This is a genomic window from Clostridium sp. AF32-12BH (genome assembly GCF_003477935.1).
In the GTDB taxonomy this organism is placed as follows: domain Bacteria; phylum Bacillota; class Clostridia; order Lachnospirales; family Lachnospiraceae; genus Brotaphodocola.
This window is the reverse complement of the sequence record NZ_QUEH01000022.1, coordinates 1-49,326: the sequence shown is the minus strand read 5'-3', so window position 1 is coordinate 49,326 and position 49,326 is coordinate 1. Positions and strand designations below refer to the sequence as shown.

At 48.4% G+C, this 49,326-nt stretch carries 46 protein-coding genes, 6 tRNA genes and 1 other RNA gene; 3 read left to right on the top strand and 50 right to left on the bottom strand.

The window, feature by feature from the left end:
• Positions 1-378 (top strand): hypothetical protein (locus tag DWZ40_RS19870; protein ID WP_207664528.1); only part of this gene is annotated, 378 nt, incomplete at its 5' end.
• On the opposite strand, the gene DWZ40_RS17545 is transcribed toward DWZ40_RS19870, so the two are convergent.
• From DWZ40_RS17545 to metG, 15 genes are all read right to left on the bottom strand, one after another.
• Entirely contained in the window at positions 338-1,078 is a 741-nt protein-coding gene (locus tag DWZ40_RS17545; protein WP_118544151.1) for a CvpA family protein, read from the bottom strand. The genes DWZ40_RS19870 and DWZ40_RS17545 overlap by 41 nt on opposite strands.
• Positions 1,079-1,139: 61 nt before the next feature.
• Positions 1,140-1,964 carry a Cof-type HAD-IIB family hydrolase gene (locus DWZ40_RS17540; RefSeq protein WP_118544147.1) on the bottom strand — a complete coding sequence of 275 codons (825 nt, stop codon included), beginning with the start codon at positions 1,962-1,964 and terminating at the stop codon, positions 1,140-1,142.
• Positions 1,964-3,955: a tetratricopeptide repeat protein gene (locus tag DWZ40_RS17535; protein WP_118544146.1), complete on the bottom strand. Its 1,992-nt coding sequence runs from the start codon at positions 3,953-3,955 to the stop codon at positions 1,964-1,966. Before DWZ40_RS17535 ends, DWZ40_RS17540 begins: the two co-directional genes overlap by 1 nt.
• Before the next feature lie 129 nt (positions 3,956-4,084).
• The gene (recR, locus tag DWZ40_RS17530; RefSeq protein ID WP_118533726.1) at positions 4,085-4,681 is read right to left on the bottom strand and encodes a recombination mediator RecR; all 597 of its coding nucleotides are present in this window, start codon (positions 4,679-4,681) and stop codon (positions 4,085-4,087) included.
• A 1-nt stretch (position 4,682) separates the two neighbouring features.
• On the bottom strand, positions 4,683-5,036 hold the full coding sequence (locus DWZ40_RS17525; RefSeq protein ID WP_118544145.1) for a YbaB/EbfC family nucleoid-associated protein: 354 nt from the start codon (positions 5,034-5,036) through the stop codon (positions 4,683-4,685).
• 52 nt (positions 5,037-5,088) lie between these two features.
• A complete protein-coding gene (gene dnaX, locus DWZ40_RS17520; protein ID WP_118544144.1) occupies positions 5,089-6,702 on the bottom strand; it encodes a DNA polymerase III subunit gamma/tau in 1,614 nt (537 codons plus the stop codon).
• A gap of 63 nt (positions 6,703-6,765) precedes the next feature.
• Complete coding sequence (locus DWZ40_RS17515; protein ID WP_118544143.1) at positions 6,766-7,842, bottom strand: ATP-dependent 6-phosphofructokinase; 1,077 nt, start codon at positions 7,840-7,842, stop codon at positions 6,766-6,768.
• A 160-nt stretch (positions 7,843-8,002) separates the two neighbouring features.
• An RNA gene (gene ffs, locus DWZ40_RS17510) (signal recognition particle sRNA large type) lies at positions 8,003-8,264 on the bottom strand.
• 122 nt (positions 8,265-8,386) lie between these two features.
• Positions 8,387-9,304: an alpha/beta hydrolase gene (locus DWZ40_RS17505; RefSeq protein ID WP_118544142.1), complete on the bottom strand. Its 918-nt coding sequence runs from the start codon at positions 9,302-9,304 to the stop codon at positions 8,387-8,389.
• Between the two features lie 103 nt (positions 9,305-9,407).
• Positions 9,408-9,938: a tRNA adenosine(34) deaminase TadA gene (gene tadA, locus DWZ40_RS17500; RefSeq protein WP_279220684.1), complete on the bottom strand. Its 531-nt coding sequence runs from the start codon at positions 9,936-9,938 to the stop codon at positions 9,408-9,410.
• 192 nt (positions 9,939-10,130) lie between these two features.
• Entirely contained in the window at positions 10,131-11,480 is a 1,350-nt protein-coding gene (locus DWZ40_RS17495) for a DUF6128 domain-containing protein (protein WP_118544141.1), read from the bottom strand.
• A gap of 195 nt (positions 11,481-11,675) precedes the next feature.
• Entirely contained in the window at positions 11,676-12,548 is an 873-nt protein-coding gene (gene rsmA / locus DWZ40_RS17490; protein WP_118544140.1) for a 16S rRNA (adenine(1518)-N(6)/adenine(1519)-N(6))-dimethyltransferase RsmA, read from the bottom strand.
• 14 nt (positions 12,549-12,562) lie between these two features.
• Positions 12,563-13,333 carry a TatD family hydrolase gene (locus DWZ40_RS17485; RefSeq protein WP_118544139.1) on the bottom strand — a complete coding sequence of 257 codons (771 nt, stop codon included), beginning with the start codon at positions 13,331-13,333 and terminating at the stop codon, positions 12,563-12,565.
• 15 nt (positions 13,334-13,348) lie between these two features.
• The gene (locus DWZ40_RS17480; RefSeq protein ID WP_118544138.1) at positions 13,349-14,110 is read right to left on the bottom strand and encodes a TraX family protein; all 762 of its coding nucleotides are present in this window, start codon (positions 14,108-14,110) and stop codon (positions 13,349-13,351) included.
• A 67-nt stretch (positions 14,111-14,177) separates the two neighbouring features.
• On the bottom strand, positions 14,178-16,169 hold the full coding sequence (gene metG, locus DWZ40_RS17475; RefSeq protein ID WP_118544137.1) for a methionine--tRNA ligase: 1,992 nt from the start codon (positions 16,167-16,169) through the stop codon (positions 14,178-14,180).
• Positions 16,170-16,442: 273 nt separating this feature from the next.
• Here metG and DWZ40_RS17470 point away from each other — a divergent pair, with 273 nt between their 5' ends.
• Positions 16,443-18,287, top strand: coding sequence for a DUF885 domain-containing protein (locus DWZ40_RS17470; protein WP_118544136.1), 1,845 nt, complete (start codon positions 16,443-16,445; stop codon positions 18,285-18,287).
• 137 nt (positions 18,288-18,424) lie between these two features.
• Here DWZ40_RS17470 and araA read toward each other — a convergent pair whose 3' ends face one another.
• From araA to DWZ40_RS17330, 28 genes are all read right to left on the bottom strand, one after another.
• Positions 18,425-19,864 carry an L-arabinose isomerase gene (gene araA / locus DWZ40_RS17465; protein ID WP_118544135.1) on the bottom strand — a complete coding sequence of 480 codons (1,440 nt, stop codon included), beginning with the start codon at positions 19,862-19,864 and terminating at the stop codon, positions 18,425-18,427.
• A gap of 31 nt (positions 19,865-19,895) precedes the next feature.
• Positions 19,896-21,011, bottom strand: a complete 1,116-nt coding sequence (locus tag DWZ40_RS17460; RefSeq protein WP_118544134.1) for a GntR family transcriptional regulator — start codon at positions 21,009-21,011, stop codon at positions 19,896-19,898.
• 98 nt (positions 21,012-21,109) lie between these two features.
• Positions 21,110-22,081, bottom strand: a complete 972-nt coding sequence (locus DWZ40_RS17455) for an ABC transporter permease (protein WP_118544133.1) — start codon at positions 22,079-22,081, stop codon at positions 21,110-21,112.
• A gap of 10 nt (positions 22,082-22,091) precedes the next feature.
• On the bottom strand, positions 22,092-23,591 hold the full coding sequence (locus DWZ40_RS17450) for a sugar ABC transporter ATP-binding protein (RefSeq protein WP_118544132.1): 1,500 nt from the start codon (positions 23,589-23,591) through the stop codon (positions 22,092-22,094).
• A 19-nt stretch (positions 23,592-23,610) separates the two neighbouring features.
• Entirely contained in the window at positions 23,611-24,582 is a 972-nt protein-coding gene (locus tag DWZ40_RS17445) for an ABC transporter permease (protein WP_118544131.1), read from the bottom strand.
• Between the two features lie 101 nt (positions 24,583-24,683).
• A complete protein-coding gene (locus DWZ40_RS17440; protein WP_118544130.1) occupies positions 24,684-25,904 on the bottom strand; it encodes a sugar ABC transporter substrate-binding protein in 1,221 nt (406 codons plus the stop codon).
• 430 nt (positions 25,905-26,334) lie between these two features.
• Positions 26,335-26,904 carry a hypothetical protein gene (locus DWZ40_RS17435; RefSeq protein WP_118544129.1) on the bottom strand — a complete coding sequence of 190 codons (570 nt, stop codon included), beginning with the start codon at positions 26,902-26,904 and terminating at the stop codon, positions 26,335-26,337.
• Between the two features lie 24 nt (positions 26,905-26,928).
• On the bottom strand, positions 26,929-27,369 hold the full coding sequence (locus DWZ40_RS17430; RefSeq protein WP_243035382.1) for a MarR family transcriptional regulator: 441 nt from the start codon (positions 27,367-27,369) through the stop codon (positions 26,929-26,931).
• A 187-nt stretch (positions 27,370-27,556) separates the two neighbouring features.
• Positions 27,557-28,072, bottom strand: a complete 516-nt coding sequence (locus DWZ40_RS17425; protein WP_118544128.1) for a spore maturation protein — start codon at positions 28,070-28,072, stop codon at positions 27,557-27,559.
• Complete coding sequence (locus DWZ40_RS17420; protein ID WP_347560122.1) at positions 28,069-28,761, bottom strand: nucleoside recognition domain-containing protein; 693 nt, start codon at positions 28,759-28,761, stop codon at positions 28,069-28,071. The genes DWZ40_RS17425 and DWZ40_RS17420 overlap by 4 nt, the downstream gene beginning before the upstream one ends.
• Positions 28,762-28,894: 133 nt before the next feature.
• Entirely contained in the window at positions 28,895-30,007 is a 1,113-nt protein-coding gene (locus DWZ40_RS17415) for a nitronate monooxygenase family protein (protein WP_118544127.1), read from the bottom strand.
• 73 nt (positions 30,008-30,080) lie between these two features.
• Positions 30,081-31,802 (bottom strand): acetyl-CoA carboxylase carboxyltransferase subunit alpha, encoded by a 1,722-nt coding sequence (locus tag DWZ40_RS17410; RefSeq protein WP_118544126.1) that lies wholly within the window; start codon positions 31,800-31,802, stop codon positions 30,081-30,083.
• A gap of 74 nt (positions 31,803-31,876) precedes the next feature.
• Positions 31,877-33,232 carry an acetyl-CoA carboxylase biotin carboxylase subunit gene (locus DWZ40_RS17405; RefSeq protein ID WP_118544125.1) on the bottom strand — a complete coding sequence of 452 codons (1,356 nt, stop codon included), beginning with the start codon at positions 33,230-33,232 and terminating at the stop codon, positions 31,877-31,879.
• A 46-nt stretch (positions 33,233-33,278) separates the two neighbouring features.
• Positions 33,279-33,707 (bottom strand): 3-hydroxyacyl-ACP dehydratase FabZ, encoded by a 429-nt coding sequence (gene fabZ, locus DWZ40_RS17400; protein ID WP_118544124.1) that lies wholly within the window; start codon positions 33,705-33,707, stop codon positions 33,279-33,281.
• Between the two features lie 10 nt (positions 33,708-33,717).
• Positions 33,718-34,227, bottom strand: a complete 510-nt coding sequence (accB, locus tag DWZ40_RS17395) for an acetyl-CoA carboxylase biotin carboxyl carrier protein (protein WP_118544123.1) — start codon at positions 34,225-34,227, stop codon at positions 33,718-33,720.
• Positions 34,228-34,245: 18 nt separating this feature from the next.
• Positions 34,246-35,484, bottom strand: a complete 1,239-nt coding sequence (gene fabF, locus DWZ40_RS17390; protein WP_118544122.1) for a beta-ketoacyl-ACP synthase II — start codon at positions 35,482-35,484, stop codon at positions 34,246-34,248.
• 30 nt (positions 35,485-35,514) lie between these two features.
• Positions 35,515-36,255 carry a 3-oxoacyl-[acyl-carrier-protein] reductase gene (gene fabG / locus DWZ40_RS17385; RefSeq protein WP_118544121.1) on the bottom strand — a complete coding sequence of 247 codons (741 nt, stop codon included), beginning with the start codon at positions 36,253-36,255 and terminating at the stop codon, positions 35,515-35,517.
• Positions 36,249-37,172, bottom strand: coding sequence for an ACP S-malonyltransferase (gene fabD / locus DWZ40_RS17380; protein ID WP_118544120.1), 924 nt, complete (start codon positions 37,170-37,172; stop codon positions 36,249-36,251). Before fabD ends, fabG begins: the two co-directional genes overlap by 7 nt.
• Before the next feature lie 45 nt (positions 37,173-37,217).
• Positions 37,218-38,144, bottom strand: coding sequence for an enoyl-[acyl-carrier-protein] reductase FabK (gene fabK, locus DWZ40_RS17375; RefSeq protein ID WP_118544119.1), 927 nt, complete (start codon positions 38,142-38,144; stop codon positions 37,218-37,220).
• A 92-nt stretch (positions 38,145-38,236) separates the two neighbouring features.
• A complete protein-coding gene (gene acpP, locus DWZ40_RS17370; protein WP_118533698.1) occupies positions 38,237-38,470 on the bottom strand; it encodes an acyl carrier protein in 234 nt (77 codons plus the stop codon).
• Between the two features lie 73 nt (positions 38,471-38,543).
• On the bottom strand, positions 38,544-39,509 hold the full coding sequence (locus DWZ40_RS17365; protein ID WP_118544118.1) for a beta-ketoacyl-ACP synthase III: 966 nt from the start codon (positions 39,507-39,509) through the stop codon (positions 38,544-38,546).
• A gap of 214 nt (positions 39,510-39,723) precedes the next feature.
• Positions 39,724-40,062 carry a helix-turn-helix transcriptional regulator gene (locus DWZ40_RS17360; RefSeq protein ID WP_118544117.1) on the bottom strand — a complete coding sequence of 113 codons (339 nt, stop codon included), beginning with the start codon at positions 40,060-40,062 and terminating at the stop codon, positions 39,724-39,726.
• A gap of 188 nt (positions 40,063-40,250) precedes the next feature.
• On the bottom strand, positions 40,251-41,123 hold the full coding sequence (gene rsmI / locus DWZ40_RS17355) for a 16S rRNA (cytidine(1402)-2'-O)-methyltransferase (protein WP_118544116.1): 873 nt from the start codon (positions 41,121-41,123) through the stop codon (positions 40,251-40,253).
• A 161-nt stretch (positions 41,124-41,284) separates the two neighbouring features.
• Entirely contained in the window at positions 41,285-42,025 is a 741-nt protein-coding gene (locus tag DWZ40_RS17350; protein WP_118544115.1) for a tRNA1(Val) (adenine(37)-N6)-methyltransferase, read from the bottom strand.
• Positions 42,018-42,929: a stage 0 sporulation family protein gene (locus DWZ40_RS17345; RefSeq protein ID WP_118544114.1), complete on the bottom strand. Its 912-nt coding sequence runs from the start codon at positions 42,927-42,929 to the stop codon at positions 42,018-42,020. Before DWZ40_RS17345 ends, DWZ40_RS17350 begins: the two co-directional genes overlap by 8 nt.
• Positions 42,930-43,004: 75 nt before the next feature.
• Entirely contained in the window at positions 43,005-43,997 is a 993-nt protein-coding gene (gene holB / locus DWZ40_RS17340; RefSeq protein ID WP_118544113.1) for a DNA polymerase III subunit delta', read from the bottom strand.
• Positions 43,998-44,144: 147 nt separating this feature from the next.
• Positions 44,145-44,753 (bottom strand): guanylate kinase, encoded by a 609-nt coding sequence (locus DWZ40_RS17335; RefSeq protein ID WP_118544112.1) that lies wholly within the window; start codon positions 44,751-44,753, stop codon positions 44,145-44,147.
• 55 nt (positions 44,754-44,808) lie between these two features.
• Positions 44,809-46,320 (bottom strand): aminotransferase class I/II-fold pyridoxal phosphate-dependent enzyme, encoded by a 1,512-nt coding sequence (locus DWZ40_RS17330; protein ID WP_118544111.1) that lies wholly within the window; start codon positions 46,318-46,320, stop codon positions 44,809-44,811.
• Between the two features lie 168 nt (positions 46,321-46,488).
• On the opposite strand from DWZ40_RS17330, the gene DWZ40_RS17325 reads away from it, so the two are divergent.
• Complete coding sequence (locus DWZ40_RS17325) at positions 46,489-46,716, top strand: hypothetical protein (RefSeq protein ID WP_118544110.1); 228 nt, start codon at positions 46,489-46,491, stop codon at positions 46,714-46,716.
• A 119-nt stretch (positions 46,717-46,835) separates the two neighbouring features.
• Here DWZ40_RS17325 and DWZ40_RS17320 read toward each other — a convergent pair whose 3' ends face one another.
• From DWZ40_RS17320 to DWZ40_RS17290, 7 genes are all read right to left on the bottom strand, one after another.
• Positions 46,836-48,542: a hypothetical protein gene (locus tag DWZ40_RS17320; protein WP_147354207.1), complete on the bottom strand. Its 1,707-nt coding sequence runs from the start codon at positions 48,540-48,542 to the stop codon at positions 46,836-46,838.
• Between the two features lie 168 nt (positions 48,543-48,710).
• Positions 48,711-48,783 (bottom strand) — tRNA-Lys (locus DWZ40_RS17315).
• A 3-nt stretch (positions 48,784-48,786) separates the two neighbouring features.
• Positions 48,787-48,859 (bottom strand) — tRNA-Phe (locus DWZ40_RS17310).
• Positions 48,860-48,863: 4 nt separating this feature from the next.
• Positions 48,864-48,937, bottom strand: a tRNA-Met gene (locus tag DWZ40_RS17305).
• A 28-nt stretch (positions 48,938-48,965) separates the two neighbouring features.
• A tRNA-Tyr gene (locus tag DWZ40_RS17300) sits at positions 48,966-49,047 on the bottom strand.
• 38 nt (positions 49,048-49,085) lie between these two features.
• Positions 49,086-49,158 (bottom strand) — tRNA-Thr (locus DWZ40_RS17295).
• A 21-nt stretch (positions 49,159-49,179) separates the two neighbouring features.
• Positions 49,180-49,252, bottom strand: a tRNA-Val gene (locus DWZ40_RS17290).
• Positions 49,253-49,326 lie beyond the last annotated feature (74 nt).

Here is a 49,326-nt window from a genome sequence, read left to right as displayed (position 1 = left end):
GATAGTTTAGCACAGCTTCAAGCTTTTGTCAACAACTTTTTTAAATTTCTTTTTGAATCTTTTCAGATTCGCTTTGCTGTTTTCAGCAGCGTGTTGTGTCTTACCAGATGTTTACGCTTTTGTCAACAGTTTTTTTATTTTCTTTTTTCTGTCCCGCTGTTTTTCGCGGGTGAGTTATACTATACCATCCAGGAAATGGTTTGTCAACAACTTTTTTCAAAAAATATAAAAACAAAAAGCCACACGCAAAAAGGCTTAAAAATCAGGCAAAATCCGGTTGCTATTTACGCGGTGCGCAAACAGCAACCGGATTATACACCGCATTCTGCCCTAGTCCTCACGAAAAGCCCTTCAAAATACACAAGAACAGCCAGTTAAACAGATTATTCTGATACAGCAAGCTCAGCCACCAGCTTTTTTCAATCTGTATAAGCACCGGCTGCGCCCACACCATACCAGAGCAGGCCTTTATAATAAGACCGGCGAGCCATATGATCAGAAGACCCGCAACACCTCCAAGTAATGCACCAGCTAGCTGGTTCAATTCTGATATGATTGGAAGCCGTGCTACCTGGTCCAGCCAATGTGCGCCCATCCGGAAGAAGAGAAATACTACCGCAAATAAGATTCCGGAGCCAAACGTCCGGATTACCATCGTTGCCAGATATGACCCGAGATAATCAAAAAAACGGTTCACGCCCAGCATACGGTAAATCTCACTATTGTTATTTTCCAGCAGTACCTCCTTCATTTGTTCCGGAAGCTTTAAATTTTCTATTATATTTCTCTGATACGAGGGCTGTACTTCTGTTCCATCTGGCTCATCTGTTTCTTCCATTCCAGCTTTTGCCCCGGCCATTTTCAAAAGACTCTCCCCCACCATCTGATGGATGGCAGTATTATGATTCAATGCAGCCGTCACACACGGCATGGCTACACGTGTCACAACAAGGCTCAGGATCAACGCTAATAATGTCACTGCAATGCGCACCAACCCTCTATAATGTCCATAAAGCACCATAGACAGCCAGAATACGCCCACACCGACAGACAGCCAGTGTTCTGCTAAAAAATCCATATGATATACTCCATTCTGCGCTTCCGGCCACCACATACATATATTTCTTTCATGCAAATTTTCACAACAATTTTTCAATTGCATCCGCAACCCCGTCTTCATCATTCGTCACGGTTACATAGTCTGCCTCTGCCTTTAATGCTTCCACAGCATTTCCCATGGCAACACCGATTCCGGCCATGCGGATCATAGTCATATCATTTTCCCCGTCGCCGAAACCCATGGTCTGTTCCCGGCTTAAGCCCAGATGCTTTGCCAGGCGAAGGATTGCTTCCCCTTTTGTTGCTCCGGGCGCATTGATCTCCAGGTTATTGTCCAGGGATGAACTGACAATTACGTCCCCGCGGTCCTGCAAGGCTCTTCTTGCTCGGGCACGCTCCTGCTGGTCACCAAAGAAATAATTGATTTTTTCCACCGTAAGCCCTAACGCGCGGACCTTCTCCACGACATCCGGTACTTCCTGTCTTGTCTGGCGGACCATTGCCTGGATCGTATCCGGGATCGCGTAATCATCCATATGTTCCAGAAACCGCTTTTCCCCATATGCACATCCATTCACATAGGCATCGTACATGGTATGAAACTTTCCTGCCATTTCCAAAATATCGATTGCCTGTGCGCAGCCCAGCTTCCGCTCATCCAGGATCTTATGCTCTGCCACGTCTTCCACGATCGCACCATTCGTCGTAATGGCATAACGGATTCCTGGCAAAGTACGCAGAAACTCCGGCACGCCTCCCCAGATGCGGCCGGTACAGGGTACAATATAAATCCCGCGGGCAATACATTCTTTCAGTGCCTTTTCATTTCTCGCAGAGAGACGCTTCTGGCTATCCAGAAGCGTCCCGTCTAAATCAAGTGCAATTAATCTAATTTCTCTTCTCATTATATAAAATGCTCTTCCTTTAAAATCAGCATGCCGTCTTTGTCATACTTAGAAGAAAACAATCCCTTAATGGCTTTGCCGAGAGATGGCTTTTCCGCACGGTCCGCAGCTTCCTCGATCAAAGCCTGTGCTTCCTTTCTGGTCAGCGGGATTCCGTCTTCTTCCATGATCTCGATCCGCTCATAAAGCGCAAGCATGCTCTTACCGGTAATGCTGCAGTCAATCTCTGATGCATATTTGCAGCAATACTGCGCAAATTCATCGATATCCATTTCTGCTTCTTCTGCAGATTCAGCTAGTTCTGCCGCTTCCTGTTCTGAAGCTTCTAATTCCGGTTCCGGCGCCCGCATAGCCCCATTGCTGGTTGGAACCACCTTACGTACCGGACGTTCTGCCTGCTTAAGGTTTGATTCTCGCTCCGGTTCTGCCATGCTTTCCGGCTCTGCCGCAGCAACCTCTGGCTCCGCTGCCTGTACCGGCGGATAATCACAGCCAATGCACTCAAACTTGTCTGCCAGCGACGGATTCTGCGCATGCAGCATCTCCATCTGTTTCGGGTTGTCGATCAGGATAATACGCATGCCGCTGGTATCGCGGGTCATAAGTGTTTCCAGTTCCCCGATCATCTGAGGCGTTAAGTCTCCGGCCTCCTCGATCATAAGATCTTTTCCGCTCAGTTTGTCTGCACAGGCAAGGATTCCCCGCTTGTTCAGCTTGGAACCGGTAATCTTTGCCACCGGATTTTTTATTCCGGTTTCTTTTTGAATCTGTTTTAAGGTCTGAATCGCAATCTCCATGCCTTTTTCAGGCGATCTTGCCTCAATCATCAGGTGATTGGTCATGCGCGGAAGCTCTGGTTCCTCGTCAAATTCGTCGATCTCTTCGATTTCCGGCTCCGCAGCTTCTGTTTCCGCTTTCCGTGCAGCATCTGCTGCCGGCATACGGCGAATGGAATCCAGTACCCGGGTCTTGCCCAGGTCACTCTCCTCTTCCACTGCATCTTTCCCGATCCGCGATACCTCTTTTGCAAGCTGTGCCTCGGTCTCTGCCTGCTGTACCTGTGCCACAATTGCTTCTTTTCCATAGGAAAGATCCGGAGTAATATTTACCTCCGGTGCTTCTGTGTTTTCTTCATCGACGTCTTTTACAGCAGCCTCTTTTAGCAAATTCTGTTCTTCCGGGACTGCCTGAACAGCATCCGCCGGTGCAGGCACTTCCGAAACCACTTCTGAAGCCAGCTCTGCTTCTGCCTCTGCATCTGTTTCTTCAGCGGCATTTCCTGACTGTTCTGCCTCCGGCTGCACATCAGTCTCCGGCTCGTCATCCATCGCATCTTCCTCTTCAAAGGCCTGCTCTACTGCGCGCAGTTTTTCCTCGTATTTATCCCGGTTTTCTACCAGGTCCATCTGGTACTTATTTAACGGCGCATACTGGACCTTCAGCTCCATGGCCTTATCTACATATTTGCCAAGACCAAACATCAGCATGATCTTATCGCAGGCTGCCACACAGCGCTGCGCATCACCGGCACGGTGATACAGCTCTGCCAGCTCGTACAGCCATTTTTCATCCAGCTCTTCTTCGGTATAGCCCTCCAGAGAATGGATCTGCTGCTCAATCGGCGCATCCATCGCCTTTAAGATCATATAACGGAGCAGATGCTGGCGCGGATCATCTCCCGCCAGGTCACAGAACTCCCGGTAGTAAGCATTTGCTTCCTCTACATTGCCTTCCTTTAACGCAAGATCGGTCAGCTTGTAAAGCAGCCGTTTCCCAATCGGCGCACGCTCAAAAGCCATCAGCAGAATGTCTTTTGCATCCTGATACTCATGGTTCTTTTCGTAAACGTTGGCAACCATAGACAGCAGATTCGCATTGCGGACCTTCTTCCAGTCAATGGTATCCGCAATTTTCATGGCTGTCTCAAAATCGCCCTGATTGCTTAATTTTCTGATTTGTTCTACTTTTATGTTAAACTCGTATTTATCCATCTTCTGCACTCCTTTGCCACTGTCATTTCGCTGCTGTTCATGTACGCATGGCCAGCAACGGGCAAATATCCATTCTCTCGCCGCCGTTTTTCTGCTCCGCAGACACCGGCAGCTGGTCTCTGACCTGCCCTACAACTCCACGCGCCCTTCTAATGCCCTTAACAGGGTTACCTCATCAATATACTCCAGATCTCCTCCAACCGGTACCCCGCTTGCAATCCTGCTTACACGGATTCCTGTAGGCTTGATCAGCTTACTGATGTACATGGCCGTAGTTTCCCCTTCCAGGCTGGAATTGGTGGCAATGATCACTTCTTTTATGTCCCCCTGAAGACGCTGCATCAGCTCCTTCAGCCTGATGTCATTGGGTCCTATACCCAGCATCGGAGAAATGGCTCCGTGCAGTACATGGTATACACCTTCATACTTTCCTGTCTTTTCGTATGCAGCCAGATCCCTGGTGTTTTCAACCACCATGATCGTTTTATGGTCACGCTTGTCGCTGCTGCAGATTGGACAGAGTTCCTGATCTGTCAGAGTATAACACTCCTTGCAGTAACGGATATTCGCCTTGGCCTGCGTGATCGCGCCAGCCAGACTCGCCACCTGCTCCTGCGGCATATTGATGATATGAAATGCCAGTCTCTGTGCTGATTTGCTTCCAACACCCGGAAGCTTTGATAATTCCTCGATCAGTGTTGTGATCTGTTTGCTGTAGTAATCCATTTTAGAATGGGAAGCCTCCGCCCAGACCGCCTAATCCGCCGGTCAGCTTTGACATGGCTGCCTGAGACTCATCTTCCATCTTGCGCAGAGCCTCATTGGTTGCTGCCACGATCAGATCCTGAAGCATCTCGATATCGTCCGGATCTACTACTTCCTCAGAAAGTTTTACGGAAAGCACTTCCTTTTTACCGGAAACCGTTACGGTTACAGCACCGCCGCCTGCGGATGCACTGTACTCCTTCTCTTCCAGTTCTTTCGTTGTCTCTTCCATCTGGCGCTGCATTCTCTGCGCCTGTTTCATTAAATTATTCATATTTCCCGGCATTCCGCCCGGGAATCCACCACGTTTTGCCATGATGCTTCCTCCTAATCTTTGTCATCTTTGTAACTGTTTTGCATCTGCTCAGTTACTCATCTTCTATTGTAATATCCATGTGAACCGCATTTTTTAATTCTTCGTCACTGACGTAAATGGTGTTCAGCCGCTCACCGGCATTTCTCATGCGCGCTTTGAAATACATGGTCTTGCCATACTGCTCCTCCACATACTTTTCCAGCGCGCCAAGGACCGTGGGCCTGCTGCCGATGGCATAGTTGTCCCCATTTGAAAATACGATGCACAGACAACTGTCTCCACTTGGTTCCAGTACCGTATCACGGAAGCTTGGACGGATTGCTCCGCCAAGTTCCCGGATAATTTTCCCCCAGTCCTGACGGATGAGGTTTAAATCTTCCAATTGAGCTTTCGGAATGGATACCTGCTGCGGTGGCTGTGCCGGTTCTGCGTCGGCTGATACCGGCGTTCCTGCTCCCTGCTGTCCCATCTGGGCCGCCATCTGCTGCATCATCTGGGAATTGACCGGAACTCCTTCATCCATCCGGTCTTCCAGTTCTTCCAAGCGCTGTAAAATGGAATCCAGATTCGGCTCCATCTGCGGCTTTGTCAGCTTAATCAATGCCAGTTCAATCAGCACCCGCTTCTGGCTTGCATAGCGGATCTGATTGGAAAGTTCTGAAAAGATCCGGATAAAACGCATGAGCGTTTCCCCACTGATCATTTCTGCCTCTTCCCGCAATAGCTTTAAGTTGTCTTCTGACATATCCAGCATATTTTCTGCGTCATCGGCTGTTTTTAACACCAGAAGATTCCTCAGGTACCAGATGAAATCTGTGACAAACTGCCCCAGTTCCCGACCCTGGATCACCATTTCTTCCAGTTTTTTCATGCACGCCGTTGTGTCCTTTGCGATCACAGCACGCAGCAGTTCACTAAAAACACCAGAATCCACTGCGCCCAGCACTTCCAGCACATTATCGTAAGTGAGCAGCGTGCCATAATGAAACGCGACACACTGGTCCAACAGGCTTAAAGCATCTCGCATGGAGCCATCCGCTGCCTTGGCTACATAGCGCAGCGCTTTCTCCTCTACCTGGATATTTTCCGCATCGGCCAGCTCCCGCAGACGCGCCGCAATGGTATCGATCGTGATACGCCGGAAATCATAGCGCTGGCAGCGGGACAATACCGTGACCGGGATCTTGTGCACCTCTGTCGTTGCCAGGATAAAGATCACGTAAGAAGGCGGCTCCTCCAGTGTTTTTAACAGCGCATTAAATGCACCGGTAGAAAGCATATGCACCTCGTCGATGATATAGACCCGGTACGCGCCTTCCGTCGGCGGATACTGGACCTGTTCCCGGATCTCACGGATATTCTCCACACCGTTGTTGGATGCCGCATCGATCTCTACTACATTCATGGAGCTTCCGGATGCGATTGCCTTGCAGGCTGCGCATTCATTGCACGGACTTCCGTCCACTGGATGCTCACAGTTTACTGCCTTTGCAAAAATCTTTGCAATGGTAGTTTTACCGGTTCCGCGGGTTCCGCAAAACAGATAAGCATGGCCGATCCGTCCGCTAGTAATCTGGTTTTTTAATGTCTGCACAATATGATCCTGACCCTTGACATCATCAAACTGGGCAGGGCGCCATTTCCGGTATAGTGCAGTATATGACATATTCTTTAACTCCTTGTTTCCGGCAGTCTGACTCACTGAATTCATCTGCCTGTCAGGCTGTCTTTATTCATCACCAAAGCTGATTCCGATCATCTTGGCTTCCTGGATCATGGAGCAGTTCGGATCTACCGTTTTTAATTTTCCGGCAACCTCTTCCAGCGGAACTTCCGTAATCTCGTTATTCCGCACTGCTACCATATACCCATATTTCTTTTCCTGGATCAGCTTTGCCGCTGCCGCGCCAAGACGGGTAGAAAGCACCCGGTCGTACGGACACGGCTCGCCGCCTCTCTGGGTATGGCCCGGAACTGTCACACGGACTTCCTGTCCGGTCCGTTCCGTGATCTGTGCGCCAAGCTCGTAAGCAACTGACGGATAGATCACCTGGTTCTTTTTCTTTTCTTTTAATTCCTTCTTGCTTAAGCCCGCATCTTCCTTGGAGATTGCGCCTTCCGCAACAGCCAGGATGGAAAAACGCTTGCCCTGTTTGCTGCGCTCCTTTAATGCCGCAACAATGACATTAATATCGTACGGGATTTCCGGAAGCAGGATAATGTCGGCACCGCCAGCCATTCCTGCGTACAGGGTCAGCCAGCCAACCTTATGGCCCATGACCTCCACGATGAAAACACGTCCATGGGATGCCGCTGTTGTATGAATGCAGTCGATGGCGTTGGTTGCTACATTGATCGCACTCTGGAAACCGAAGGTTACATCGCTTCCCCAAAGATCATTATCAATTGTCTTCGGAAGAGATACCACATTTAAGCCCTCTTCCCGCAGAAGGTTCGCCGTTTTCTGGCTTCCGTTTCCGCCCAGCACCACCAGACATTCCAATTTCAATTTCCGGTATGTGTGCTTCATGGCCTCAACCTTGTCCAGACCATTTTCATCTGGAACACGCATCAGCTTAAATGGCTGTCTTGACGTACCGAGGATGGTTCCGCCCTTTGTCAGGATTCCGGAAAAATCCGAAGGTTTCATGATCTGGTAATCTGCATACATTAAGCCTTTATAGCCATCTTCAAAACCAATGATCTCTACATCTTCAAACATCTTATACAGTGCTTTTGCCACACCGCGCATGGTTGCGTTTAAGCTCTGGCAATCGCCGCCGCTGGTCAGTATTCCTACTCTCATCGAAGACACACCCTTCTTTCTTTATAGTTATCCTAAATAAAAAAACCCACTTTATTATAATACACCGCTTTCTCGTTTGTCCATCTTTTATTCGGAGAAAGGAAAAAATGGGCATACCTTCATTCTCTGAAGATATACCCACTATTATTCTTTATGAAATCCGCGCACCCCGCTTTGTATACGGCTCACAGGCGTTACCCTGGCAGCCAGCTCGGTCCAGGCTTCCTTACGGCACACAGAGGGACTCACTTAGTGCTGCTGCATTCCTGCCCTGACACGGTTCATGAGGTTCTGTTGCGCAAGACCCAAACGTCAACGCCGCTTACCAGGGGCAGCCCTGCAAGTTCGCATCCGAGGCGGGATATCACCTCTGCTGGAGCGGATTGCAGATACAGGGCACCGCTATCTCCCCGGCTGCGCGGAAGCTTTATGACATGTTCTTGTGACATCTGTATGTTTTCACAAATGCCTGTTTAGTATACATTAGAAACAAGCGTTTTGTCAAGATTTCTGTCACGATCACTTGGATACAATCGTAAAACACTTATAAGGATGCGCCAAGAATCGCATGGATCACGCATTCCTGCGCCTCCCACCATTCATCTACCATTCTTCCGGCAAAACCGTGGCGTGAATTCAAAAACCGCTTCATGGTAACTTCTGTCCCTGCTTCAACCAGCCGCATTCCATACGCCTCATCCTCGAAACGCAGATTGCATCTTCCTGCCGTAATAATGAGCGTGGACGGCAGATCTTTGATCATCGCATCGGTTGCCAGTCCGGGAGAAACAAATGGCGATAAATTTAATGCTTTGTCTCCAGCTGTATAAAACGCATCAAATGCCCTCATACGTTCCACGGCACCTGGTGTTGTCTCTGGTCTGGAAGCCGGATCTGTCTGAAAATTCATTGCTGCATATGCCAATACCTGAAGGCAGAGCTGGAAATCTTTGCTTTCATTTGCCCGCAATGCCACAGCTGCTGTTAAATTTCCGCCAGCACTCTGTCCACCCATGGAAACCCGTTTTTCGTCGGCATGCCAGTTTTCGCACTGCGAAAATGCCCACTGAACCGCTGCATAACTCTGTTCAAATGCTGTCGGAAATGGATGATCCGGACCTACTGCATAATCGACATCTACTACAATGCCATGAATTCCAGATGCAATATGGGCACAATAATAGTCGTCATCTTCTCCCTGTGGAAAAACAAATCCGCCTCCATGGCAATTTACGTGTACCGGACAGCCATCTTTCCGATCCAGTGCTTTTGTAATAACAATCCGCACATCCGGAATACCAGCTTTCTCTACAGGCAGCATCATTTCTGTCCGTTCCACCAGTTCTCTGCATTTGCTGAGTTTTTCCGGAATTTCACGGCTGTTTAACATAATTTCCCGGGTACCTCCCGTTTCACGAATCACATCTTCCCAATGTTTTCTCTCTTCCTGTGACAGTGCCATCTTAATCCCTCCAATATTTTACAAAAACATTTTCCTGTTATTACCATACTAGCACTGCACAAAACCAAACGTAACTACGAAAAAACTATATTCCTTATAAGTTTTATTCATACTTTCCAGAAAAATTTCCATTTTGTTTTTCTGCTGCCCGTTTTTTTCTCAGGTCTCTGAAAAACTGTGACAGCATTCCGGAGCATTCTTCCCTGCATACATGGATCCTTGTCTCTACCTGATGGTTAAACCCTTCCTCATGGAGCATGTCCAGTACCGATCCCGCGCAACCGGCCTTGGGATTCATACAGCCAATGACCACATTCGGAATCCGCGCCTGCACAATGGCTCCCGCGCACATAGGACACGGTTCCAGTGTCACATACATCGTGCAGTCTTCCAGACGCCAGTCCCCCATTTTTTTGCAGGCTTTCCGCATCGCGATGATTTCGGCATGAGCCAGGACTGTTTTGTCCGCCATACGCCGGTTATAGCCACGGCCAATGATCTTTCCCTGATATACGATCACGCAGCCAATCGGGACATCCCCCAGAGCCGCGGCCTTTTTTGCCTGCCGGATTGCCTCTTTCATATATCGGATATCCTCCGGTGATACAAATGCTTCCTGCGTATCTTTTTCTATCGTTGCATTTTCTTCTACTCTCTTTTCTTCTGCCACAATAAATTCCTTCCCGGTTCTGTATGTTTCATTTACAGATCCAGTTGTTTTCTAGCCGTTACCATTCAGCATGCGCAAACAACGCTCCTGTACACGCGCACGTGTCCAGTACCAAACAGTAACCCATATCAACAGTATAACGGATATCAGCAGTCTTCACAACCGGATATCCGTATACCAGTAGCCAAATCTTCCGTCCCCCTGAGGCTGTTTCCTTGCCAGGACAAAATGCGGGAAGCCGAACATGGAAGCCATGTATTTTTCGTTACTGAAATAATGTCCTGGCACTCCCAGAAGATAGCGGGGTGCCTTCTGCGGATCCTGCAGCTTCGCCAGGATCAGGTGCCGGTAATTATAATATCCGTGAAGCAGGAAACTGTTGTTTCCATACACCCAGATTTCCCGGGGCAAAAGCCCGATATCCTGGGGTTTGATGGAGAGGATTTCGCAGTCATTGTCATAGTCAAAAGCCAGAACTTTTGTGTAGTGACCACTCATTTTTTTCCAGATATTCGTATCTGCAAGTTCTTCATTTTCTTCCCGGTCAAGCTCTGCCAGACGTGCGGTGTCTTCCGGGCCTTGATGCACATCCTGATCGTCCGGCTGCTTCTCTGTCTGTTCTTCCGGCAGATTTATTTGCTGCACCTCTGCCATACCTTCTTCCGGTATTCGTTTTCGATGCTTTTCCATCCTGGAATCTGGCGCAAAATCCTCCAAATGTTTTTCCACCACAGGCTCTGTCAGCATACTCTCTAGACGTTTTTCAGCCACCGATTCCGGTTGCTTGCTCTCCAGACAATTTTCCACTGTAGATTCTGCCTGCATGTTCTCCACACAGGCTTCTTTCACAGATTCTGCCTGTACACTTTCCCGCTTACTTCCCCCAATATTCTGACACGACTGTTCGTTTTTTCCCCCATCCACTGCTACATTTTCTTCCCACGGCGCAGTCGCTTCCAGCTTTTCTTCCTCTGCCTCCAGTTCACGCTCGATTTCTGCTGATATAGGAAGGCTTTGCTGTGCCTGCTGATCCTGCTGTTCTTCCTGTTGTTTTTGTTCCTGCTGTTTTCGTTCCTGCTGCATCCTCTCTTCCTGCTGCCTGCGGATATGCTCTGCCGTTACCTCTGCCAGCTGGATCTCTGCGGTCTGCGCTACTGCATCTTCCCAAATCGTAGTATAGCTCTGCCAGGCATTTTCCATATCATGGATCGTGAGACCGTAACAGTCTTCTATGCGAATGCCGGTTCCATCCACATCTTCGGACTGCACCTGGGTGCGAAACTCTCCCGCACCGCTGCGGATAAAGATCCGTCCCAGCAGAACTTCCCCGCCGGTATGAAGCAGATATACACCGATATCGCTGCTGCCTACATAAACCTTCTTGACATTCACCTGGATCCGGCACTGTGGACCACGCATATCGATCTTGGCAAACCCTATATTTTTCCCTTTTTCTCCACCCTCGTATGCATATATGTACGAAATCAGTCTCCGATAATCAGACATAGCTCTCATCCCTCCGCTATTATGTATATGCGGAAGATATGAGAGCTATGTCCAAAATATTTATTTAGTAACTGTTCAGTACCTTCACAGTCACAAGCAAAAATCCCATTGCCTGCGGCAATGGGATTTTTGCCTGCCAGCCTATGTTTTCTTACGGTCAGCGCAGTAAATACGCAGACCTACTGAACAGTTACTTTATTTACAATGTTCCGTAAAATAATTCGCTAACTGCGCAAACTGTTTTAAATCCAGTGCCTCACCACGGATCGTTGCCGGAACTCCCAGGCTTTCGATCGCCGCTATGATCTGTTCCTTAGTAAAGGAAATGTCCGGTGCATTATTCAGACCATTCTGCAACGTTTTTCTGCGCTGATTGAAAGATGCGCGGATCAGACGGAACATCAGCTTCGGATCGGTTACCTGAACCGGCATCTCCTTATGGCGGGTCAGACGGATGACTGCAGATCCCACGTTCGGACGCGGGATGAAGCAGTTCGGCGGTACATTCGCCACAATATATGGCTCCGCGTAATACTGCACGGCCAGGGACAGTGCGCCATAGTCCTTGGAGCCCGGTCCTACCTGCATGCGGTCTGCAACCTCTTTCTGCACCATAACGGTAATGTTATCAATCGGCACATTGCTTTCAAACAAGCCCATAATGATCGGTGTGGTAATATAATACGGCAGATTTGCCACAACCTTGATCGGACGGCCGCCATTGTACTCCTCTGCCAGTTTTTTTATGTCAACTTTCAGGATGTCTTCGTTGATGATGGTAATGTTATCGTAATCAGCCAGCGTCTCTTTTAAAATCGGGATCAGGTTGTTGTCGATTTCTACTGCAACGACCTTCCCGGCTGCCTCTGCCAGGTACTGCGTCATGGTTCCAATACCAGGTCCGATTTCCAGCACCATATCCTCTTTTGTGACGCCTGCTGCCCCTATGATCTTATCCAGCACATGGGGATCGATCAGGAAGTTCTGGCCAAACTTTTTCTGAAAGGCAAACTGATATTTCTGGATTACTTCGATGGTATTCTTCGGATTACCAAGCTTTTCTCTCATGCTTCTTCCCTCCTTTATTTTTCCATCCGGTACATCTGCTTTGCATTCCGGTTTGTGATCTCAATGATCTGCTCTGCCGGTACCTGTTTGATCCGGCTGATTTCCTCTACCACATAAGGAAGGTTCAGCGAGGAATTCCGTTTTCCACGGTTTGGCACCGGGGAGAGATACGGGCAGTCGGTCTCCAGTACGATCCGCTCCAGAGGCATATACGCGACCACTTCTTTTAACTTTTTCGCGTTATTGAACGTCAGCACACCGCCGATTCCCAGATAAAAGCCCATATTCAGATATTCCTTCGCCATTTCCAGGCTGTAAGAAAAGCAGTGGATCACTCCACCAATTTCTCCGGCGTTTTCTGCCTTCATGATATCAAGCGTGTCTTTTGCAGCATCACGGCTGTGGATGATGACCGGAAGCTGACGGTCCCTTGCCAGTCCAAGCTGACGCACAAACCAGGTTTTCTGCAGTTCCGGCTCTGGCTCGTCCCAGTGATAATCCAGACCGATTTCTCCGATCGCCACCACTTTCTCTTCCTCCGACACATGACGCAGCCAGTCAAACAGGTGATCATTCAGCTCTGCTGTCTCACTTGGATGCACGCCGACAGCCCCATAGACAAATGGATATTTTTTCATCAGCTCCAATGTATTTTTCGTGGTCTGGATGCTGGCGCCTACATTTACCACGGCCTCAATGCCGTGCTCTGACAGACTTTTTAAAACAGCATCGCGGTCCTCGTGAAATGCCTCATCATCGTAATGGGCATGGGTATCAAAAATCATAATGTTCTCCTTTAACTAACCAAACAGCAATCTGGATAACCCGTACAAAAGCAGCAAATGCACCGGATACACCAGATAGAAAAACCATTTCCCCCGGAATCCCCCGCGTGTCCCGTTATAGCAGCGGATCAGGCAGAACGCAGCTGCCAGTCCGGGCAGATAGACCGGTTTTGACTCGGCTGCCGCCAGAAAAAGCAATCCCAACAGGCATGCCGTCCCCGGCTGCGGACGAAGCCAGAAGAACAGCGCGATCAGCATAATTCCTACAGCATCGTAATCGCACTTCAAAAACCAGGCAAGAAGTGCCGTTGCCGCGATCACGCCCATCTGCCGGTAAGGTGCCATGCCCGCTTCGGTATTTTTTCCGATCCAGTCTATGACCGTTAACATCAAAATTCCAAGGAACAGGGTGATAAACACATTCTGCGCCCGCATATCCCAGGGTTTTCCAAATAACAGCAGGTCATACGGGACCTCGGAGAGAAGGGCAAAGATTCCAAGGCGCATTGCATAGCGCCTGCGGTTTGCCGTATGGCAGAAGCCTTCCACGAGAAGAAATACATAAATCGGAAATGCCATACGCCCCACCGAGCGCAAAATCCAGAAAACCTGGTTCCACAGATCTGCCGCGGCATCCGCTCCTGTCTCACGCAGCGCCGGGATCAGCCCGTAAGCCAGCAGGCGGATTGCTGCATGATCGCATAACATACTGACAACGGCAATCAGCTTTAACTGATTGCCGTTTAATCCATGTCTCAAAATTTGTTTTTCAGACATCTGTCTTTGTTCCTCATTCTTTGCGGCTGTCCCGCAGCCGGCATGCTTTTACTTCCGGGTTATCACCTTAGCAGATCTCAGCGCCGGACGGCATCTTCTTCTCCGGAACCATTAAGGACAGGTTTCCGTCTGCATCTTCTGCGCAGAGAAGCATACCCTCAGACAGTACACCAGCCAGCTTTGCAGGCTTTAAGTTTACAACTACCATAACCTTCTTGCCTACCATCTCTTCCGGTGAATAATGTGCCTTGATTCCACTGACGATCTGTTTTACCTGGCTGCCGATCTTAACCTGGGAGCAGAGAAGCTTCTTGGACTTCTTCACAGCCTCGCAGGCAATGATCTCGCCAACCTGGAACTGGAGCTTTGCAAAGTCATCGTACTCGATTTCAGCCTTCGGCTCGATGTCGATGACCGGCTCCTCTTCCTTTGCTTCCTCTGCGGCCGGTGCTGCAGCCTTCTCAGCAGCGCGCATTGCTTCTACTTTTTCCATCACTTCTTTGATATCCATTCTTGCGAACAGAATCTCCGGAGCGTCGGTTACATGCTCGCCGGACGGATACAGACCGAACTGATCCATCTCGGAAAGGGCACGCTTCTGTGCATGGAGCTGTGCCAGGATCTTCTTAGAGGTATCCGGCATGAAGGACTCCAGTAAGGATGCGCCGATGGTGATTGCCTCTACCAGATTGTAGAGCACAGTTGCCAGACGGTCTTTATGAGCCTCATCCTTTGCCAGAGACCACGGCATGGTCTCATCAATATATTTATTGCAGCGGCGGAAGATGTTGAAGATCTCGGTGATGGCATCTGCCACACGCAGCTCATTCATCTTGCCCTCTGCTTTCTTTACGGATTCCAGAACGACGTTCTTTAAGTCCTCATCCACTGCATCGGCAGCGCCACCATTTCTTACCTCACCGCCAAAGTATTTATTGGACATGGAAATGGTACGGTTTACCAGATTTCCAAGGATGTTTGCCAGATCAGAGTTCATGCGCTCTACCATCAGCTCCCAGGAGATCACGCCATCGTTCTCGAACGGCATCTCGTGCAGAACAAAGTAACGAACTGCATCGACACCGAAGAAATCTACCAGAGTGTCTGCATAAAGGACGTTGCCCTTGGATTTACTCATCTTGCCGTCACCCTGTAACAGCCACGGATGGCCAAATACCTGCTTCGGCAGCGGAAGATCCAGTGCCATCAGGAAGATCGGCCAGTAAATGGTATGGAAACGGATGATATCCTTACCGATCAGATGAAGGTCTGCCGGCCAGTATTTCTTAAACAGCTCTCCGTGGTTTCCGTCGCAGTCGTAGCCAAGACCGGTGATGTAGTTGGTCAGGGCATCCAGCCATACATAGGTAACGTGCTTCGGATCGAAGGTAACCGGAATTCCCCAGGTAAAGGAGGTTCTGGATACGCACAGATCCTGCAGTCCCGGAAGCAGGAAGTTATTCATCATCTCATTCTTTCTGGATACCGGCTGGATGAGCTCCGGATGCTCGTTGATATACGCGATCAGGCGGTCTGCGTATTTGCTCATTCTGAAGAAGTATGCTTCTTCCTTTGCCGGCTGCACTTCACGTCCGCAGTCCGGGCACTTGCCGTCTACTAACTGGGATTCGGTGAAGAAGGACTCACACGGAGTGCAGTAAAGGCCCTCGTAGTAGCCTTTGTAAATATCTCCCTGGTCGTACAGCTTCTTAAAGATCTTCTGGACCTGAGCCTCATGGTCTGCATCGGTGGTACGGATAAATTTGTCGTAGGAGGTATTCATCAGATCCCAGATGGTTTTGATCTGGCCTGCCACATCATCGACAAATTCCTTCGGGGTTACGCCTGCTGCCTCTGCCTTTAACTCAATCTTCTGACCGTGCTCGTCGGTACCGGTCTGGAAGCGGACATCATAGCCCTGCTCTCTCTTAAAACGCGCGATGCTGTCTGCTAATACGATCTCGTAGGTGTTGCCGATATGCGGCTTACCGGATGTATAAGCGATCGCGGTGGTGATATAATACGGTTTCTTGCAATTACAATTTTCATTCTGACACATGAGCCATGTTCCTCCTAAACTTTCGCTGCCGGACCTGCCTGTCAAATGTGACGCCTGTGCATTACTGTCTGTGAAACCTGGGAACCGTAATGCGTACAGTCTATATATCCGGCGCTGCAACTGCGCAAGCCTGTAGTTTGTTGCGCCAATTAAGTCAATGATATCATAAAGTCCGTGAAAACTCAATATTCTGCATTCTATGGTTCTGTTGTATTTCCGGCTCGTATAGGATATAATTAGGAACACTTAAGACTAACTTTGGAGGATTGCTTCATGCATAACGATCATAAAAAAAGGCGCGCTCTGGTGTCATTACTGACCGGAGTGCTCTGCGTCATGCTGCTTTGTTCCTGCTCTCCCATCTCCCGTACGCCGCAGCCCACCACAGCTGCCCCCTATGAGGAAGAAACGGATCCCGGTTATGAACAGCTGACCGAAAGCAACTTAAAAGAACAGCAGCGTTTTGCGGATCTGGAAGAAACACTGTTTCAGGACGAGGTCTCAGCCTCCCGTCTGGATCTTCATTTTCTACTGAAAAACCCGGAAAGCCGCGGCATCACCAAAACGGATGCACTGATCTCTCCCGTTTCCATGGATGCATTTTTGCAGACCCGGAAAGACCAGGAAGATCTTCGCAATGAGCTCGCATCTTTTCAGCCTGCACTTCTGAACGAAGATCAGAAGCTTACGCTCCGCATCCTGGAAAGCCTGATGAAAACAGAGAAAAAAGGAGAAGGACTGGAGCTTTACAGCCAGCCGTTAGCGCCCACCATCGGAACCCAGGCCCAGCTTCCGATGCTGCTCTGTGAATATCTCTTTTATACCCGCCAGGATGTGGAGGACTATCTGAATATTTTAGAATATCTGGACACATTTTACGGACAGATTCTCTCTTTTGAGCAGGAAAAAGCCAATGCCGGCCTGATGATGAGCGATACTTCTCTGGATCATGTCATCGATTCCTGCAAAAGCTACCTGCTTGTCCCGGGAAACAACTTTATGATCGATTCCTTTAAGGAACGGTTAGCGGCTCTTCCCGATCTGACAGACGATGAAAAAAAGGAGCTTTGCTCCCGCAATGAAAAGGCCCTGGAGGAACATTTTGTCCCGGCTTACAAGCTTCTGATCGATGGCCTGGAAACCTTAAAAGGCACCGGAACAAATGAAAAGGGAATGTGCGGATACCCGAACGGAAAGGCATACTATGAATATCTTGTCTACACGGCAACCGGCACCTCCTACCATTCGATCGATGAACTGATGACGGCCACCGAACAGGAAATTTCCAACAATCTGCAGACCACCTCAAAGCTGCTTTCCGAACACCCGGAGCTGGAATCCATGCTCTCTGACTATCACTACCGCCAGACGGAGCCAACTGCCATTATGGAAGAGTTAAAGGAACAGACCTTAAAAGACTTCCCGCAGCTTCCGGAATGCAGCTACACTCTAAAGGATGTTCCAAAGGCCTTAGAGCTTTCCTTAAGTCCTGCCTTTTACTTAACCTCACCATTGGATGACAGCTCTGAAAATGTGATCTACATCAACCGGAATCCCGTCTACGATAACCAGCCGCTCTACAATACCATAGCCCATGAGGGTTATCCGGGCCACCTGTATCAGACCGTATGGTTTCACACCCACTGCGGCTCTGACCTGCGCAAGATCTTAAGCTTTTCCGGCTACACGGAAGGCTGGGCCGCTTACGTGGAAGCACTGTCCTACCGGCTGGATAACGGTCTGGACCCGCTGCTTGGCGAACTGCTGGAAGCGAACTCCAAAGCGACCCTCGGTATCCATGCGTATCTGGACCTGGCCGTGAATTACCTTGGCTGGGAGCGGGAAGATGTCCGCAAATACCTCTCCTCCTATTTCAGTGACTCGGACTCCATCACCGATTCCATGTTTGAGGCCATGGTGGATAATCCTGCCAACTATCTTTCTTACTTCATCGGCTCCCTGGAGATCCGCAACATGAGGGAAAACGCTAAGCTGCAGCTTGGCGAAAAGTTCTCTGCCAAAGCCTTTCACACCTTCCTTCTGGATATGGGAAATGCACCGTTCGATGTGATCCAGGCCTACTTTACTACCTGGCTCATGAACCAGAAAATGGGGTAGTAATTTCCACACAGCCTCGCAGAACCTTTTCGTTTCACAGAGCACAAGTTCCCATGAACACCAAAACAGCCGCCCACGGATTTCTCCGTGAGGCGGCTGTCTGTTTTTATGCCATTATGATCACATTCCCAAATAATTTATTTCATGAAAAACTTCTGCAGGTCTGCCTCGGTGGTATCGTCACCAATGGTGATGAGCTCTGTGCCGGTCAGACGGGCGAACATCGCGATATCGTCTCTGGTCAGTGCGGTAGATACTACAGAATGATGTGCACCACCTGCGTAGCACCATGCTGCGGTACCGATCTGGAAGTTCGGTTTATGACGGTACATGATTCTTGCTACCGGAAGGTTCGGCATCGGCTTCGGCTGTTTTACCAGCTCGATGTCTGCGCAGATCAGGCGGAAGCGGTCACCCATATCAACCAGGGTTACCTGGATACCATCACCAGTCACGCCGTCGAAGATCAGTCTTGCCGGATCTTCTTTACCGCCAATGCCAAGCGGCAGTACATCGATCTCCGGTTTGGTAGCTGCAAATGCCGGCGGAACCTCCAGCATATGGGAAGCCAGCTCTAACTCCTGACCCGGAGTCAGATCGTAGGTATAGTCCTCGATAAAGCCGGTTGCGCCCTCTTTGCCCTCAGACATCTTCATCAGAACCGCGGATAAAGCAGAGATCTTATAGTCGCCCTCCGGACCAAAGCCGATTCCCTTTGCCATTAAGTTCTGTGCTGCGATACCCGGAAGCTGTTTTAATCCGTGCAGATCCTGGAAGGTGTCTGCAAATGCGCCGATACCGTTGGCAGCCAGGAATTTCTCCAGACCAACCTCATATTTTGCCTGCTCGCGGACAGAATCGATCCGCTCAGTCTTCATGGTGTACTTATCGGTGTACTCTTTCATCTTTGCATCGATCTCATCTTCGGTCACTGCATTGATGATGTCTACGAGGTCACCCAGTGCAAAGTAGTTGCACTCCCAGCCGTATTTGATCTGGCTCTCTACACGGTCGCCATCGGTTACTGCTACTTCACGCATGTTGTTGCCGAAGGAAGCAACCTTTAAGGATTTGGAATAAGCGATTGCCTTTGCAACGGATGCGAACTGGCGGATCTTTGCAACTACATCGTCATGTTTATAGTAGCCTGCAACAACCTCGTGCGGGATTCCCATTCTTGCTACGATGAAGCCGTACTCACGGTCACCATGTGCAGACTGGTTTAAGTTCATGAAGTCCATATCGATCGCATCGTACGGAAGCTTCTCGTTTGCCTGGGTATGCAGATGTAAAAGCGGTTTTCTCAGTTCCTGAAGGCCCTTGATCCACATCTTAGCCGGGGAGAAAGTATGCATCCAGGTGATCACGCCGACACAGTCATCATCGCAAGATGCCTGACGCATGGTCTTGATGCAGCTCTCGGAGTTAATGATGGTCGGAACCAGCTCTACCTCTACGATATCTTTTAATTTGTCATTTAAAAACTCTGCCATCTGGCGGCTGTCCTCAGCCACCTGTTTTAAGCACTCGTCTCCGTAAAGGTCCTGGGAGCCTACTGCAAAGTATAACTTTTTCATTTCAATCTACCTCCTTGATAAATATGAATGTTCATCTTATATCACGTACCGAGTTTCCGTTGTTGAATGTCACCGGAAACTGGTGTGCGTAATTCTTTTTCTGCCAATCCGGATCCCCCATCATGCGAAGAAGATTTCTGGCTGTGATTTTCCCAAGATTGTATTTGGGATGGATCACCGATAAAATTTTCAGTTCCGCATCCTGCTCCGGTCCCGCATCATCAAACGATACCAGAGAAATATCTTCCGGAACCCTCAGTCCGCGTTCCTTTAAAAAATCCATATAGAAGCCAGCCACTTCATCGTTATAGAGGATCATGGCCGTGCAGTCTTTTGTCCTGCGGTACATCCGCAGTAAACTCTTCCTGCTTAACTTTTCTTCCATATCCTTGGTGGAATACCAACGGATACAATCATCGTCAAAATTAATTCCATAGTCGGACAGGCATTCAATAAAACCGCGATATCGCTCAATCCCCTGCATGTCATCATACTTGAAAATTCCGCCGATACGCCGGTGACCTTTCTGGATGAGAAACCGGGTCAGTTCATACCCGGCTTTTGCATCTGACATTTCCACGCTGTCAAACTGCTCGTTCTGGTAATGGTTGTGAATGAACAGGGTCGGAATATTCCGCTTCCGGATTTCCTTGTAAAGACGCAGGTTCGGATTTGGAAATGTAGAACGGGTGCCCTCAATGATCAGTCCCGCCACATTCCGGTTTAAGAAACCTTTTAAATACATTTCCTCATCGTTCAGACGATTTCTGGTTACCGCTACATCGATCTCGAATCCTTTTTCCTGGAGTACCGACTCAATTCCTGCATACACCTGTGGAAACAGATAGTCCGAAAGATAGCTTAAGATCAGCCCCACATGGGGACGTGCCCCGTCTGCGTCTTGGTTCTGATAAGATACATAGGTACCGCTTCCCTTTATCCGTACGATCAGACCATCCCTTTCCAGACGGTCCAAAGCATTGCGGACCGTCTGTCTGGAATATCCGAATTTTTTCTGAAGGATATGTTCGGACGGGAATTTGTCCTGGTTTTTGATCACCCCGCTGGTGATCAGGGTACGACCCCAGTTGTAAAGCTTCTGGTATTTCAGATTTTCCTGATTCTGACTTCCAGCTGTTCTGGGCATATCATCAAACCTCCGATACTTCTCCTGATACCGGCATTCCCGCCGCATAAATTTTCGCTGTGCTTACTTCGTTCTGCAGGCAGCTGCTCCCCAGCCGGTTATTTAATAACCTGCAGGGACTGACGGTCTGCAAATACTGCTACGAATACCAGGAAGACTACACCCTGGATCAGCTGCATGAGCTGTGTAGTGAAGCCCATCATGGTCAGTCCGCTGTTTAATACGATGTAAAGCAGAGAACCTACGATGATGTTCTCAAAGCGTACCTTTGCGCCGCCGGAGATTGGCATACCGCCAAGTACCAGTGCGATCAGGATCTGGGTCTCTAACTGGTTACCGCCGGAAGAAGTAACAGAACCAACTTTGATAACGTTGATAAACGCTGCAAAACCGGTAATTGCGCCAGCTAAAACGTAGATCCAGAACTTCATGCGGTCGGTGCGGATACCAGAGAACATTGCGGCCTTCTCACCTGCACCGATAGCTTTTAAGTAAGTGCCGAACTTCGTGAAGCGGAACAGTACAAATCCAATAGCCAGAATCAGTACGGTACATGCAATCTTTAATCCGGTGCTGTCAAAGTTGATCAGCTTTGCAGAACCTGCGACCGGCGCGTTGGTGGTCAGATACTTGATAAATCCGCGGAACAGGAACATGGTACAGATCGTAACAATAAAGGATTTGATCTTGCGGTATACATAGAAGTAACCGTTGATTGCCCCGATCACTGCGCCTGCCACGATACCACCCACAATTGCAAGCGGAATGCTGGTCTTGGAAATCATACATACTACGATGGATGCAATACCCAGGATAGAGCCCTGAGAGAAATCCAGACCACCCATGGTCATGATAAAGAATACACCGGTTGCTGCGATCATAGTCACATATACCTGTGACAGTACCAGCGGCAGGTTCTTCATCATTCGGAAATTCGTGAGTACATTAAACAGTAAGAAAATGATAATCAGTCCCGCGATCGGAAGCAGGGCACGGATCATCGACATTTTTGATATTTTTTTGAGCTGCTGCTCCTTCTGGTCTGTATTTGTCTTAACTTGATTCTCCATTGCTGCCTCCTTATACCATCATCGTAATCAGGCTGTTCTCATCGAGGGCCTCATTACGCTCCAGCTCTCCGCTGGTCCTGCCATCCTTCATGATCATGATGCGGTCGCACATACCAATGAGCTCCATTAACTCCTCAGAAATCATGATGATGGACTTGCCATTCTTTCTCATCTGGTTCATTAACTGGTAGATATCCTGTTTTACCTTGATATCGATGCCTCGGGTCGGACTGTCTAATACAACGATATCAGAGTCTTTACCGATCCATCTTGCCAGAACAACCTTCTGTTTATTACCGCCGGAAAGGTCGGATACAAACTGGTCTACGTTGACCATCTTAACGGACATCTGCTTTGCATATTTGTTTGCAAACTCTTTTAACTTCTTATCGCTTAACAGATGGCTCTTACCGGCCAGGCTGTCTAAGGACGGAAGGCAGATATTATCACCAATACTCTGGTTTAACACAACAGACTCATTATCACGGTCTTTGGACGTATAAGCAATGCTGTGTTTAATGGCAGTCGGAATATCATTGATCTGGGTTCCATCTGCCAGTTCTACGATACCGGTACGGTCATAGGAAGCGCCGAAAATAGCTTTTCCGATTTCATGCATACCAGACTCGGACAGACCGCCAAAGCCAAGGATCTCACCCTTGTGCAGGTCAAAGCTTACATCGTGGATCAGGCCAGGAACAGATACATTCTTTACAGAAAGAACCACCTCATCAGAAACCTTCTCTCCGTAATCGGAACGATAATAGTCACCGGTTACCTCACGGCCAACCATGAGACGCTTTAAGTCATCCTCTGTTACGTCTTTGCTCTTTACAGTGTCAATGTAAACACCGTCACGCATGATCGTGATGGTATCAGACTTGTCCAGAATCTCCGGAAGGTCATGGGAAATGAAGATGATAGAGTTTCCGCTCTCGCGGATCCGGTTCATGTGCTTGTACAGCTCTTCACGTCCCTCCTGAGAAAGAGCGGTGGTGGTCTCATCGATGACTACGATCTTCGGATCAAAGTAGGTTGCCTTTACGATTTCAATCAGCTTACGGTCCTCAAAGTTATACTCATCAATAATGTCTGCTGCCTTGATACGCTCAAAGCCATATTTCTTTAAGAGCTCCGTTGCCTTCTTGTTCATGGCATTGGTGTTCTTGATTCCCATATGTACGAACTGGTCCTCATGACCCAGAAAGATATTCTCTGCCACAGTCAGGCCAGATAGGGTACCAAGCTCCTGCACGATAATGGAGACACCCTCGTTATTTGCCTCAACCTGGTTTTTCGGATGGATCTCTTTTCCATCCAGTACGAAGGTACCGCTTCCGATGCTGTAGATACCGGTCAACATGTTGGTCAGGGTTGATTTACCGGAACCATTCTCACCGATCAACGCATGTACCTCGCCTTTGTTTACGTTAAATGAAACATTCTGAACCGCCTTCGTGATACCGAAGGACTTGCAAAGATTTTTTACCTCTAACCTTACTTCGCTCATTGCATTTCCTCCCTATGATCTACTTGACGATCTCGCCTTTTGTTACTTTGGTGGTTACCGTAATGATGATCAGCAGCGCAAGGCCGGTGATAACATCCTGGATTGCGGTCGGCGCACCCATGGCAATGAATCCGAAGAAGATGATGTTGATGACAAACTCACCGATCACAATTGCCTGTAACGGCATACCGTATTTCTTAAATGCAAGCCCAAAGAAGCAGCCCATGGTCGGAACGAAGTTACGGCTCATGGAGGCCATTCCGGTTACTGCTACCATGGAAGAACCATAGCTGATGGTCAGGACTGCCATGACGCCAAGGAAGGCGCCACTTAAGATGAATGCCAGAACCTTGTATTTATCTACATTGATACCCATGTTCTTGGCTACAAACTCGTTGCTGCCGATCGCGTAGGTGTATGTACCGATCTTGGTGTAATTTAAAAAGATGTACGCAAGCACGCATGCTAACACTGCCAGGATAATGTTGCCCGGCATCTGGCCAAAGGCACGCAGGTTAGACGGAAGCGTCTGCTCCACACCGCCTGCGATATAGTTCGCAACAGACTCATAAATCAGCGCAAGACCCGTGGTTACGATCATAGACGGAATGTGAAGCTTAACATAGAAAACGCCGTTCAACAGACCAACGATGGAACCGGTCACGATACTTCCGATGATGAGTCCGGCATAGCCCATTCCGAATCTTGATGCGAACACGCAGCCAACGATTGCGGAAAGCATGATGTTTGCACCAATAGAGAAATCAAACATTCCCATAACCATAACGAAATAGAAGCCAACTGCACCGACTGTGGCAATCAGGCTGGCCTGGAAATAGCTCAGCATGTTAGCCGGTGAACCAAAGTTGCTAGGTGTCAGGATCTTAAAGATCAGCCAGGAAATCACTACCAGACCAAACAGGATCAGATAGCCCTTCGCAGTTCCCGAAAGTTTTTTCTTTCCGGGTGTGTCAACAACAGGAGTACCCATATTTTTTACCTCGTTCTTATTTCATACTAAGACATGACGGCCGGCATCGCCGCGCGATACCGGCCGTCTCAAGCTACTCAGCCCAAATCATCTTTTGTAAATTATTTACCAGCTCTTGCTGCTGCGTCTTCGATGGAGATCTTAGCTGCTGCCTCTTTCAGGCCCTCAAGATCCAGCTCAGACATCTCAACCAGTTCCTCATCGGTGTAAGGAAGCTGATCTACGAAGTACTGCTCGTAAGCTTTGTAGTCATCTGCGGAAGATACATACAGGTACGGGAACGGAACATCCTCAAACTTGCCTTCGAATCCGCTGTAGTTGCCCTTGATTGCATTGTAAACCATCATGAAAGCGATAAGCGGGTCGCAGTAATGTCCGCCGGACTGACCAGCCATGGAACCATTCTCAAGTCTCTCGCCAAGGTCCGGGAGGAAGTCGGTAGAAACGATATCGATATCCTGAACTTTGCCTGCACGCTCAACAGCTGCGATAGCACCCTGAAGCGGGTCACCGCCGCCGCCTGCCGGGATGAGTGCATCAAGAGTCGGATCTGCAGACATTAAAGCTTCTGCTGCCTTGGAACCACCCTCGGAAGAAGTACCTGCGTACTGCGGCTCAGAAAGCTTAGCCTGATCATCCGGATGCTCGGAATTCCATTTCTCAACGCCTGCTTTATAACCTTCCCATCTGCCTAACCAGGTAGCATCACCCTGCTCCCAGCCGATCAGACCGATGTTTCTGTCGCCCTTGTCCAAAAGGATCTGAACCAGTTTTTCGCCGTTCTCCGGCTCGTTCTCATGAACTGCACCGATGTAGTACGGAGACTGGGTAGCCATATCGTAGATATCTGCGCTGTTGTCCTTGCTGATTACACGGAAGAACTGTGCCAGATATACTTTGTTGTCGTTTGCGGTCTTGATCGCAGAAGTCATCTCGGTATCGGAAGAGTTACAGATGATGATACCCTGGCATCCTGCTGCTGCAAGCTGCTCAACAGAAGCGGTAACCTTCTCAGATACATGTCCCTGGTCAACATACTGAACCTGTACCCCCAGAGCCTTTGCGGCTTCATCCAGGATCAGTTTACACTGGGAACCAAGAACGTCGGTAGAAGACCAGATGGAAACACCGATCTTGATGTCCTTGTTGTCAATACCGGAAGCTGCTGCTGTGGTTTCGGCACCGCCCTCTGCCTTGGACTCGCCTGCCGGAGCTGCCGTAGTCGCACTGGATGATGCAGCACCGCCGCCGCATGCAGTCAGGCTGGCCAGCATTGCTGCTGCTGTCACGGTTGCCGTTGCTTTTTTGAAGACTTTCTTCATTTTGATTCCTCCCAACATGTTATAGTTTTTGATTGTTTTCAACAACTCTCATGGCTTTATTATATGTTTTCCTGTCAAAATGCGCAATAGAATACAAGATATTTTTTATCAGAAGTTGTACTTTTTCTTATGAAACTTTATCTAAAAATTAGCATTTTCAGTGACATTTTTTATCAACAATGTGCATTTCTTATCATTTTCTCTGGTGATTCGCGCTTATTTTTTGTATGTTTATGTCAAAACATGTGCTATTTTCTTAACGTTCTCACTTTTTTCAAAATACAACTTTGCTCATTTTAAAAAGCTGTATTATTTTCATAGATCGGGCACAATCAGCAGACGCGCCATTGGCACTTCCCCGGTATGCAATACAAAAAAAGATCCTGTACCCGCATAAATTGTCAGGTACAGGATCTTTCCATATCTTTTTTTATTTTCCCGCATCTACATAAGTTAAACCATCTGCCAGAGTCTCACCACTTACCACGACCGTAAGAATTTCTACATTCATGTTTTCGCAGAACGTATTTGCAACTGCCTGCAGTCGTTTTTCCCGGTTATCGGTTGGGAACTGGCTCAGTTCCAGGGTGCCTTTCGCTGCAATCGAAGTATCCGCAGTTACACCCGGTCCTGCTTCCTGACTTTCCGCGCTGCCTTCCGCCTTAAAGCTGACCGCCTCTGTTCCCTCATCCAGCACACCGTACTGAACCAGAAGATCTGTCAGGCTCTGCTCTTCCAGATCTTCTACAGAGTCCATATTGCTCTGGATCTTGCTGCCGTCTTCGCTCAGACTGTAAACAGACACCATGGTAAGATCCGGTGCATCCTGGTCGACCGGTCTGCCGGTTACCACACCCGGACCTGCATCAGCGGTGGTCTCTACCACTTCTGCTTCCGGTTCTTTTACCTCACCGGTCTTATTTTTCTCGGTGGTCGGTGTACATGCTGCTAATGATAAGATCATCATGGCTCCCAGTAAGCCCATGACTAATTTCTTCATGATAATAAAGCCTCCTTGTGTATGTTATCCTTTTGCCTTACGGAACCACAGATTCAGCTTGGCAAGGGCACTGACCAGACTCTCAGTCTCGTCAGCAGTCAGATTCTGCAGGATTGCATCGATCATGTCATGGTGAAACTTCTCGTGATACTGATACGCATTCCGTCCTTTATCAGACAACGAAATATAGACTACACGCCGGTCTTCCTTTCCTCGTTCCCGGGTCACGTAGCCTTTCTTAACCAGACTGTTCATGGCTATGGTCAGGGTTCCCACTGTCACGGAAAGCGTCTTCGCTATCGTAGACATATTCTTCGGTTCCCCAATACCGATTGCCTGAATCACATGCATATCGTTATTTGTAATATCCTGGAATTCTTCCGTGATAATGGCCTTCTCCTCTAAGTCCATAACATCACGGAACAGATTCACCAGGGCATCGTTTAATGTCGCGTAAGTATCCACTTTTCTCCCTCACTGCACACGAAGCCTGTCGCTCCGTCCTTGATTATACATGATTTACCCTCTTTCGACAACCGCGTTTTTCTTACGAGTTTGTGAAAGAATTGTGTACTGGTTACTGTCCAGTGGCAGAGTTCCCCTGAACGGAAAATCCCGCATGATACAATTCTGGCGGCAGATTTCTTCTGCATTATGCTCCCGTAATCCAGATACTTGCAGCAATACCTGCTGCTGTCGCAATCAAGGCCCCGGGCACGGTATAACGGGTCCGCCGCACCTTTACACTGCCAAAGTAAATACTCAGGCAGTAAAACACCGTTTCCGTGCTGCTCATCAGTACCGATGCTGCCATTCCGATCCGGCTGTCCGGTCCGTACTGCCGAAACAGATCCAGCAACAGTCCGGTAGCTGCAGAATTGGAAACCAGACGCACCAGGGTAATCGGAACCAGCTCCCGTGGAATCTGGAGCATACCTGCAGCTCCGGCACAAACTCCCGTTACTGCATTCAAAAGCCCGGAAGCACGCACCACACCAACTGCGCTCATGAGACCGATCAGTGTCGGCAGAATCTCTGCCACGGTTTCCATACCGCTTTTTGCGCCGTCCAGAAAATCATCGAATACCGGGCGATGCGAGATCAGCCCAAAGGCTACAACATAGCTGATCACAAACGGAAGCAGGATCTTAGAAATCCACAGGATCATGGACGTGTCACCTCCCTGACAGTTCCGACACCAGGAACATCTTTTTCAGGATTACGGCTTTCCATCATGTTCTTTCCACGCCTGCTCCTGTTTCGGGTTCTCAAATCCATGATCTTGCAGAAAGCTATCGCAGTCAATGTAGAAACCGTCGTTGCTACAAGCGCAGGACCCAGCACTGCTTCCGGCTGTTTCGATCCATACTGGCTCCGGTACGCGATCAGTGTGACCGGGATCAACTGCAGCGACGAAATATTTAAGATCAGGAATGTACACATGGAAGCGGTCGCAGTCCGTGCCTCATCCCGGATATCCCGTTCCAGCTCCTGCATCGCCTTTAGCCCGGCCGGTGTCGCAGCCATGCCGAGTCCCAGCATATTGGCTATGATGTTCACCGCAATAGGTTCCCTGGCCGGATGATCCCGCTCAAGTTCTGGAAACAGAAAATCCAGCAGCGGTGTCATGCGCTCTGCCAGCCATCCAACAAGTCCGGAACGGCTTCCGATTTCCATAATGCCACACCAGAACGACAGGATTCCAAGCATAGTAATACCCAGACTCACGGATTCTTTTGCAGAGTCCAGAAGAGCCTGGGTCACTTCATCCCATGTTCCATTGATTGCGCCCCACAGCATTCCGGCTAAGAGCATACCGCCCCAGAGATAATTCAGCAAAGCCGTTTCACTTCCCATATGCTCATGACACTGCTGTTTCCTTTTTTGCTGCCTTGATATTGCCTGGCAATTGCTCTTTTGGAAAACGCAGCACCGTTTGCTCTAAATCTATGGAACTTCAATCTCATTTATGTCATACATGGAGCATTTTTTACACTGCACCAACCAGATCCTGCACTACAGCTTCGACCGTCTCGATCTTATCCGCACGGTATGCGTTGCTGCCACAGAATAAAAGAGCATCATTTAATGCCCCCTCTGCCGCATTAGACAGCGCTTTGGTGATGCAGTATGGGATGTTGGCCGGATCACAGTGCTCCAGGCACTGGTAGCAATGCGTAATCTTTGCCTTTTCGCCGCGCTCTTTCATGGCAGTGATCTTTTCCAGGAACGGATTGACGATCGCGCGGCCCGGCATACCGACCGGACTCTGGGTGATCACGATATCCTCTGCCTTCGCATCGATATAAGCCTGCTTGTAGCTTTCCGGTGCATCGCACTCTTTGGTCGTAACAAAGCGCGTTGCCACCTGAACCGCATCTGCGCCAAGCTCCATGGCATGTTCTACGTCCTCGCGGGTGTAGATGCCTCCGGCAATGGCTACCGGAATATGCTGCTGATACTTTTCCTCAAACTGCTTTACCACCTTCATGATACCGCGGATTTCCTCATCATACAGTTCCTGATGGTAAGTATGCGGTACATCGTTCGTATCTGCACCATAGCGGCTTAAATCTTCTCTGGAAAATCCCAGATGTCCACCTGCCAACGGTCCCTCGATCACCAGAAGATCTGGAATGCGTTTATACTTGCGGTCCCACATCTTGCAGATGACCAGTGCGGATTTTGCGGTGGAAACGATCGGCGCGATTTTCGTCTTTGCCCCTTCCACAAGCTCCGGCAAAGAAACCGGAAGTCCGGCGCCGGAAATAATGATGTCTGCACCTGCCTTTACCGCTTCTTTCACATACTGGGCATAATTGCGGGTTGCCACCATAATATTAAATCCAATAATACCTTTCGGCGCGATCTCCCGCGCTTTTTTTAGTTCCTCGCCAATGGCACGCAGGTTTGCTTCCATCGGTGCCTTCAAAAACTCCGGATCCTTAAAGCCGATCTGCGCCGTAGAGATAATGCCGATCCCTCCGGCTTTTGCCACTGCGCCAGCCAGGGAATGCAGACTGATACCAACTCCCATACCTCCCTGGATGATCGGATATTTTGCTGTAAGATCACCGATTTTTAATGCTTTCATGTTATTCATGCACTTCTCCTTGGGTCTGCCCGGACCAAACCAACGTGAAATCCTCTCACACGATTCTGTCCCTTGCAGCCGTTTACATATTCCGGAATCTCTGGTAACGGGATTCGCGGATTTCCTCTTTGCTCTTACCATTGTAACGCTCAAAAAATGCAGTCATGCCCTGTCTCATATTTTCTGCAAGCTGCGGCATGGTCTCAATGGAAGCCGGTTCCTTCTCCGGGATCACATGCTCGATCAGGCCGCGCTCGTAAAGATCAGCTGCCGTGATCTTCATAACCCTTGCCGCATCCGGAGCTTTCTTACTGTCCTTCCAAAGAATGGACGCAAAACCCTCCGGGGAAAGAATGGAATAAATCGCATTCTCCAGCATCCAGACCTCGTTGGCTACCGCCATTGCCAGTGCGCCGCCGCTTCCGCCTTCACCGATCACAATAGAAAGGACCGGAACCGTCAGTGCTGCCATCTCAAACAGGTTGCGGGCAATCGCTTCGCCCTGTCCGCGCTCCTCTGCCTCAATCCCGCAGAATGCGCCCGGAGTATCCACAAAACAGATGACAGGTCTGCCAAAGGTTTCCGCCTGCTTCATCAGGCGCAGTGCCTTCCGGTAACCATCCGGGGACGGCATACCAAAATTCCGGTGGATGTTTTCTTTGGTAGTACGTCCTTTCTGCTGTCCGATAACCGTTACCGGCATGCCGCAAAAAGTCGCGATTCCGCCAATGATGGCTCCGTCATCTCCAAAATACCGGTCTCCGTGAAATTCCATAAAATCATCAAACAGCGCATGAATATAGTCCAGTGCGACCGGACGTGCCGCGCTTCTGGAAAGCTGCACGGTATCCCAGGCATTTTTTCCACTTTGTTTCTGCTTTTCCAGATAGTTTTCCACAGACTCGGCTTCCTGCACCTGTCCCTCCTGTGGATGAATGGTCATCCCGGTCTTTTTGTGCATCCGCAGAATGTCTGCCAGCACATCACGCTGGTTTTCACGGTCCACGATCTTATCGACAAAACCGTGCTCCAGCAAAAACTCTGCTCTCTGGAAGCCCTCCGGCAGCTTCTGGCCGATGGTCTGCTGGATGACGCGCGGGCCTGCAAATCCGATCAGCGCATTCGGCTCCGCCAGAATAATATCGCCCAGCATTGCAAAACTTGCTGTCACACCTCCAGTCGTCGGGTCTGTCAGTACGCTGACAAAAAGCTGGCCTGCTTCATGGTGTTTTTCCAGCGCTGCGGAGGTTTTCGCCATCTGCATCAGGGACACAATGCCTTCCTGCATTCTTGCTCCGCCGGAGCAGGCAAAGATAATGACCGGAAGCTTTTCCTTTGTTGCGCGCTCCACCATGCGGGTGATCTTCTCGCCGACTACATGTCCCATACTGCTCATGATAAACCGCGCATCACAGACACCTATGGCAGTCTCAAAACCCTTAATGGTTCCCTTACCAGTTACGATGGCTTCCTGCAGGCCAGTCTTCTCCTGGGCCGCCGCTACCTTCTTCTCATATCCCGGGAAATCCAATGGATTGGAAAACTCCATTTCCTTATTCCACTCCTCAAAACTTCCCTCATCAAGCAGCATCTCAATCCGGCGGTACGCATGCACACGGAAGTATCCGCCGCATTTCGGGCAAACGTACAGATTATTGCGAACATCCTCCACATAGATCGGCTGGCCGCACTTGTTACACTTTTTCCAGAGTCCCTCCGGGATGTTTGGCTCTTCCTCGCTTTTTCCCTTACGGTGGTGCGTATCGATCATGGTATATGTCTTTTTAAACATATTTCTAAGCATAAATGATTCTCCTTAATAGGCGTTGGGACTGGCGCAAAAGTGTCATATACCACTTCACGACAGCCCCATAAACATTATTTGCAGTATTCCGGGAACTGGTCCGGGATGAAGCCCGTATCGATCTTATGTCCATCCTGGTAAACCGGATTGCTTAAGATCTCAAACTGGAAATCCAGGTTGGTATCAATTCCCTCGATGATCAGCTCGCCCAGGGCGCTTCTCATCTTCGCAATGGCCTCGGCACGGTCTTTTCCATGCACGATCAGCTTCATCAGCATAGAATCGTAGTTGGCCGGAACCTTATAATCGTTGTAAATGTGCGTGTCCACACGAACTCCGTTTCCTCCCGGAATGTGGATGTTTGTGATCTTGCCCGGACACGGCATAAAATTCTTCGCCGGATTCTCCGCGTTGATACGGCACTCGATCGCATGTCCCTGGATATGGATATCGTCCTGCGTCACGCTTAACGGTTCTCCTGCTGCCACACGGATCTGCTCCTTGATCAGATCCAGACCGCTGACCAGCTCTGTCACCGGATGCTCAACCTGAATCCGGGTGTTCATCTCCATAAAGTAGAAGTTTTTATTTTTATCCAGCAGAAACTCAATGGTTCCTGCATTCTCATAGCCAACGGCTTTTGCTGCCCTGACTGCCGTCTCTCCCATCTTTTTGCGCAGCTCCTCCGAGATCGCGATGGAAGGGGACTCCTCCAGAACCTTCTGGTGGCGGCGCTGGATGGAACAGTCACGCTCGCCTAAATGCACCACATTGCCGTACTTATCTGCCATAATCTGGAATTCAATATGACGTGGATTTTCCACAAAACGCTCCAGATACATCGTGTCATCGGAGAAGCCCTTCACAGACTCCATCTGGGCATTCTGGAAGTTCGCCTCGAAATCTTCCTCACTCAAGGACACACGCATGCCTTTCCCGCCGCCGCCGGAGGATGCCTTGATCATGACTGGAAAACCGATCTCTTTTGCCATTTTAAGTGCTTCCTCCACGGTATAGACCGGCTCTTTGCTTCCCGGGACAACCGGGACACCAGCCTCAACCATGGTCTTTCTTGCCGCAGATTTGTTTCCCATCTTGTTAATGATCTCTGCAGACGGTCCGATGAACGCAATATTGCATTTCTGGCATAATTCTGCAAACCGCGCATTCTCGGAAAGGAAACCAAAGCCCGGATGGATGGCCTCTGCTTTCATCGCTACCGTCGCTGCCAGAATGCGTTCCATATTCAAATAACTCTGACTGGATGCCGCCGGTCCGATGCAGATGGCCTCATCTGCCAGAAGTGTATGCAGACTGTCGCGGTCTGCTTCCGAGTATACTGCCACGGTCTTGATTCCCATCTCGCGGCAGGCCCGGATGATTCTCACCGCAATCTCGCCGCGGTTAGCGATTAAGATTTTATCAAACATTCCCGTACCTCTACTCTGTTTCTGTCACTGTCTGCCTTAAATATCCTTACTGGATCGCAAAGGTCAGCTCTGCGGATACTGCTACCTTGCCCTCTGCATTGGTTGCAACGGCCTTGCCGACTCCGATCGGCCCTTTGCGCTTGATGATCTCACACTCCAGCTTTAACCTGTCGCCCGGCAGCACCATCTGCTTAAACTTCGCATTGTTGATCGCACCGAAGAATGCGGTCTTGCCCTTATTCTCCGGAAGACTTAAGATCGCTACGGCACCAACCTGTGCCAGAGCCTCGATCATCAGCACGCCCGGCATAACCGGCTGTCCCGGAAAATGGCCATTAAACTGCGGCTCGTTAAAGGTAACGGATTTATATCCAACCGCACGTACGCCCGGCTCCAGCTCATCGATAAAATCAATCAGTAAAAATGGATGTCTATGCGGAATGATCTCCTGAATTTCTTTGATTCCCAGTCTCATAATGTTCCTCCTACCGGATGCGGAACAGCGGCTGTCCGTACTCAACAACATCCTCGTTGTTTACCAGAACTGCCTCTACCACACCGTCATATTCGCTCTCGATCTCGTTCATCAGCTTCATAGCCTCAATGATGCCAAGCACCTGTCCCTTCTTTACGGTATCCCCCTCTTTGACAAATGCCTCTGCCTCCGGGGAAGCAGAAGAATAGAAGGTTCCTACCAGCGGAGAAGTTACAACCTTATCAGAACCAATGTCTAAAGTGCTTTCTTTCTTCTCCTCAGCAGGCTTCTCCGCTGCCTCAGGAGCGGCTGCAGGAGCCGCCGGAAGCGGCATCGGCATTGCACCCATCATCGGGGCTGCCGGCTGTGAGATCACAACCGGGGCAACCGGAGCCTGTGCCACGTTTTTCTTCTTCTTTTTCTTGAGGACCAGCTTCTGGTCACCCTCTTCATATACAAAACTGGTCAGGCCGTTATCGGAAACAGCCTGGATCAGTGTTACGATCTCATCAATCGTCATGGTCTACCTCCTAAAGACTTACGCCTCGAATTTCTTTACCAGCAGGGTTGCGTTGTGACCACCAAATCCCAGGGAATTGGAGATCGCACAATTTACATCCATCTGTACGCCCTCGCCCTTGCAGTAGTCCAGATCGCACTCCGGATCATCCTTCTCAAGTCCTGCAGTTGCATGAACAAAGCCTTCCTGAATAGATTTTACACAGGTGATGAACTCAACACCGCCTGCTGCGCCCAGAAGATGTCCGATCATAGACTTGGTGGAATTGATCCTGGTCTTGTAAGCATGATCACCTAATGCCAGCTTGATCGCCTTGGTCTCAAATAAGTCATTGTGATGGGTGCTGGTGCCGTGTGCGTTGATGTAATCTACATTCTCCGGCTTCATGCCGGCATCTGCAATCGCCATCTCCATAGCCTTTGCCGCACCGCTTCCGTCCTCAGCCGGGGAAGTGATATGGTATGCATCGCCGGTTGCGCCATAGCCAGCCAGCTCTGCGTAGATCTTTGCCCCTCTTGCCTGTGCATGCTCTAAGGACTCCAGTACAACAACACCTGCACCCTCGCCCATGATGAAGCCGCCGCGCTCTGCATCAAACGGAATGGATGCGCGGGACGGATCTTCGGTTGTATTTAATGCAGTCAGGGCAGTAAAGCCTGCTACGCCGATCGGGGTGATACTTGCCTCTGCACCGCCTGCTACCATCACGTCTGCATCACCATACTGAATCGTACGGAATGCCTCACCAATGGAGTGGGTACCGGTCGCACATGCAGTTACCACGTTAATGCACTTGCCCTTCATGCCAAACTGAATGGAAACATTTCCTGCTGCCATGTTGCTGATCATCAGCGGAACCAAGAGCGGGTTCACACGGCCCGGGCCTTTGTCCAGAAGCTTTTTGTACTCGCGCTCTACGGACTGCAGGCTTCCGATACCGGAACCGATGCTCACGCCCACGCGGAACGGATCTTCCTGGCTCATATCAAGTCCTGCATCCTCCACTGCCTGTCTGGTTGCTGCAACTGCGAACTGGCAGAACTGCTCCATTCTCTTGGCTGCCTTCGGGTCCATGTACTGCTTCGGATCGAAATCCTTCACCTCTGCTGCCAGCTTCGCCTTATAATCTGTGGTATCAAAATAAGTGATCGGGCCAATGCCGACTTTCTTTTCTTTTAAACTGTTCCAGAATTCTTCTACACTGTTTCCGATCGGGGTGATGGCACCCATGCCGGTTACTACTACTCGTCTGCTCATATCGATTCTCCTGTTATCTTCCTTTCAACATTACATAGCCATTCCGCCGTCGACACAGATGACCTGGCCTGTAATGTACTTTGCCGCATCGGATGCTAAAAATGCGACCAGATTTGCGACATCCTCTGTCTCACCGAATTTTTTCATCGGAATCTGTGCATTGATGTTTTCCTTAATGGTATCTGACAGCACATCCGTCATATCGGTTTTGATAAATCCCGGTGCGACTGCGTTGCAGGTAATGCCTCTGCTTGCCATTTCCCTTGCCACTGCCTTGGTCATACCGATCACGCCAGCTTTGGATGCGCTGTAGTTTACCTGGCCTGCATTTCCCATCACACCGGATACCGATGAGATGTTTACGATATGTCCGCTCTTCTGCTTTAACATCTGGCGGGAAATATGCTTAATGCAGTTGAACGCACCCTTTAAGTTGGTGTTTAAGACTGCGTCAAAATCTTCCTCGCTCATCTTCATCAGCAGGTTATCGCGGGTAATGCCGGCATTATTGACCAGAATGTCTACACGGCCATAGGTTTTCACCACATACTCCATCATCTCTGCTGCCTTGTCATACTCAGACACATTACACTGCAGGGCCTCTGCCTTGCCGCCCAGTGCCTCGATTTCTTTTACAGTCTCCTCTGCCTTTGCTGCAGATCCATTATAATTGACAACAACGGTTGCTCCCTTTGCTGCCAGAGTCTTTGCGATTTCTTTTCCGATGCCACGGCTTGCGCCGGTCACCACTGCGATCTTTCCAGTTAACATCCAAGTTCCTCCACAACTTTTGACACGTCATCCAGCTTCTCTATATTAAGAACCTTTACGGTTCTGTCGATCTTTCTCATAAATCCGCTCAGGGTCTTGCCCGGGCCGATCTCTACAAAGGTATCTACTCCGTCAGCCAGCATGGTACGCACACTCTGCTCCCATCTGACAGAGGAAGAAACCTGTCTGGTCAGAAGCGGTTTTACTTCCGCCGCATCTGTTACATACTGCGCGGTCACATTCGCCACATACGGAATCACCGGAGTATGAACCTCCACGTTTTCCAGTACCTCACCAAGCTTCTCACCGGCGCCGGTCAGCATGCGGGAATGGAATGGTCCGCTTACGTTTAACAGGATCGTGCGCTTTGCACCTGCTTCCTTTAACTTCTCACAGGCAGTTTCGACTGCCTCTTTTTTTCCGGAAATTACAATCTGTCCCGGACAGTTATAGTTCGCGATCTGCACGCCATCGATATCTGCAATGGTTTCTTCAATGGCTGCGGCATCCATAGCCAGGACAGCAGCCATCGCTCCCTGTCCTGCCGGAACTGCCTGCTGCATCAGAATGCCTCTCTGTCTTACCGTTGCAATGGCATCCTTCTCGCTCATAACACCGGCCGCATAGAGTGCGCAATATTCGCCCAGGCTAAGCCCTGCTGTTACATCCGGCTTCACGCCCTTTTCTTCCAGTACCTTTGTCATGGCAATGCTGGTAGTCACCATCGCAGCCTGGGTATACTCTGTGATATCCAGACGGTCATTCTCCGTAAAGCAAAGCTCCGGAACGGAGAAACCCAGAATCTCGCTTGCCAGGTCAAAGGTCTCTTTTCCAGCCTTTGTCTGCTCATAAAAATCCTGTCCCATACCGCACACCTGCGCGCCCTGTCCCGGGTAAATAAATGCGATCCTGCTCATCACTCTTGCTCCTTTTTGCGTTCAAATACTTAATCTATTCCTACTCTATTTGCGGCCCAGAAGTTTCTCCGCCTGTGCCATCATCTCATCGATCATTTCCTTACAGGTCTGCTCCTTGGAAACCATACCTGCAATCTGTCCTGCCATCACGGTTCCATGCGCTACATCGCCCTCCTGGACTGCCTTGCGCAGCGTTCCAAGTGTCAGATACTCCAGTTCCTCAAAGCTCTTTCCTTCGTTCTCCAGCTTCACATACTCTCTGGTCATCTGGTTTCTCAGACAGCGCACCGGATGTCCATGAGTGCGTCCGGTTACGGTAGAATCGATATCCTTTGCCTTTAAGACACGGTCTTTATAATTCTGATGGACAATACACTCTTTCGCTACCAGGAAACGGGTTCCCATCTGCACGGCCTCAGCCCCCAGCATGAATGCCGCTGCGATGCCTCTGCCATCACCGATACCGCCTGCTGCGATCACCGGAATGGAAACAGCATCTACTACCTGCGGTACCAGTGTCATGGTGGTTGCCTCACCGATATGTCCGCCGGACTCTGTGCCCTCTGCTACAACTGCATCTGCGCCGTAGCGCTCCATTCTCTTTGCCAGAGCTACGGATGCAACAACCGGGATGACCTTCACGCCTGCTGCCTTCCACATCTCCATATATTTTTCCGGGTTTCCGGCTCCGGTCGTAACAACCTTCACGCCTTCTTCCACGACTACTTTTGCTACTTCATCTGCGTAAGGGCTCATCAGCATCACATTGACACCGAATGGCTTGTCTGTTGCAGCTTTTACCTCACGGATATAATTCCGGATGACCTCAGCCGGTGCATTCGCCCCGCCGATCAGTCCCAGACCGCCAGCAGCGGATACCGCAGCTGCCAGATGGCTCTCTGCCACCCATGCCATACCACCCTGAATGATCGGGTATTCAATTCCCAAGAGTTCTGTAATTCTCGTTTTCATCTGACTCCTCCAACTCACTCTTTTAACAGGTGAAACATATTCTGCGCAGTTTCTCCCGTTGTCGCGGCATTCGCCAAAAAAGGGTGCAGGGCTTATGCCTCTACACCTTTCTCCTTCAGGTAATTCATAACATCACCAACTGTCAGCAGGTTCTGCAGGTCGTCAGACGGGATCTCTACGGAGTACTCATCCTCCAGAGCCATTACCAGCTCGAACAGATCCAGGGAATCCGCACCTAAATCCTCTTTGAAGGAAGAAGCCTCAGTGATGCTGTCTGCATCTACGCTTAACTGATCTGCAATAATTTCTTTCATCTTCTCTAACATAATTTTAATCTCCTTTACTATGTAATTGTTTTTATATGTTTGAAGAAAACGGATCGTAAATCTGTTTTCCTTACTACCATTCCAGCAGCACTGCGCCCCAGGTAAGTCCTCCGCCAAAACCGGCAAGCACCAGTTTGTCACCCCGTTTCAGCTTTCCTTCCCGGTTTAACTGATCTAACAGGATCGGAACCGTAGCCCCGGAGGTATTTCCATACTTGTCAATGTTCATCGGCACCTTATCGAGCGGCTGCTTCAACCGTTTTGCCACAGCCTCACAGATCCGGTAGTTTGCCTGATGAAGAATAAAGTACCGAATATCATCCATATCAGTACCGCTTTCAGAAAGTACCTGATGAATGCATTCCGGAACTTTTTTCACTGCGAACTTAAACACTTCCTGACCATTCATAGAAATGTAACCCAGTTCCGGTTTCTTTCCGTTTAAAAAGTTCCCCTCGCTGCGTGCCAGACAGGAAAGTACCATGCCACGCGCACCGTCGGAACCCATAACACTGTGAATAACGCCGGTCTTTTCATCTGCGCGGATCACCGCTGCCCCGGCCCCATCACCAAACAACACACAGGTGCCCCGGTCGCTCCAGTCTGTCAGCTTGCTTAAACAGTCTGCACCAATGATCAGTCCTGTCTTGTACGTACCTGCCTGAAGAAAGGCCTGTGCCGTGCTGAGGGCAATCTCAAATCCGGAACAGGCCGCACTGATATCAAATGCCATCGCGTGTACTGCACCAATCGCCGCCTGTACTTCACAGGCCCCATTTGGGAAACAGTGATCCGGAGAAGAAGTTGCAAGCAAAATAAACTCAATCTCTTCTGCCGTAACCTTTGCGTTCTCCAGAGCACGCTCGGCTGCCCGGGAAGCCAGTACACTGGTACCCTCTGTCTCAGCGATCCGGCGTTCATGGATTCCGGTGCGGGTAACGATCCACTCATCACTGGTATCCACAACTTCTGCCAATTCTTCATTCGTCACAATGCGCTCCGGAACATAAGAACCGGTTCCAATAATTCTGCCTGTCATGTTCGTACCTGTTTCCTCTTGAAATTCGTGCGATACTCTGTCGCAACCATCCTAAATTTACTTTTATTTTCAAATGTTTTGATATTCAAAGTATTTTGACGTTTTATATATTATAGAATAAAAAGCGTTTTGTCAAGCAATATTCCTGACAAAACGCTTCCTGGTTTCGGTATTCTTTTTTCCTGCCGCCCTGAGATCTGTTCTGCGCAAACGATTAGGACTGATTTTGAAGCTGATTGTCTTTTAAAAGCCGCATCATCAGAACCACCACATGCTTCAGATCTTTGTTCAGCGCTTCCCATTCGCATACCGGGAAGTCTTTTGCAGTGCTTTTCGCCGGATCGTCCTCAACCAGACTTAAAAATTCCGAACATTTCATGTCAAATGCTTTGCTGATCTTAGTCAAATTGTCGATGCTGACCGTACTTCTTTTGTTAAACATTGTTGTCAGGGTTGATTGCTTGATTCCACTTAACTGAGAAAGCCGATACCGGCTGTATCCTCGCTGCTTCATCAATTCTTCAATCTTCAGCAGCAACCTTTCATTTTCCATGTCATATCTCCTTATCCTTTGAATACCTCTATCTTATTGGATTTCAGAGACATGCCATAGATTTAATATTTTGATAATATATGGCGATATTTTGACATATTTTCCCATTTTTTTGCCGCAAATCCGATTATACATGCATCCTGCTTCGAATTCACGGCATTCTTTGTTCTTGTATTTCAGCCCTGCGTTTATGCTTCCTTATGTTCCATTAATATACGATATACATCGCGCTTTGTGATACCGCGGTCTTTCGCAACCTGCTTCATGGCATCTTTCCGATCCATCCCCTGGCTTAAGTAAAGATCCATATGTTCTTCCAGGCTCATTTCATCCCAGGATTTTTGCTGCTCTGCCTTCAACTCATCGATGCTTTTTCCCTCAATTACAATGACACATTCCCCTTTGGGCTCTTCACTTTCATAATGAACCAGTGCCTCCGCAAAGGTAGTCCGATATGCTTCCTCATATTTTTTTGTCAGTTCCCGGCAAATGGTAATGCGCCGGTTTGCTCCTAACGTATCGGATAATTCCTGCAAAGTCCGCACCAGATGATGCGGTGCCTCATATACGATCATCGTCCGTGTCTCGCTTTTTAATTCTTCCAGAACCCACTGACGTTCCTTTTTATCCACCGGAAGAAATGCCTCAAAACAGAATCGTCTTGTTCCCAGCCCCGATAAAGTCAACGCTGTAATGCAGGCTGCCGGTCCCGGCAGGGAAGTCACTTCAATTCCGGCTTCATAACACTGTTTCACCAGTTCTTCACCCGGATCTGAAATTCCCGGTGTTCCCGCATCGGTCACCAGTGCAATATTGACCCCCTGGCGCATCTGTTCCACCAGATAGCGTGCTTTGTCAATCTTATTGTACTCATGATAACTGGTCATCGGAGTTTTGATTCCAAAATGATTCAGCAGTTTGATGCTGTGTCTGGTGTCTTCTGCTGCAATCAGATCTGCTTCCTTTAACGTATTGAGTACCCGAAGTGTAATATCATCCAGATTTCCGATCGGGGTCGCACAAAGATATAACTTACCTGCTGTCTTTTCCTGCTCAGCCATAATTTCCTCCTGATAGCAGAAAATCCGTCATACCTCGCCTGCCAGACAAAGCTATAACGAATTTTCGCTGCAACTGTTTTTCTCTCAGTTCCGTTTTTGCCTTAATATGCGCAATCATTCTGTATTTTTGTTCCTGTACGTACTTGCGTGTTTTCTGTTCTCTAATATCCGTAAATATCGTAAATTTCCTGTGTATACACGCCAGGTTTCTGATATACAATGATGGGGGCTTCCACCTTCATCATAGATTTTCCGCCCCGCACGGCCTCGATCAGCACCATATTCGCATCCTTGTCGATAAAAGGATGTACCAGTTTCATACGCTTCGGTTCCAGTTTGTAATTTTTTAATGCTGTAATGATCTCAGCCAGCCTGTGAGGCCGGTGTACCATATAAAACCGTCCTCCGGTTTTTAAAAGCAGCGAAGCTTCCCGGCATACATCATCCAGCGTGCAGAACACTTCGTGGCGGGCAATTGCCTTGGGGAGATCCGGATTTTTCAATCCATGATTGTCATTCATATAAGGCGGATTGGAGGTAACCACATCAAAAGAAGCCTTGCCGAACAGCCGGCTGGCTTCTTTGATGTCTCCTCTTACGATATCTACCCGGTCTTCCAGATGATTCAGTCTTACACTGCGGTTTGCCATCTCAGCTACTTCCTCCTGAATCTCCAGCCCGGTAAAATGTCGTCCTTTTGTTTTTGCCTCCAGGAGAATGGGAATGATCCCGGTTCCAGTTCCCAGATCCACTGCCATCTCTCCCTCTTTTACCTGGGCAAATCCGGACAAAAGTACGGCATCCATGCCAAAACAAAAACCTTTCTTTTTCTGGATGATACGGTAACCATTTCTCTGAAGATCATCGATCCGCTCATCCTCACCGCAGATCACCTTATTCATTCAGTTTCGACTTTCCTTCCTTTTTTTCCAGTGCTTCCAGCTTCTTCAGTTCCGAATCTTCTGCCTGCTCTCCTTTGCCTTTTCTGCGGCGTGGTTTAAACTTCAACTGCTCTACTTTGTATTCCCGGATTTCTTTTTCATCTTTTTCCACCATAACGACAACCTTAACCAGCTGGCGCAGCACATTCACACTCTGTACTTCTCCCTTTAGGCCATCGTCGGTCGTTACATAATCTCCTACACCCGGAAGTTTGCTGTTTAAATATTCGTAGGTTTCTTCCTCATTCTTCAGGCAGCACATCAGACGTCCGCATACACCGGAAATCTTCGTCGGATTTAAGGAAAGATTCTGTTCCTTTGCCATCTTGATGGATACCGGAATAAACTCAGACAGGTAAGAATGACAGCAAAGCGGTCTGCCGCAGATGCCAATGCCTCCTACAATTTTCGTCTCGTCCCGGACGCCAACCTGGCGAAGCTCAATCCTGGTCTTAAATACGGATGCAAGATCTTTTACCAGCTCACGGAAATCGATTCTTCCATCTGCCGTAAAATAAAAAAGGATCTTGTTATTATCAAATGTGTATTCCACATCGATCAGTTTCATCTCCAGCTTATGCTTACGGATCTTTTCCTGACAAATTTTAAAAGCATCCTTTTCTTTTTTCCGGTTTGCCTCTTCCCGGGCAATATCTTCTTTATTTGCCATACGGATTACAGCCTTTAAAGGCTGTACAACCTTATGATCGTCCACATCGCGGTTTCCTAAAACCACATGACCATATTCAATTCCACGTGCAGTCTCCACGATCACATGGTCACCATTTTTAATTTCCAGCTTTCCAGGCGAAAAATAATAAATTTTTCCAGCCGTACGAAAGCGCACTCCAATCACTGTTACCATAATTTTTCTATCTCCTATCTGTTTTCCGGTACATTTCTGCAACGATCAGAAATCATTACCAGACCTTCCAACACACTAACTATTTTCTTTCATAACAAGCAGCATCAGTTCCATGGCCAGTTCCATATTGACATTGGCATCCAGCCGGACACGGGCTTTCCCAATCGCTTCAAGCACTTTCTCCAGTCCTGCATAGGAACATGTCTGTCCAATTGCATTGATACTGCTGTATTCATCTTTAAAGATCAGCTGGTTCATATCGCGCGCAACTTTGTAAAGCAGCACATCCCGGTACCAGAGCTGCATAAAATCCAGACACTCATAGATATCCAGGTTTTCTTCTTTCATTTTACGGATATAATCCAGCAGTTCAGAAATATCCATCTCCTTCACATATTTTAAAAGATGGAGCATTTCTCCATGCAAAAGCTTAAAGTCCTCGGAAGAAGCCAGGGAAATCGCTTTTCCAAGGTTTCCACGCGCAAATGCTGCGTAAATATCGGCATCTGCTTCTCCAATATGCAGATTGTCCGTCAGATATTTCTTTACGGTAAAATCCCTAAGAGGCTTCAATTTTAACTGTACGCAGCGGGAAAGGATCGTCGGCAAAAATGCCTCCTGATTGGTTGTCAAAAGCAGGATAACCGCATAGGACGGCGGCTCCTCAATGGTTTTTAACAGCGCATTCTGTGCCTGCTGGGTCATCTTTTCCGCTTCATCCACAATATACACTTTATAATAGCTGCTGTATGGACGGATCATGATGGTATCATTGATCTGTTTACGGATATCATCCACACCAATCGTTCCTGGTTTTTCGTGGGACACATAGATCAGATCCGGATGGCTGCCGCTCAACACCTGTTTGCAGGCATGACATTCCATACAAGGCTCACTTTTTCCCTTCTCACAAAGAAGTGTGAGCGCAAAAGCATTTGCCAGGGATTTCCGCCCCATTCCGGCCTCTCCGGTAAGAATATAGGCATGCGATACCTTGTTGTACTCAATTGCCTTTTGAAAATGTTCTTTTATCTGTTCATGACCGATGATTTCCTGAAAATTCAACATGACAGTCACCTCGCAGTCTTTTCATTTTTACTATAAAAATTCTGCCGCCGATCAGGCGGCGTGAATTCAGGGATGCCAAATGCGCCTGCCAAAAGTATAACACACTTTTTCTTCCCAGCCAATGCCCCGGCTCCTAAATCATAAAAATCACGGTTCCTGCACACAGGTAGAAAAACACGCTTTCCGGATTCGCTCTGTAATCTTTTTGACGCAGCTTTCCAATTCCGTATTTTCAAAGTTTTCCGTCACACCAAGACGTGCCAGGCGCTCTGGCGCAAAATCTGCTTCATCCGCCAGAAAACGCCGACACATTTCGGCGTATTTGGGTGCACTCTGCTGCCGTTCACGCAAAAGTGCACGCTCCAGACGCACTCCATCCTCCACGGTAACATACAACGGAATCAGATTTTTTTCCCCATAATACTCCCGCAGTTTCTCATACGAATCCAGGGTACCGATGACCAGATAATTCTGATGTTTCAGATCAATCTGCCCATCATCCACCGTTGCATAACTCCATGGTCCGTAAACCGTCTGATACGTCCGTACTTCAATTACTTTTCCGCTCTGTTCCAGATCATGCAGTTTCTCATCGTCTATAAAATGGTATTCGACCCCTTCCCATTCTCCGTCCCGGATCGGACGTGTCGTGTAGAGCACAATACTCTGCAACTGGGGACAGTCACTGCGCAGACGTTTATAAATACTGTCCTTTCCTGATGCACTCTTTCCCATCAGATAAAAAATTTTTCCCATTTTTTGTTTTCTCCTGCTGCTGATTTTTCAATTTTCCGATTCACAGAATCTTACTTCACTCACACAATCTTACCTCATTTGCCAGATTTTCTCTGGTCACCCGCAGATACTCTGTCCGTTTATCCTCCATTCCCTGGACTGGAAGTCCGATCTTCCGGTCATATACGACCTCACGAATGATTTCCTCCGTCATTTTTTCACCTGGAGTGATGATCGGAATTCCAGGCGGATACAAATAAATGAACTCCCCGGAAATCCGTCCTGCCGATTTTTCCAGGCGGATACGCTCAAGCGGTGCATTCCATGCCTCCGCGGGGGAGATACAGATTTCCGGTCTTATTTCCCATCCTTTTTCTGCTTCACAGAATCCGCTTCTCCCACCAAGTCCTGCAGCCGCATTCATATCGTTTCCCTGCATTACTAATTTTTGATCTATCGCAAGCAACGCATTTGCCAGGCGCTCCAAATGCTCCTCCGAATCCAAAAAGGTCAGGATTGCTACCACATAATCCGCTCCGCACATTTCCAGCTCAATTGCAAAATCCCGGCGCATCCATTCACTAAGTTCCTCGCCTGTCATCGCGCCCCGGCAGGAAATCACCAGTTTTGATTCATCGACGTCGAATACGCCATATGCTCCATTTATCTTCCGGCTTAACAGTTTCAAAATCTGCAGCGCTTCCAGTCTTTCACGTATATTTCGAATGCGTTTTGAAAATGCTTCCATGCAATTGCTCCCATGTTTCTCCATTTCAAAAATACACTGCTCCATGACTGCCATAAACACATAGGAAGGACTGCTGCTCTGATACATCTGCAGGCAACGTTCCAGACGTTCCCTGCTGACCCTGTTTCCTTTCAGATGCAGGACTGCTGTCTGCGTCAGACTGGGCAGCGTTTTATGCAGACTCTGGATTACCAGATCCGCTCCACATGATAAAGCCGACTTTGGAAAACATCCATTGCCAAACGGGAAATGTGCACCATGCGCTTCATCCACGATAAGAGGAATGTTGTGCCTGTGAACAATCTCTGCAATTTTGCTGATATCAGAAACCACGCCGTCATACGTTGGAGACACGATCAAAACTCCGCGAATTTCCGGGCATTCTTCTAATTGTTTTTCCACATCATCCGGCGAGATTCCGCCCTGTATCCCCAAATCCTCAATAATTTGTGGATAAACGTATTCCGGTTTCAACGAATTGAGGATAAGTCCATGATATACCGATTTATGGCAGTTGCGGCTGACAAGCATCGTTTCACCCGGACGCATGACTGCCCCAATGGCACTTAAAATTCCACAGCTGCTCCCATTGACCAGATAATAGGTGCGATCTGCACCATACACACCTGCTGCCCAGCGCATGGATTCCTTTAAAATTCCCTCTGCATGATGCAGATTGTCAAAACCTTCAATTTCCGTAATATCAATGGAAAATGGGTTAGGAAACTCCCTCGTCATTCCAAACTCCAGATTCCGTTTATGTCCCGGCATGTGAAAAGCCGCTGCATCAGATGCAGCATAGCGCTTCAACCGCTCTGTTAATAACTCTTTTCTCTCCATTTGTCTCTATTCATCCTTCTATAATAAGAGATTGTAACATAGAACACCTTTACATTCCAACCTCTTTTCATTATAATCGATATGTTGCGAACCGTACGTTGCTGATGCTTCGCATTACCAATCGGCAGCATGAAAACATTCACAGAAAAAGAAAAGAGATGACATATTTTGCGCGAAATGGAATTCAAAATGGAACGCCAGGGTCTTGTGAAAATCGGGGATGTCGTAGATGTCACAGAACGAGAAGGCTTTAACTACAGCTATATCATCGAACCGGCTGTTGCCATGTCCGGCTGCTACAAGTCAAGGGACCGGCTCAAATCCAAACAAGGTGTAATAAAAGATATTCAGGAAAATTCACGCGGTTTTTACGTGATTGCAGAATTTGATGAATAAAACCGAACTTATTTTATATACTGAGAAATAAGCTTATCCACTTATGTGACAAACGAGGAGTTTATATCCAGAAAGAGGAACTTGTATACCGTAAGAAAAAACAGAGTTGCGACAGAAGATCAATCTTCCATCACAACTCTGTTTTTATCCGGAATCACCAGAACCTTGCGCCACATTGGTACCGGTACTTCTCCTTTTTTCCAATAACAGTCTTCCCAATAACCATACACCTGACCATCCTGCATCACAACAAATTTAACCCGGTCATTGCCTGTCGTTTCCTGTCTTTCCCGAAGTTCTGCATCATCCAGATAACTCATTTGACCAGAACGGGAGATAACAGCAATCACCCCATAACCATTTTTCCAGTTTTCAGGGGCATAATTCCCATAAATCTGGTCTCCCTCTTCGGAATAATACAACTGCCAGATTCTTCCCGGATATCGTTTGTGTAATTCTTCCACTTCTGCATCTTCCTCAGTCAGAGAAAGGCGAAATAACTGACTGTACTGTTTTCCGCGCTCTTTTCCCTTCATCCATGCACTGTAATAAATCCAGTCTCCTACAATGCAGAAACTGTCAATCGACTTGCCCATAGACTCAAAAAGTTTTTCATTTCCGCCCTTTTTGCAAAAGATTGCCTGACCCTCTCCATCATTCTGCTCTTTCAAATAATATTCTGTACTTCCATACTGATGTTTTGCAGTCATGATATCTTCAATCCGGTTTCCAGACATTTTAAAAACACGATCACCATATTGGAGATTTCCATCTATGTCTGTCTGCAGTGTTCTTCCAAGGGTATCATACAAATAAATCTCATCATTTTGTACAGCTGCATAGGCGCCTATCTGCTGTGTTGCAAAAGCTGCATCTACACTGATCCGCTGCACAGACCCATACTGCATAATATAGATTCCATCTTCCCAAAACGTAAAATTATCTACATCCTGGGCAATCACCTCAATCTCCTGATCCGTATCCGACCGGTATAAGGTATGATACAAAGATGGATGAACCTTCGAAAGCTGACTGTCTTTTCGTTCCGGACAAGGCAGATAATACGTCCAGCCATCTCTTGTCTGAATTTCTTCATTGTAATCGTGCTCTCCTGCGAGGTTGCTTTCTTCCAATGGCACAGTATAGAGAATCTGCCCCGCTTCAGAGAGAACTACTGCTTTATCGCCTAATTGAATCTCTATCGTTTCCTTCTTTGCTTCCGTCTCTTCGGTCTGATGAAACGTCCGTTCAAATGGTGCCTGCAAAAGATCCAGCTGGTGTTTCACTTTCCAGATTCCAACAATCGCCAGCAAAATTGCCGCTATCAGCAGTACAATGGACCAAATTCTCTTTCCCCGGGAAACATCCGTCTCATCCGGGTATTCTCCGGTTCCTTCTACAATTCCCAGGCGGTCTTCTATTTCCAGAAGCAAAGAAGTCTCATCCAGATTCGTCAGATTTTCTTTTCTGGCTTCTTTTGACTGCATTTTTTCTTCTGCATAAGATGCCTCAATCATTTCCCGTGTAGCTTCCAACTTCGTTTCTGCCAAAAAATCAGATCGCTTTAAAAGCCAGTCTGCTGGACTCTTTTCCTTCTGAAGCTGACTTCCTCTCTGATAAGCTTCCATATAAACCTGAATCAAAAGTTCTTTTGCCTTCTCTTCCTGCCCGAAAATAAGCTTTGCATGACGGTACAAAGATTTGTAAGTCAAAATATACAGATTTTCAAACTCATGAATCCATTTATCCTGTTCTGAAACTTTATGCGTTTTGGTTCCTTTCATTCCATCGTTTCCTCTTTCATCGGAGCCCAGTAATACAAACATTTTTGAAGATAAATTGAAGATATTATCATTCGCTCGTTATATTTTATCATACAATAGATGATTACAAAAGCACTTTTTCTGTGCGGGGATTGTCTGAAGATATTTGTCACCTGAAACAAAAAATGGCTTAAATCCAAGGTTTTCAAGGATTTAAGCCATTTTCAAAGATGAGCGTGCGGGGATTCGAACCCCGGACAACTTGATTAAAAGTCAAGTGCTCTACCGACTGAGCTACACGCCCGTATGCCTTGGACCGGAATCGAACCAGTGACACGAGGATTTTCAGTCCTCTGCTCTACCAACTGAGCTACCAAGGCAAAATTGCGGGGATAGGATTTGAACCTATGACCTTCGGGTTATGAGCCCGACGAGCTTCCAGACTGCTCCACCCCGCGATATTCGCGAAAATATGAAGTTGTTGAGTGGGGGAAGGTGGATTCGAACCACCGAAAGCACAGCTAACAGATTTACAGTCTGCCCCCTTTGGCCACTCGGGAATTCCCCCATAATCATTATTTAATTACCGCAAAGCGGAAATCTCAAAGCCGATAATCGGACTCGAACCGATAACCTGCTGATTACAAATCAGCTGCTCTGCCAATTGAGCCATATCGGCGAACCAGGTTTTCTTTGAAAGTGGGGCCTATAGGGCTCGAACCTATGACCCTCTGCTTGTAAGGCAGATGCTCTCCCAGCTGAGCTAAGACCCCATATTCAACTTTCGAATACCACTTTAGCGATATTCAGCGACCCGGATGGGGTTCGAACCCACGACCTCCGCCGT

Bases quoted from the DNA above. Each gene is read 5' to 3' on its own strand.
- DWZ40_RS17545 (WP_118544151.1), bottom strand. From the start codon at position 1,078: ATGGATTTTTTAGCAGAACACTGGCTGTCTGTCGGTGTGGGCGTATTC.
- DWZ40_RS17540 (WP_118544147.1), bottom strand. From the start codon at position 1,964: ATGAGAAGAGAAATTAGATTAATTGCACTTGATTTAGACGGGACGCTT.
- DWZ40_RS17535 (WP_118544146.1), bottom strand. From the start codon at position 3,955: ATGGATAAATACGAGTTTAACATAAAAGTAGAACAAATCAGAAAATTA.
- recR (WP_118533726.1), bottom strand. From the start codon at position 4,681: ATGGATTACTACAGCAAACAGATCACAACACTGATCGAGGAATTATCA.
- DWZ40_RS17525 (WP_118544145.1), bottom strand. From the start codon at position 5,036: ATGGCAAAACGTGGTGGATTCCCGGGCGGAATGCCGGGAAATATGAAT.
- dnaX (WP_118544144.1), bottom strand. From the start codon at position 6,702: ATGTCATATACTGCACTATACCGGAAATGGCGCCCTGCCCAGTTTGAT.
- DWZ40_RS17515 (WP_118544143.1), bottom strand. From the start codon at position 7,842: ATGAGAGTAGGAATACTGACCAGCGGCGGCGATTGCCAGAGCTTAAAC.
- DWZ40_RS17505 (WP_118544142.1), bottom strand. From the start codon at position 9,304: ATGGCACTGTCACAGGAAGAGAGAAAACATTGGGAAGATGTGATTCGT.
- DWZ40_RS17495 (WP_118544141.1), bottom strand. From the start codon at position 11,480: ATGTCTGATTATCGGAGACTGATTTCGTACATATATGCATACGAGGGT.
- rsmA (WP_118544140.1), bottom strand. From the start codon at position 12,548: ATGAGAGAAAAGCTTGGTAATCCGAAGAATACCATCGAAGTAATCCAG.
- DWZ40_RS17485 (WP_118544139.1), bottom strand. From the start codon at position 13,333: ATGATTTTTGATACCCATGCCCATTACGATGATGAGGCATTTCACGAG.
- DWZ40_RS17480 (WP_118544138.1), bottom strand. From the start codon at position 14,110: ATGTCTGAAAAACAAATTTTGAGACATGGATTAAACGGCAATCAGTTA.
- metG (WP_118544137.1), bottom strand. From the start codon at position 16,169: ATGTGTCAGAATGAAAATTGTAATTGCAAGAAACCGTATTATATCACC.
- DWZ40_RS17470 (WP_118544136.1), top strand. From the start codon at position 16,443: ATGCATAACGATCATAAAAAAAGGCGCGCTCTGGTGTCATTACTGACC.
- araA (WP_118544135.1), bottom strand. From the start codon at position 19,864: ATGAAAAAGTTATACTTTGCAGTAGGCTCCCAGGACCTTTACGGAGAC.
- DWZ40_RS17460 (WP_118544134.1), bottom strand. From the start codon at position 21,011: ATGCCCAGAACAGCTGGAAGTCAGAATCAGGAAAATCTGAAATACCAG.
- DWZ40_RS17455 (WP_118544133.1), bottom strand. From the start codon at position 22,081: ATGGAGAATCAAGTTAAGACAAATACAGACCAGAAGGAGCAGCAGCTC.
- DWZ40_RS17450 (WP_118544132.1), bottom strand. From the start codon at position 23,591: ATGAGCGAAGTAAGGTTAGAGGTAAAAAATCTTTGCAAGTCCTTCGGT.
- DWZ40_RS17445 (WP_118544131.1), bottom strand. From the start codon at position 24,582: ATGGGTACTCCTGTTGTTGACACACCCGGAAAGAAAAAACTTTCGGGA.
- DWZ40_RS17440 (WP_118544130.1), bottom strand. From the start codon at position 25,904: ATGAAGAAAGTCTTCAAAAAAGCAACGGCAACCGTGACAGCAGCAGCA.
- DWZ40_RS17435 (WP_118544129.1), bottom strand. From the start codon at position 26,904: ATGAAGAAATTAGTCATGGGCTTACTGGGAGCCATGATGATCTTATCA.
- DWZ40_RS17425 (WP_118544128.1), bottom strand. From the start codon at position 28,072: ATGATCCTGTGGATTTCTAAGATCCTGCTTCCGTTTGTGATCAGCTAT.
- DWZ40_RS17420 (WP_347560122.1), bottom strand. From the start codon at position 28,761: ATGGGAAGTGAAACGGCTTTGCTGAATTATCTCTGGGGCGGTATGCTC.
- DWZ40_RS17415 (WP_118544127.1), bottom strand. From the start codon at position 30,007: ATGAATAACATGAAAGCATTAAAAATCGGTGATCTTACAGCAAAATAT.
- DWZ40_RS17410 (WP_118544126.1), bottom strand. From the start codon at position 31,802: ATGCTTAGAAATATGTTTAAAAAGACATATACCATGATCGATACGCAC.
- DWZ40_RS17405 (WP_118544125.1), bottom strand. From the start codon at position 33,232: ATGTTTGATAAAATCTTAATCGCTAACCGCGGCGAGATTGCGGTGAGA.
- fabZ (WP_118544124.1), bottom strand. From the start codon at position 33,707: ATGAGACTGGGAATCAAAGAAATTCAGGAGATCATTCCGCATAGACAT.
- accB (WP_118544123.1), bottom strand. From the start codon at position 34,227: ATGACGATTGATGAGATCGTAACACTGATCCAGGCTGTTTCCGATAAC.
- fabF (WP_118544122.1), bottom strand. From the start codon at position 35,484: ATGAGCAGACGAGTAGTAGTAACCGGCATGGGTGCCATCACCCCGATC.
- fabG (WP_118544121.1), bottom strand. From the start codon at position 36,255: ATGTTAACTGGAAAGATCGCAGTGGTGACCGGCGCAAGCCGTGGCATC.
- fabD (WP_118544120.1), bottom strand. From the start codon at position 37,172: ATGAGCAGGATCGCATTTATTTACCCGGGACAGGGCGCGCAGGTGTGC.
- fabK (WP_118544119.1), bottom strand. From the start codon at position 38,144: ATGAAAACGAGAATTACAGAACTCTTGGGAATTGAATACCCGATCATT.
- acpP (WP_118533698.1), bottom strand. From the start codon at position 38,470: ATGTTAGAGAAGATGAAAGAAATTATTGCAGATCAGTTAAGCGTAGAT.
- DWZ40_RS17365 (WP_118544118.1), bottom strand. From the start codon at position 39,509: ATGACAGGCAGAATTATTGGAACCGGTTCTTATGTTCCGGAGCGCATT.
- DWZ40_RS17360 (WP_118544117.1), bottom strand. From the start codon at position 40,062: ATGGAAAATGAAAGGTTGCTGCTGAAGATTGAAGAATTGATGAAGCAG.
- rsmI (WP_118544116.1), bottom strand. From the start codon at position 41,123: ATGGCTGAGCAGGAAAAGACAGCAGGTAAGTTATATCTTTGTGCGACC.
- DWZ40_RS17350 (WP_118544115.1), bottom strand. From the start codon at position 42,025: ATGAATAAGGTGATCTGCGGTGAGGATGAGCGGATCGATGATCTTCAG.
- DWZ40_RS17345 (WP_118544114.1), bottom strand. From the start codon at position 42,929: ATGGTAACAGTGATTGGAGTGCGCTTTCGTACGGCTGGAAAAATTTAT.
- holB (WP_118544113.1), bottom strand. From the start codon at position 43,997: ATGTTGAATTTTCAGGAAATCATCGGTCATGAACAGATAAAAGAACAT.
- DWZ40_RS17335 (WP_118544112.1), bottom strand. From the start codon at position 44,753: ATGGGAAAAATTTTTTATCTGATGGGAAAGAGTGCATCAGGAAAGGAC.
- DWZ40_RS17330 (WP_118544111.1), bottom strand. From the start codon at position 46,320: ATGGAGAGAAAAGAGTTATTAACAGAGCGGTTGAAGCGCTATGCTGCA.
- DWZ40_RS17320 (WP_147354207.1), bottom strand. From the start codon at position 48,542: ATGTTTGTATTACTGGGCTCCGATGAAAGAGGAAACGATGGAATGAAA.